We start from the raw sequence: 56,320 nt of genomic DNA, 5'->3' as shown, positions 1-56,320 counted from the left end.
GCCCTTCATTCTCTCCCTCGGTCCGCGAGACAACGGCAAGTCGCTTACCTGCCCGCGCCCGTAACCCCTGTCCACATGGAAAAACAGTCCTCATTTCCTGCTGGCGTGCAGGAAAAGGACTGTTTTTTTATCGTGATGGGACAGTCGGGCCGAGCTGTTTTTGCTGCCGTGTCAGGCAGCCGGACGCAGCCCGTTTGTGTGCCCGTTCCGTCAACAGGAGCGGGCCGGCTGATCGGCAGCTGTCCGCTTTTCCCGATGAAACGAAGCGTGGACCAGACAGAGCAGGACGGCCGCGGCGGACATGGCCGCTGCCAGGAGCAGCGTGGGCACGACGCCGCCTCCGTCGTACAGATGGCCCATCACCAGCGGGCCCAGCAGGCGCCCGACCGCCGTGATCGAACCCGACGCGCCGAGGTAAAACGGCGCGTTTTCTCCCGTCTTTTCCGTGATGAAGGTGGGGACGGCGGGAGCGACCAGCATCTCTCCAAAGGTGGTGATGATCATGCCGGCCACAAACGCGGCGTAGCTGTCATGAAAGAAAAGCATGAAGCCGAACCCGGCCGCGTAAAGGGCGGCGCTGGCCACCAACTGGGCGGGAAGGCTGTGCTTCACGATGCGTTTCAGCCAGGAGACGACCGGCTGCCCGGCAAAAATGACGATGCCGTTGATCGTCCACAGCCAACTGTAGGACGAAAGCGGCATGCCCTGTCCGGTCAGGTAGGGGGCTACGCCGGTATTCCAGACTGCGGTGGAAAAGAAGATAAAGGCCGAACCCAGCGCCATGAACAGGTACACCTGATAGCGGAGCAGCAGGGTCAGCGGCTGCCGGCCGCTCCGTTTGCCGGCATCATCGCCGCCCGCCAGCTCCTCGTGGGAGACGCGCCTCATAAAAAGGAAAAAGAACAAGGCGAACACAAAGGTGCTGGCGCTGTTCAGCAAAAACGTGAAGGCAAACGAAAAGCTGGCGATCAAACCGGCGAGAGAGGTGCCGATCGCCATGCCCAGGTTGTTGCCCACATACACGACATTGAACAGCTCCCGCCGCCGCTCCTTCCAGCGAAAGCCGACAAAGGCCTGAATCGCCGGGGAGGACACGTTGAACAAAAAGCCCATGCCCACCATCAATCCGATGTACACGGGCCAACTGTCGGTAAACGGAATGCCCACCTGCAGCGTTCCCTGCAGGACCAGCGAGCCGACAATCAACGGCTTGGGGCCGAGCCGGTGAAACAGGGCGCCCCCGGCAAACTGTCCGACAATGCCGGCCAGCGACTGCAGCATCAGGACGACACCCGCTTCGGCCATCGAACGGTGCAGATGCGTATGGACGTAAAGCGTGGTCAGCGGCCACATAAAAGCGCTGCCGGACGCGTTGATGCAGCTGGCGGCGAGAAAGAGCAGCACGTCCCGCGGGTATCGGCGAAACCAGTTTCTGGGGGAGATCATGCGCGGTCACCCTCTATCGGCAGGTTTTTCCATAGTATACCCATATTTATAAACTTTGTAAACTAAAAAGTTTAAAAACAAGATTCCAACCAAATAAAGGCTGCCCGGCTTCGACCAGATTCGAGTATACTAGTCAAAGTGGGGAGTATATCATCATCTCAGAAAGAGACAAAGGTGGCGTTTTCCAAATGCGCTTTTTGAAACGATTGCTGCTCTTCCTGATCGTGGCAGTCGCCGCGGCAGGGGGGTACTACGGATATTCGCTGTATCAGTTTGCCGAGGACATTCAGCAGCCCAACGTGATTGACCATCCTTCTGCCGGTGCGACGAAGGCGGCGGAGATTCCCGCGTGGGACGGCAAGGAACGCGTCAACATCCTGCTGATGGGCGTCGACCGGCGCGGCATGCGCAGCAGCACGCTGCCCCGCTCCGATTCGATGATGCTGCTCAGCATTGATCCGGTTGCGAAACGATACGATCTGTTTTCGATCTTGCGCGACACCTATGTGGAGATTCCCGGCCACGGCCATGCCCGGATCAATTCGGCGATCGTCGAAGGAGGGCCGGAATTGGCGATGGAGACGGTGAGCCAGTTTACCGGACTGCCGGTGAACCGGTATGTGATCACCGACTTCGAGGGCTTCAAGCATCTGATTGACGCCGTCGGCGGCGTGGAGCTGTACGTGGAGAAAAACATGCGGTACCGCGACCCCACCGACAAAGGCGTGTACGATATCGATCTGAAAAAAGGGCTGCAGCGGCTGGACGGCTCCAAGGCGCTGCAATACGTCCGCTTCCGTCACGACGCGACGTCCGACTACACGCGGACGGAGCGGCAGCGCAAGCTGATGGCCGCGCTGGCCGACCAGATGAAGAGCGGCACCACGCTGATCCAGCTCCCGTCCATTTTGAAGGAGATCACCCCGTACGTGCAGACCAACATCAGCTCGATGGACATGTTGAAGCTGGCGTCGCTGGGGTTGACGCTGAATACCCAACAGCCCGGCCAGTATCAGCTTCCGCCGATGGGGATGTTCCGCGAATCCAATCGCGCCGGTGCCGTCCTCATCCCCGATGTGGAGCAGGTTCAGGCCTTTATCCAGGAAAAACTGCAGCTCTCTCAACCGGAGGCGGAGTCTGATCGCGAAACGAGCGGCACGCAGAACTGATGCGTGCCGCAGCATGCGCGTGGGCCAACATCTTTTTCCTTTGTTTGCTATTGACAGAGTTTTTTTAAATGGAATATAATCCGATTTGTATCAACGTGAATACAAACAAACAGCATATACGGAGAAATTCTTCTTATCAAGAGAGGCGGAGGGACAGGCCCTATGAAGCCCGGCAACCGGCTCATCGCACAGATGGGTGTCGCGGTGCCAATTCCTACAAGATCGGCTGAATCTTGAGAGATGAGAAGGGTGGATGTGATCGGATAACGATGCAAACCCCTTTTTCATGTTGAAAAAGGGGTTTGTTCCGTATCAGGGAGGTGAACCGGATGATTCGTTTGCAAAACTTGCGCAAGAACTACACGGTACAAGGTAAGACGGTCCCCGCGCTGCTCGGGATTGACCTGACCATAGAAAAGGGAGAAATCTTCGGCATCATCGGACATTCCGGTGCCGGGAAAAGTACGCTGATTCGCTGCATCAACATGCTGGAGCGTCCGACATCCGGTCACGTAATCGTAGACGGCGTCGACCTGACCACGCTGGATGACCGCAAGCTGCAGGAGCAGCGGCGCCAAATCGGGATGATCTTTCAGCACTTCAATCTGCTCTCTTCGGCCACGGTGGCGGAGAACGTGGCCTTTCCCCTGAAGCTGGCGAAGCGGCCCAAGGCGGAGATTGACAAAAAGGTAAGCGAACTGCTCGCGCTGGTCGGCCTGGAAGCGCACCGCGACAAGTATCCGAGCCAGCTCTCCGGCGGGCAGAAGCAGCGCGTCGGCATCGCCCGCGCGCTGGCCAGCGATCCGAAAGTGCTGCTGTGCGACGAGGCGACATCCGCGCTCGACCCGCAGACGACCAATTCGATTCTCGCCCTGCTGCTGGACATCAACCGCAAGCTGGGACTGACCATCGTGCTGATCACGCACGAGATGCACGTCATCCGCTCCATCTGCGACCGCGTCGGCGTCATCGACGGGGGCGTCATCGTCGAAGAAGGCAGGGTTCTGGACGTGTTCCTCAAGCCGCAGCATCCGACCACGCGGGAGTTCGTGGAGCAGGTGGCTGATTCCGCCGAGCTGCGGGAAGCGGTGGCCCACGAAAAGGCGGCCGGCGACCGGACGATTGTCCGCGTCACGTTCCTGGGCGAAAAGACGTACCAGCCGATCCTGTTCCAGACCATGCAGGAGACCGGCACGATGTTCAGCATCCTGCAGGGCACCATTTCGCGGATGAAAGAGACGCCGTACGGACAGTTGGTCGTCGAATTGAACGGCGACCCGGAGCAGAGCAGCCGCGCCATCGAAACCTTGCGCCAGCGCGGCCTGGAAGTGGAGGTGATCTAAATGGGACTGACGTTTGAAAACGTCGATCTGACGGAAATCGGCCAAGCCACCCTGGATACACTGACGATGCTGGGCTTCTCGACGCTGTTTACCGTCCTGATCGGACTGCCGCTGGGCGTCCTGCTGTTTCTCACCTCCAAGGGACAGCTTCTGGAAAACCGCGCCTTTTACGCGATTGCGTCCTTTGTCGTGAACGTGCTGCGCTCGGTGCCGTTTATCATCCTGATGATCATGCTGATTCCGCTGACGAAGGTTCTGGTCGGCACGTCGCTGGGCGTCAAGGGAGCGATCCCGCCGCTGGTGATCGGGGCGGCTCCGTTTTTCGCCAGACTGGTGGAGACGTCGCTCAGGGAAGTGGACCGCGGCGTGATCGAAGCGGCCCAGTCGATGGGGGCGTCCAACTGGCAGATCATTTGGAACGTACTGCTGCCCGAATCCCGGCCGGGGTTGATTGCCGGTATTACGATTACCACCGTGGCGCTCGTCTCCTACACGGCGATGTCCGGCGTCATCGGCGGCGGCGGTCTGGGCGACCTGGCCATCCGCTACGGGTACCAGCGGTTCCAGACCGATGTGATGATCGTTACGGTCGTGATTTTGCTGGTGTTGGTTCAGATCTTGCAAACGCTGGGAGACAGACTGGTGATCCGCTTCAGCCGCAAGTAAGATCTTCACCATAAATATGAGGAAAGAGAAAGGGGAAATCATCCGTGAAAAAATGGGCTGTTTCCATTCTGTCCACTGTACTGGCATTGTCCTTGGCCGCATGCGGCAGTAAAACCGAAACCGCTCCGAATCCGGCCAACAGCGGTTCGGGCGGGGGCGAACAAAAAGAAATCACGCTGAAAGTGGGCGCTTCGCCTGTACCGCATGCTGAAATCCTGAAATTCATCCAGCCGAAACTGAAAGAACAGGGCATCAACCTGGAAATCAAGGAATTTACCGACTACGTGCAGCCGAACGTACAGTTGAACGAACAGCAGTTGGACGCCAACTTCTTCCAGCACATTCCGTACCTGGAGCAGTTCAACAAAGACCAGAACATGAACCTGGTGCCGGTCGTGCCGGTACACATCGAGCCGTTCGGCGCCTACTCCAAGAAAATCAAGAAGATTGATGAACTGGCGAACGGCGCAACCATCGCCCTGCCGAACGACCCGACCAACAACGGCCGCGCGCTGGCCCTGCTGGAGAAAAACGGCCTGATCAAGCTGAAAGACGGCGTCGGCATCAAAGGCACCGTAAAAGATATCGTCGAGAACAAGAAAAACCTGCAGTTCAAAGAAGTGGAAGCAGCCATGCTGCCGCGCGTTCTGGAAGAAGTGGATCTGGCGATGATCAACACCAACTACGCGCTGGAAGCCAATCTGGTGCCGACCAAAGACGCACTGATCATCGAAGACAAGGAGTCTCCGTACGCCAACTATCTGGTAGCACGTCCGGACAACAAGGACTCCGAGGCCATCCAAAAGCTGGCGAAAGAGCTGAACTCGCCGGATGTGAAGAAGTTCATCGAGGATACGTATAAAGGAGCGGTTGTGCCGGCGTTCTAAGCCCATCCCTCCCGTGACGCCCGAATCGGTTGATTCGGGCGTTTTCATTTTCATTTACAATTGGAGACGTTTTCATAAAACAAAATTAAACTTACTTAAAATCGCTTTAATATTACTAAAAGTACAGTATATTGATAGTGGATCTTTTTGGAGGATAAGGGGGAATGTTTCATGAAAAAGACAGTGTTTGCCGCGATGAGCTCCATCCTCGTACTGGGTGCGGCTCTGGCCGGCTGCGGCGGGGAAAAGGCGGCTGACCAGGCACAAGACAAGACGGAGCAGCAGGAAAAGACCGGACCGAAAGTGCTGCGCCTGAATCTGCCCAGCGAACCGCCGTCCGCCGACCCCGGACTGATCGAAGAAAACATCGGGGGTGCGATCGCCCGCGCCACCTTTGACGGACTGACCCGCATCGGGGAGGACGGCAAACCGCACGAATCCGTGGCGGAAAAGATCGACATTTCTGAAGACGGCCTCACCTACACGTTCCATCTCCGCGATTCGAAATGGAGCAACGGCGATCCGGTGACCGCCCACGACTTCGAATACGCCTGGAAGCGCGTACTTGATCCGAAGCTGGGCTCCACCTACGCCTACCAGCTCTACTGCATCAAAGGCGCCGAGGAATACAACAACGGCAAGGGCAGCGTGGAAAACGTCGGCGTCAAGGCTCTGGACGACAAAACGCTGCAGGTGCAGTTGAAGAACCCGACGCCGTACTTCCTGGAGCTGACCGCCTTCTACACCTACTATCCGGTGAACAAAAAAGTGGCGGAATCCAACCCGAACTGGGCGATGGAAGCCCAAACCCACGTGGGCAACGGCCCGTTCAAGATCGAACAGTGGGAGCACAAGAGCAAGCTGATTCTCGTGAAAAACGAGAATTACTGGGACAAGGACGCCGTGAAGCTGGACAAGATCGACTTCTCCATGGTAGACGACGCGAACACCGAGCTGTCCATGTTTGACCACGGCGACCTCGACTGGGCCGGCGGACCGCTGAGCGCGCTGCCGATCGACGCGATTCCGGCGTTGAAGGAATCCGGCAAGATGCAGACCCGCGCGATTGCCGGCACTTACATGTACAAGTTCAATACGGAGCAGCCGCCGTTTACCAACGCCAAAATCCGCAAGGCGTTTGCCTACGCGATTGACCGCAAGTCCATCATCGAAAACGTGACGCAGGCCAATCAGGAACCGGCGATGAGCCTGGTGCCGCCGACCATGGCCGTCTCGTCCCAACCGTACTTCAAGGACAACGATGTGGAAACCGCGAAAAAGCTGCTGGCAGAGGGCATGAAGGAGCTGGGCATCACCAAGCTGCCGCCGATCACGCTCTCCTACAACACGTCGGAAGGGCATCAAAAAATCGCTCAAGCGATCCAGGACCAATGGAAAAAGGCGTTCGGGGTCGAGGTGAAGCTGGAAAACAAGGAGTGGAAGGTGTTCCTGGAAGACATGCACCAAGGCAAGTTCCAGATCGGACGCTCCAGTTGGACCGGCGACTTCAACGACGCGATCAACTTCCTGGATCTGTTCAAGTATAAAAAAGGCAGCAACAACGACACCAACTGGGAACATCCGAAGTATCAGGAACTCCTGAACAAATCGGCGGCGGAGAAGGACCCGGAGAAGCGCAGGCAAATCCTGGCCGAGGCGGAAGCGCTGTTCATGGACGAAATGCCGGCGGCGCCGATTTACTTCTATACCCAATCCTACGTGAAGAACGACAACGTGAAGGGCGTGGTGCTGGACGGTCTGGGCTTTGTCGACTGGAAGTGGGCAACCATCGAATAAGCAGGCACGGCACACGCCATAGAGAAGGGCCGAACGGCTCTTCTTTTTTTGACGTCCATTTGAAAATATTTGGAACAATACGTATAATAGAAAAGATTGGAAAAAGGAGGGAAGTAGATATGCGCAAAACCATGAGCATCTCACTCGGCACGCTGTTGGCCGTGAGTGCCGTGCTGGCATCCGTGGGCAGCGCCGCGGCAAGCGGAGCCGCCCAGCCGACAGCCGAAGCGAAAAAAAGCGGCAAGGTGCTGCGGGTCAACCTGGGTTATGAAATCCCCACCGCCGACCCGAGCCTGTCCGAAGACCCGGTGTCCGCAGCGATCGTCCGGGCCACGTTTGACGGGCTGACCCGGACCGGCCCGGACGGCAAGCCGCAGCCGTCCATCGCGGAGAAAATCGACGTCTCCGCTGATCTCCTGACCTACACGTTTCACCTGCGGGACGCCAAGTGGAGCAACGGCGATCCGGTAACCGCCCACGACTTCGAATATGCGTGGAAGCGGGCGCTCGATCCGAAAACGGGTGCCAATTACGCCTATCAGCTTTACTACCTCAAAAACGGCAAGAAGGCCAACAGGGGAGAGGCGAAGCTGGACGAGGTGGGGGTCAAAGCGCTGGACGCCAAGACGCTGCAGGTCACGCTGGAGCAGCCGACCCCGTTTTTCCTGGAGCTGACGTCATTTCCCACCTACTATCCGGTAAACAAAAAAGTGGCGGAAGCCAACCCCAAGTGGGCCAATGAAGCGGGCACCCACGTCGGCAACGGGCCGTTCAAGCTGGCGGCCTGGGAGCACAAACAGAAGCTGACGCTCGTGAAAAACGACAAGTACTGGGACAAGGATGCCGTCAAGCTGGACAGGATCGAAGGAACGATGGTCGAGGACGAAAACACGGAGCTGGCCATGTTTGACAACGGCGAGCTCGACTGGGCCGGCCAACCGCTGGGGCAGCTCCCGCCGGACGCCCTCCCCTACCTGAAGGAGGAGGGCTTGCTGCAAACACAGCCGATCGCCGGTGTCTACTACTACAAATTCAACACGGAGCAGCCCCCGTTTACCAACGCCAAAATCCGCAAGGCGTTCGCCTACGCCCTCAACCGGAAGGCGCTGAGCGATGAAGGCGTGATCGGCACTCATCTGCCGGCTCTCGGGTTCGTCCCGCCGACCATGACCGTTTCGTCCCACCCGTACTTCAAGGACAACGATGCGGAAACCGCGAAAAAGCTGCTGGCAGAGGGCATGAAAGAGCTGGGCATCTCCAAGCTGCCGCCGATCACGCTCTCCTACAACACGTCGGAAGCGCACAAAAAGATAGCCGAAGCGATTCAAAAGCAGTGGCGGCAGACGCTCGGGGCGGAGGTGAAGCTGGAGAACAAGGAGTGGAAGGTGTTTCTCGAGGACCTGCACAACGGCAGCTATCAAATTGCCCGCTATGGCTGGCTGGGCGATTTCAACGACCCGATCAACTACCTGGAGCTGTTCATGGAGAAAGACGGGGGCAACAACGACACCCATTGGGAAAACGCCGAGTACCGGAAGCTGTTGACCCAGTCCGCCACGCAAACCGATCCCGAGAAGCGCAGGGAACTGCTGGTGCAGGCGGAAGCCATCCTGATGGACGAAATGCCGGTCTTGCCGATCTATTACTACACGCAAAGCTACGTGAAAAGAGACCACGTGCAGGGCGTCCTGATCGACGGACTGGGCTTTATCGACTGGAAGTGGGCGAGCATCAAATAACGTGTCGCAAAGAAAGGGAGAAGAGCCATCGTGCTCTTCTTTTTTTTGCTCATCCATACACGAATGTTTATTATTCCAATAAAAATTTTTATAAATAAATAAAATTTTATTAAATCATCGTAAAACTTGTTTAAAAAGAATATATATGGATGTATATTGAGAAAAGATTTAGACAAGGGGGATAAGTGGCATGAAAAAGAATATTTTTGTAGCGATGAGTTCCATCCTCGTGCTCGGCGCCGCCCTCGCAGGGTGCGGAGGCAATCAGGCCCAATCCGACAATCCAAACCAGGGTGGCTCCCAGGCGGCGGAATCCGCGGCGAAAACCGGCCCGCAGGTGCTGAAGTGGAACCTGCACTCCGAACCGCCCACGGCTGACCCGGGCCTCTCCGAAGATACAACCTCTGCGGCCATCATTCGTGCGACGTTCGACGGGCTTACCCGGATCGGAGCGGACGGTCAGCCGCATGAGTCCGTTGCGGAAAAAATCGACGTTTCCGAAGACGGCCTCACGTACACCTTCCATCTGCGCGACTCCAAGTGGAGCAACGGCGATCCGGTGACCGCGCACGACTTCGAGTTCGCCTGGAAGCGCGCGCTCGACCCGAAAACCGGAGCGGCCTACGCGTACCAACTGTACTACATCAAGAACGGGGAAGCGTACAACAAGAACAAGGCCAAAGCGGAAGACGTCGGCGTCAAGGCGCTGGACGACAAGACGCTGGAAGTGAAGCTGGAAAACCCGACGCCTTTCTTCAAGGAACTGACGGCGTTCCCGACCTATTACCCGGTCAACAGGAAACTGGTTGAATCCAACCCGAACTGGGCCATGGAAGCGAGCACCCACGTGGGGAACGGTCCGTTCAAGATGGCAGAATGGGAGCACAAGAACAAGCTGGTGCTCGTGAAAAACGAAAACTACTGGGACAAAGACGTGGTAAAAGTGGACAGAATCGAGTTCTCCATGGTGGAAGACGAGAACACCGAGTTGTCCATGTTTGACAACGGCGAACTCGACTGGGCCGGCGCGCCGATGAGCGCACTACCGACGGACGCCATCCCGGCTCTGAAAGAATCCGGCAAGATGCACACCCAGCCGATCGCAGGTGTCTACTGGTATAAGTTCAATACGGAGAAACCTCCGTTTAATAACGTGAAAATCCGTAAAGCGTTTGCGTACGCGATCGACCGTCAATCCCTGATCGACAACGTGCTGCAGGCGGGTCAACTCCCGGCTATGGGCGCTGTTCCGCCGTCCATGGCGCTGAACAAGGACGGCTACTTCAAGGACAACGACGTGGAGACCGCGAAGAAGCTGCTGGCAGAAGGCATGAAGGAGCTGGGCATCACCAAGCTGCCGCCGATCACCCTCTCCTACAACACGTCCGAAGGGCACCAAAAAATCGCCCAAGCGATCCAGGACCAATGGAAGAAAAACCTGGGCGTCGATGTGAAGCTGGAAAACAAGGAGTGGAAGGTGTACATCGAAGACCTGCACCAAGGCAAATTCCAAATCGGACGCCAGGGCTGGCTGGGCGACTTCAACGACCCGATCAACTTCCTGGAGCTGTTTAAGGAAAAAATGGGCGGCAACAACGACACCCGTTGGGAACATCCGAAGTTCAAGGAGCTGCTGGACCAGTCCGCTCTGGAAAAGGATCCGGAGAAGCGCAAGCAGATCCTGGCCGATGCCGAGAAAATCTTCATGGACGAAATGCCGGTCATCCCGATCTACTTCTACACCAACTCCTGGGTGCAAAAGGAGAACCTCAAAGGCATCGTCATCGGTGGGCTCGGCGACATCGACTGGAAATGGGCTTCCATTGAATAATGCGCGGAACAGAGAGGCACATGCGTGTGCTTCTCTTCTTTTTTTCGCCCGCCATGGACATTCGACCAAACCCCCAAAGTCCTTTGGTCATAGAGTAACAAGGAATAAACCGAACCAAGGGGGAGAAGCCGTGGATCTTGGAAAGCTGTTGAGCCTGGTTAAGTCGATTCCGAAAGAAAAGTTGAAGACAGACGCAGGGCTGAAGGAAGTGATCCGCGATCTGGGCAGAAAGACCGGAAAGTCGTTTACCGATCAGGAGCTGAATCAGTACGTGGCGCAGTTTCGGCGGTTGGCCCAGACGGAGAACGTTAACAGCCTGTTGAACAAGCTGGGCCAAAAGGGGATTAAGGAAAGCGACCTGAACAACATCAAGAAACGACTGAGATAGCGGGGGAGGTGGAACTATCGCTCAGAAGACGAAAGGCAAGCAAAAAAACACCGTCTCCCATGCGCAGCTGCTGGAGACGATAAACCAGTTGGCCGAAGCCCACAACTCCAGCAAAGAACAGATCATTAGCGAAATGGACCAGGTGCGGATTGAACTGCAGGAGATGAAGGAGACGCTCAACCGCTTGAAGGTACAGCCGCCGGCCCAGAGGCGGGGGCCGCTCTTTCGCCGCCGTCGGAGGGTGCCGGTCCAGGTGGAGCCGGAAAAGCCCAAGCTCTCCTTGTCTCTGGAAGATCTGCTGCCTTTGCTGCCCCATTTGAGCGGGACGTTTCCTCAATTGAAAAATCCGAAGGTGGCGGAGTCGATCAAGGTGCTTGCCAATCCAGCCGTGATGGCCATGATTCAGCAGTTTCTGGCAAACACCGGGTTGACAGGCAAATCCGTCACCCAGGCCAGCCGGAAGGAAAGACGTTCTCCGGGCTGGGGCAGACGTTGAGGCGTTCTCTACAAGGAAGCGCCTCTTTTTTTGTCCGCAGAAAAATATTGGAAAAATGTGCCGTAATTCGACACATTTTTTCTTTTTTCGACTGAATTTGGTCCAAAACTCCTACAAACTTTGTCGCCTTTGCTGCGTCTAATACTATGGCGCATCCCGCTCGGTAGTTTATGCCAAATCGAGAAAACCAACGGAGGAGGTCAGGATGAAGAGACGATTGTTACTGTTTTTTGTACTGCTGGTCCTGCTGCTCATCCCCGGGTGGGCTGCGGCGGCCGGCAGCGCCAACGAAGAACCGGTGAACCTGATGATCAATGGACAAGCCGTCCAGCCTGATGTGCCGCCGCTTATCCAAAACGGCCGCACGCTGGTTCCGATCCGGGTGATCGCCGAAGGGTTGGGTGCCGATGTGAAGTGGGATGAGGCCGCGCGGACGGCGACCATCAAGCGCGGCGGACAAAAGCTGGTGCTCACGCTTGATTCCACGGCGGCCCTGGTCAACGGGAAACAGGTGAAGCTGGACACCCCGCCGGTCGTGCGCCAGCAGCGGATGCTTCTGCCGCTGCGGTTCGTTGCCGAATCGCTCGGCGTCACGGTGGGATGGAACGAGTCCTCTCGCACGGTAATCGCCAACGAGACGCCATCCGTTCTGATCAACGGCAAAAGTCCGTCCAAGCCGCTGGAGTTCTACCGGATGGGCAACTCGCTGTACGTCTCCGCACAGGCGGTGGCCGAACAGGTGGGATGGAAGGATTTCGCCTGGAAGCACCCGGACGAGACCGTCACCATCGACGGTCAGCAGGTGGTGCCCCTGGATCGGCTGGAAAAAGAACTGGGCGGCAGCATGACGTGGGACAAGCGGGACAACCGCGTCGAGATCGAACGGCTCAGCCGCTTTACCGGTGCTGCCGCGGAAGGGAACAGCGTCCGGATCGACACCACGCTGCCCGTGACCCCTGCTGCGTTCGTCCTGGAGGGACCGCACCGCATTGTGCTGGATCTGCCGCAGACCGAACTGGATGACGACCTGTTGGCCGCACTGGGCAGCCAGAAGGCCGACGAGGTTGGAGGGACGGATGGGCAGAATCAGCCGGATCAAGCAGGGGACGCGAATCAGATGTCGCCGTCGGACAAGCCTGCCGCCGGCACGCTGATCGCCAATATCCGATACAGCCAGTACAGTTCTTCGCCGAAGACGGTTCGGGTCGTCATTGAGCTGAACCAGAAGAGCCAGTATAATCTGGAGTATACCAACGACGGGATTACCGTCAAACTGACGCCTGCTGCGACTGCTCCCGGCAAGACGGGCTTCCTGATTGTCGTCGACGCGGGACACGGGGGCCACGACAATGGGGCCGGCGGCGCAGCCGGCAATGTGGAAAAGGACTTTACCCTGGCCGTTGCCAAAAAGCTGGCGGCAGAGTTGAAGAAGTACCCCGAGTTTCAGGTGGAGATGACGCGCACCACGGACGTCTATCTGACCCTGGCACAGCGGGTGGCGTTCGCCAACGATCGGAAGGCGGATCTGTTCATTTCGATTCACGCCAACTCGTTCACGAAGCCGACCGCGGGGGGTACCGAGACGTTCTACTACAACGCCAACAGCGAAGCCCTGGCCCGGATCGTACACCGTCACCTGCAGGGGGCGACGAAATTTCCTGACCGGGGCGTGAAGCAAACCGCGTTTTACGTGATCAAAAACACGAAAATGCCGGCCGTGCTGACGGAGACGGGCTTCCTCTCCAATCCGACGGAAAACGCCCAGCTCACGTCGCCGGCGTTTCAGGACAAAGTAGCCAAAGCGCTTGCCGCCGCCATTCGCGAGTACTATCTCACGTACCGGTAAGCGGCGGGACAAGCCAGGCGACATGACCAGAAGGGGGGTTCCCGATGAAACGACGCAGTTTGATCGGACTCGCTGCAGCTCTCGTGCTGCTTGTGGCAGGATGCGGACAGGGGGCGAAGCCCGCACCGCAGCCATCCGGCCAGCAGACAGGCGCGACCGCGCCGCAGCCGCAGGCGGAACAGCCGACGACACCACAGGCTGAAAAGCCGGCGCAGCCGCAGCTCACCAAGAAGACGATCGCCGTGTACTACACGGACGACAACTTGACGGCCCTGCAAAAGGAAGAGCAGGAGATCGCGTATGCCGACGACCTCGACAAGTACAAAAAAGCGATCGCCCTGCTGGAAAAACCGAAGCAGGCGGGACACAGCCCGCTGTGGAAGGATTTCCACTATCACTCTGTCACGTTTGACAAAGGCACGCTGACCATTGACGCCGACAGCAAGAATGTGTACAACCTCGGTTCCAGCGGCGAAGCCATGGCCATCGATGCGTTGAAGCAGACGCTGTTCCAGTTCGACGAAGTGAAGCGCATCGTGATTCTGGAAGACGGCAAGCCGGCCGAGTCCCTAATGGGTCACGTTGACATCACGGAACCGTTGACAAGAGACAGCCAATGATGAAAAACGACATGTCCAGTACCGGACATGTCGTTTTTTATTTGTAACGGAAAAGGGGTGCCGCCCGAATCGGCCAAACTTTAAGAAAGCTTTACAATGGCACCACAATTCAACAACATTCGAGCGGTATAGTTTGTTCATGGAAAGAGAAACAATCCAAACCGATGTTTAAGGAGGATTTTCATCAGATGAAAAAGCTCGGCAAAATGCTTATGGTGCTGACCTTCGCAGGTGCGCTTCTGGCGGGATGCGGAAGCAACAACGCAGCTCCGGCACAACCGGAACAACAAGGCAATGCGCAAAACACCGGTTCTTCCGTATCCGGCGAGCCAGTAACCGCAGTAGGTTCCACCGCACTGCAGCCGCTCGTCGAACAAGCGGCAAAAGACTTCATGGCCAAGAACCAGGGCGCGCAAATCCAGGTGCAGGGCGGCGGTAGCGGCACCGGTTTGAGCCAGGTTGCCAGCGGGGCAGCCACCATCGGCAACTCCGACATCTTCGCCGAAGAGAAACAAGGCATTCCGGCCAACGAGCTGGTCGACCATAAAGTGGCGGTAGTCGGGATGGCAGCAGTCGTCAGCCCGAAAGTCACGGTTGACAATCTGACCAAGCAGCAGTTGATCGACATCTTCACCGGCAAAATCACCAACTGGAAAGAAGTGGGCGGTCCTGACCTGAAAGTTACGCTGGTAAACCGTCCGAAGAGCTCCGGCACTCGCGCCACCTTCCACAAGTTCGCGCTGGACGGCCATGACGAAGCGGAAGGCATCACCGAAGATTCCTCCGGCACCGTTCGCAAAATCGTAGCGGAAACCCCGGGTGCCATCGGCTATTTGGCTCTTTCCTACATCGACAATTCGGTAAAAGCGCTGAAACTGGACGGCGTGGAAGCCACTGCGGAAAACATCACCACGAACAAGTATCCGGTATGGGCGTATGAACACATGTACACCAAAGGGGAACCGACCGGCACGGCAAAAGCGTTCCTCGACTTCATCCTGAGCGATGAGGTGCAGAAGAAAACCGTCAAGGACCTGGGCTTCCTGCCCATCACCGACATGAAGGTGGAGCGCGACGCCCAAGGCAATGTAACCCAAAAATAATGGACAGACAATCGGCAGCAGAATGAGGGGTGGGGGGGCACTTGCCCCTCATTTTGCGTATTTCTCTGATTCATATGGAGGGAGATTATGAGTCGTCGTTCGGAAGGGTCAACTATCGCAAGCAACCGCATCATCGCAGACCACACGCCGGAAGTCGGGGAGCGGACATCCGCGATCGACCGCAAGCTGCTGACGTACAACAAGCGTCAGTTTACAGAGAACGTGACAGGCCGATTCATCGCCATGGCGTGCGCCGGCCTGCTGGTGGTTGTCGTGCTGTCGATCACGTATTTTATCGCCTCCAAGGGGCTGTCGACGTTCCTGATCAATGGGGTCAGCCTTGGCGAGTTTTTGACCGGGGTAAAATGGGACCCCGAAGGCGAGCCGGCTGTTTACGGCGTGCTGCCGTTTATTCTCGGCTCGTTCCTCGTCACCCTGCTGGCCGCGCTCATTGCGGCCCCGCTGGGCATTGGCGCAGCCATTTTCATGACGGAAATCTTCCCGGGTTTCGGGAAAAAAGTACTCAAGCCGGTCATTGAACTGCTGGTGGGCATTCCATCGGTCGTGTACGGCTACGTTGGTCTTACCTTGCTGGTACCGTTTATCCGCGAGCAGTTTGACGTTCTCGGGTTCAGCCTGCTGGCGGGGGGGCTCGTTCTGGCCCTGATGATTCTGCCGACCATTACCAGCGTGGCGACGGACGCCATTGAGGCTGTGCCGCAGGACTTGCGCAACGCCTCGCTCGCGCTGGGAGCGACCCGTTGGCAGACGATTTGGAATGTGGTGCTGCATTCCGCGCTGCCGGGGTGCCTGACCGCTGTCGTGCTGGGGATGGCCCGCGCGTTCGGGGAAGCGCTGGCCGTGCAGATGGTGATTGGCAACACCACCAAGCTGCCGGGCGGCCTGCTCGACCCGATCAGCACGTTGACCAGCGGCATTACGCTGAACATGGGGAACACGATCCAGGGGACGCCCTACAACAACGCCCTGTGGTCCATGGCGCTCCTGCTCCTGCTGATGTCGTTTGTCTTCATCATGATCTTGCGCATTCTCGGCAGAAAGAAGTTGGTTAACAAATGAGAGCAAAAGTTCTGGATCGCACGGCCACTGTTGTGCTTACGCTGATTGCGCTCTTGATCGTCGGCACGCTGGTGGGACTGCTTGGCTTCATCCTTTCGCAGGGATGGCACAAGCTCACTCTCGACTTTCTCACCTCCGCGCCCGACATTGTCAATGCCGGCGGGGGTGTGGGGCCGCAGTTGTTCAACTCCATCTACCTGCTGGTGCTGACCATGCTGATCGCACTGCCGCTGGGAATCGGGGCCGGCATTTACATGGCTGAATACGCTCCGGATAACAAGTTTACGCAGTTTATCCGGTTGAGTATAGAAGTGCTGTCTTCCCTTCCGTCCATCGTCGTCGGCCTGTTTGGGCTGCTGGTGTTCGTCAACATGACCGGGTGGGGGTATTCCCTGCTGTCCGGCGCCTTGGCCCTGACCGTGTTCAATCTCCCCCTGCTGGTGCGGATCACCGAGGATGCCCTGCGAAACGTCCCCCGCAGCCAAAAGGAGGCCAGTCTGGCGCTGGGGATTACCAAGTGGCGGACGATTGTTTCGGTGATCCTGCCGGCGGCGCTGCCGGGCATTATCACCGGCGCGATTCTGGCTTCCGGCCGGGTCTTCGGGGAAGCGGCGGCGCTGCTGTTTACCGCAGGGATGTCGTCTCCCAATCTGAACTTCACCGATTTTTCCCTGAACAGCCCGACGTCTCCGCTCAATCCGTTCCGCCCGGCTGAAACGCTTGCCGTGCACATCTGGAAAGTGAACAGCGAAGGGCTGACGCCGGATGCCCGGGACGTCGCCGACGGGGCGGCGGCCATCCTCGTCCTGGCCGTGCTGCTGTTTAATCTCGGCGCCCGTTGGTTTGGCAGCTGGCTCTACAAGAAAATGACTTCGGGAACGAACTAGGGAAGGGGTGGACGTCATGCAAGCAGGCACAACGGTTGACACGATCATTCAGACGCGCAACGTCTCCGTGTACTACGGCGAAAAGCGCGCCGTTTCCAATATCAACATGGACATTGAACGAAATTCCGTCACGGCGTTCATCGGCCCGTCCGGCTGCGGGAAATCGACGCTCCTGCGCAGCCTGAACCGGATGAACGACCTCGTTCCCAACTGCCGCGTCACCGGTTCGATCGTGGTGGACGGCATTGAGGTGAACAGCGACAAGATCAACATCGAAGGGCTGCGCCAGGTGGTCGGCATGGTGTTTCAGCGGGCCAATCCGTTTTTCAAATCGATTTACGAAAACATCGCGTTTGCTCCCCGTTTCCACGGCATGCGGGACAAACGGGAGCTGGACGAGGTGGTGGAGCGGAGCCTGCGCAAGGCAGCCCTGTGGGATGAGGTGAAAGACCGGCTGCACGAGTCCGCGCTCTCCCTGTCCGGAGGCCAGCAGCAGCGGCTGTGCATCGCCCGGGCGATCGCCATGCAGCCGACGATTCTGCTGCTGGACGAACCGGCTTCCGCCCTGGACCCGATTTCCACCATGAAAATTGAAGAACTGGTGCTGGAGCTGAAGGAAGAGTACACGATTGTGATCGTGACGCACAATTTGCATCAGGCTGCCCGCATTTCCGACAAGACCGCCTTTTTCCTGATGGGGGAACTGGTGGAAATGAACGACACGTCGAAGCTCTTCACCTCTCCGGAAAACAAGAAAACGGAAGATTACATCAGCGGCCGTTTCGGCTGAATCTCCCTCTGTCGAATGGCCCGCATGTTGAATGCGACAAGCCCTCCACCATACAACCTGCGCGGTGGAGGGCTTTGTTTTGGCTTTGGCTTCTGCCGCTATCGGACGCCGGTCACGAGGAGGCGGGAAGCGGCCGGACGATGGACCCGTCGGCGGCATCCGGCACGTGTGCGGCAGCCGTGCGGAAGAAGCGGATCTCCTGCTCCAGATCGTCCACGATGGCGGCGAGGCGTTCCGAGTCGTGCAGGAATTGTTCGGAGAGCGAGACGCTTTCCTGGGTGGCGGCGACGGCCTGCTGTGTGCCGGCAGTGACCGCCTGAGCGGAATGGGACAGCGCATCCACTCCCTCTTTGATGTCCTGGCTCTGCCTGCTAATGGAGCGGGACAGACGGCCAATGACGGCAAACTGTTCGGTAAGGATTTCGCTGACCGCGACGATCCGGGAGAACACGTCCGCCGCCTCGTGCAGCGTCTGCAGCCCGTCAACGGTGGCGTGGTCGGTTACCGTCATCCGCTCGGTGACGAGGTCCATGCGCGCCTGACCGGACGCGATCACCTGCTGAATCCGCTCGGTCGCGTCTTCCGTCTGCATGGCGTGGGAATGGCGGGAGCCCTTCCCGACGTGCTCGGCGACATGCTTGACATCGGCGATCACGCGCTGGATTTTTCCGATAATGGTGCGGATCTGGCCGCTCATGCGGTTGAAGCTGTCTCCCAACTGGCGGATTTCGTCGCGGGTGTTCACCTGCATCGTCTGGAACAGGTCCCCTTCGCTGAAGGCGGCCAGTTTCGTCTGCACTTCCTTGATCGGCGTAATGATCCGGCGGACGTACAGGAAGAGCAGGGCCGCCAGCGCCGCCAGTCCGATCAGCGAGACGGCGAAAATGGTCCAGCCTGCGCCGAAACGGCTCCCTGGTACCAGTCCGTTTTGCGGGGATCGTATCCGGCGTCAAGGGGTGAACCGGGAAAAGTGAGGTAGCAGCCGTCCCGGGTAGCCAACTGCAGTTCGGAAATGTTGGCGTTGTGGGCCGCCATGTCGGAAAAGATAGATCACCATCGTCATGCTTCCGACGAACAGCCGGGTGAAGATGGTCCTGGACGGAAAAGGCGCAAGGCGCGGCTTGCTCGTTTGGTTTGTTGGCATCGATGATTCTCCCCTTGTTCGACAATGCGTACAGCCTTATTGTAGGGGGCGCCGGGAGAGACGTCGATTGCATCAGGGAAAGATTTACCATAACCTTACCTTTGCTCCAAATCTTTATCAAAACTTTATACATTTCATACAAAAACGCAACATTCGGCCGATATAGTTGGAAAGGATGAGCGTGGTCCACCGCGACGCGATCGAGAAGACGAGAAACGAAGGAGCGAATACCGCATGAGCGTCATTTCGGTTCGTGAGTTGAATCTCTACTACGGCAAACAGCAAGCTCTTCATCATATCCATCTCGATGTGGAACCCCACTCGATCACGGCCCTGATCGGACCGTCGGGATGCGGAAAATCCACGTTTTTGCGGACGCTGAACCGTATGAACGACTACGTTCCGCACACGCGCATCACGGGAACGGTCAAGGTGTTTGGCGAAGACATCTACGGCCCCAATGTGGATGTGGAGCGCCTGCGCAAAAACATCGGGATGGTGTTTCAGCAGCCCAACCCGTTTCCGAAAAGCATTTACGACAACATCGCCTACGGTCCGCGTCTGCACGGCATAACGGACCGCGTCACGCTGGACGAGATCGTGGAAAACAGCCTGAAGGCAGCCGCGCTCTGGGACGAGGTAAAAGACGTGCTGAAAAAGCCGGCGTACGGGCTCTCCGGCGGCCAGCAGCAGCGTCTCTGCATCGCCCGCGCGCTGGCGGTCGAACCGCAGATTCTGCTGATGGACGAACCGACGTCGGCGCTCGATCCGATCTCCACGGCGAAGATCGAGGAGCTCCTGCTCACGCTGAAGGAGACCTACACGATCGTCATCGTCACCCACAACATGCAGCAGGCGGCCCGCATCTCCGACAAGACGGCGTTTTTCCTCAACGGAGAGCTGGTGGAATACGACGCCACTCCGGTCATCTTCCAACATCCGAGCGACAAGCGGACAGAAGATTACATCACCGGGCGTTTCGGATAACCCCGACAGTATCGTAATATAAGAAGAGCGGCCTTTTTGAGGTTCGCTCTTTTTCATGTATGTGTCCCGCCGCGCGTACACAACAGACACAGCGGGGGATGATCGAGAGGAGAAACAGCAGTGGTCTGGCTTGCATTCATCATTTTTGCAGTTACCTTGACTCTGGTCATCTGGCAGCCGCGCGGACTGTCCATCGGGTATCCGGCTGTCGGCGGCGCGCTGCTGGCACTGGCCTGCGGGGTGGTCACGCTGGCTGACGTCGGAGAAGTGACGAGCATCGTGTGGAACGCCACCATCAGCCTGGTCGGCATCATCGTCATATCTTTGATTCTGGATGAAATCGGCTTTTTTGAGTGGGCGGCGCTGCACATGGTCCGATTGGCCAAAGGCAGCGGCCGGAAGATGTTTGTCTATGTGATTCTGTTGGGCACGGTCGTTTCCGCCTTGTTTACCAACGACGGGACGGCCTTGATCCTGACGCCGATCGTTCTCGCGCAGGTGCGCGCCCTGCAGTTGGACGGGCGGATGGTGCTCGCCTTTGTGATGGCCAGCGGTTTTATCGCTGACACCAGTTCACTGCCGTTTGTGGTCAGCAACCTGGTCAATATCGTATCGGCCGACTATTTCGGCATCGGCTTTGCTGCATACGCGGGCAGGATGCTGCTGCCCACGCTGGTATCGGTGGGGGCCAGCCTGCTGGTGCTGTTTTGGTATTTTCGCCGCAGCATCCCCCGAAGCTGCGACCTGACCCACCTGAAAGAGCCGCGCGAGGCTATTCGCGATCAGGCGCTGTTTCGTCTGTCATGGCCGATTCTGGCCGTTCTGCTGGCCGGTTTTTTCGCCAGTGAATGGCTGCACCTTCCCGTGTCGCTGCTGATTGCCGGGGCGGCCGCGGCGTTTTACCTGGCGGCGAGGAAGAGCGCGGCGATTCAACCGCGCCGGATTGTGAAAGAAGCGCCGTGGGTGGTCGTGATTTTTTCCATCGGGATGTACGTGGTCGTCTGGGGGCTGCACAACGCCCGCTTGACCGACTGGGTGAGAGACTGGCTGGATGTGCTGGCCGCCCACGGTCTGTTTGCCGCGACCATTGGGACGGGCTATACTGCAGCAGTGCTGTCCTCGGTGATGAACAATTTGCCGACGGTGATGTTTGACGCGTTGGCGGTCCAGGGCACGTCGACCGCGGGGGTGGTTCGCGAAGCGCTCGTCTACGCCAACGTCATCGGTTGTGATCTGGGGCCAAAAATTACGCCAATCGGTTCGCTGGCGACACTGCTTTGGCTGCACGTGCTGGGGCGCAAAGGTGTGACGATTACCTGGGGCCAGTATTTCCGCACCGGGATCGTCCTTACCGTGCCCACGTTGTTTTTCACGTTGACTGGCCTGTATCTCACACTGTTTATTTCGGGATAAACGGGTCGCTCATGGTCAGCCTGAGGACAGGCTGACTTTTTTTTCGTTTTGCCGGCGCGGTCTCGGGGGAATGAATCCGAAGAAAGAAGAATAGCCGCTGGAAGATGCGGAAAAAATAGGCACAGCACTGGTGAAGAAAATGGGATTCATAGGAGGAGATGACCAATGTGGCAAGGCTGGCCCCTTGAGCGGGTGCTGCTCTTGTTTGTGGGACTTGCGTTTGCGATCCTGTCTGTTCAGGTGACGCTGTTTCACGCCCGGCAAAACTTTCGCCGCTGGGCGATGTGGGTGCCGGTGGTGGAAGGGCCGCTGTTTGCCGTGACCGCCATCGTCCTGGCTTTTTACAATGCGGGGTGGCTGCGCGTGCTGTTTGCCCTGTTCATGTGGATCGGCATGGCTGGCGGCCTGTACGGGGCCTATCTGCATACCGCGGGAGTGGGACAGCGCGTGGGCGGGTATTCCCAGAGCCAAAACTTCCTGGTCGGCCCGCCCATTATGCTGCCGTTGATGATGACGGCGATTTCGGCCTTGGGGCTGCTGGCCCTGTACTGGGGGTGAGGCGGCATGGCGAAAACGAGCCGTTACCCATCGTATGACGTGTGGGAGGAACACGCCGCCTGGGACCCTCACACCCGGAACATTGTCGGCAAGCGGCGCACCCCTCAAGTGGCGTACCGCTTTTTTACGAAAAAGGAAGCGATGCTGCTGCAGTCCATCGTCAGCGTGCTGGTGGATGACCACCGGCTGGAGGTGCTGACGTACGTGACCCAGCATCTGGACGAATCGGCCGCCAGTCCGATCGGGGAAGCGCAGCGGAAGGTGGGGGTGCCGCCCAAGCAGCAGTTGTACCTCCTGGGACTGGCCGGGATCAACGAGGCCAGCCGCGAGAAGTACGGCGCGGAATTTCCCGGCTTGAAGCGGGAAGAGCAGCAGGCCGTCCTGGAAGCGGTGGCGGCCGGGCAGGTTCCCGCCACCACCGCCTGGGCGCAGCTAAACCCCGTCGACTTTTTCACCAAGCTGCTCCGCGACACGGTGGAGGCGTATTACTCTCACCCCCTGGTCTGGTCGGATATCGGCTACGGCGGACCGGCGTATCCGCGCGGCTACGTGCGCGTGGAAAAAGGACTGGTGGACCCCTGGGAGGCGAAAGCGGATGGAGAATAAGGACCGGGTAACGCATCACAGCGACCATTATGAAGGGCACCGCTCCAAGCGGCTGGATCAGCGCCGGTACGCGGACGGGGCGGATGTCTGCATCGTCGGGGCGGGGGCAGCGGGCGGCGTGCTGGCATACGAATTGGCCAAGGCCGGGCTGCGCGTCGTCGTGATCGAAGCGGGCCCCTTCTGGAATCCGCAGACCGATTTTGCCAGTGACGAGCTGGCGATGAAAAACCTCGGCTGGCAGGAGACCCGTCTGGTCGACGGGAACAATCCGCTGCGGCTGGGGCACAACAACTCGGGAAGGGGTGTAGGGGGCGGCACCGTCCATTTTACCGGGGTCTTCCTGCGGTTTCACGAGAGCGACTTCATGACCAAGACGGTGGACGGCGTCGGCGAAGACTGGCCGCTCCGCTACCAGGACCTGGCTCCCTATTACGACAAGATCGAGCGGGAAATCGCCGTGTCCGGTCCCGATCACTTTCCCTGGGGGCCGTTCAACGGGCCGTATCCGTTTCCGGTGCGGGAGCCGATCAGCGCCAACGCGCAGTTGTTCCGGGAAGCGTGCGCAAAGCTGGGCTTCGACAGCGTCGTCGCGCCGCTGGCTATTTTGTCCGCGCCGTTTGACGGCCGGCCTCCTTGCATCAACCGCGGTTTCTGCAACCAGGGATGCCTGCCCAACGCCAAGTACAGCGGATTGATTCACCACATCCCGAAAGCGATCCAGGCGGGGGCGGAAGTGCTGTCCGACTGCATGGTGACGCAGATTCTCACGGATGGGACGCGCGTCACCGGCGTTCTCTTTCAACACGGCAGCGACACGTACAAGCAGACAGCCCGGGTCGTGATTCTCGCCGGCTATGTCGTGGAGACGCCGCGCCTGCTGCTGCATTCGGCCACGCCCCATTTTCCGGACGGGCTGGCCAATTCCAGCGGGTGGGTGGGCAAGGCGATCATGCCCCACTCCAGCCAGGACGTGTACGGACTATTGCCTGACGAAGTGCGCCTGTACAAAGGGACGCCTGTGCTGGCGTTGACCCAGCATTTTTACGAGACGGACCGGGAGCGAGGGTTTGCCCGGGGGTACACGCTGAGCGCCCACGGAGCGAGGCCGGTGGCCATGGCCGGGGCGATTGCAGCGGAACGGTTGGACGGGTCCTTTTTGTGGGGGAAAGCCCTGCGGGAGACGATGCTGGATTACAACTACTACGCCCGGGTCACGCTCGTCGGGGAGGTGCTTCCCCATCCCGACAATGCCGTCACGTTGACCGACGAAAAAGACGAGTACGGTCTGCCGGTCCCGAAAGTGACCTTTTCCTACGGAGAAAACGACAAAAAGCTGATCGCCCACGCCGTCGAGCAGATGAAGCGGCTGATTGAAGCGATGGGCGGCACACCGGAGCACGTCGTCGACGACACGGCCCACCTGATGGGCGGCTGCCGGATGGGCAGGGACCCGTCGACGTCCGTGGTCAACGAATTCGGGCAAACCCACGACATTCCCAATTTGTTCATCGCGGGCGCATCCACGTTTGTCACATCGGGCGGCGGCAATCCGACCAACACGGTGATGGCGCTGGCCGCCCGGACGGCGGACCGCCTGGTGGAAGCGATGCAGACGAGGGACGTCTGACAGGCGTTCACGGATCTTTCGACATCATATCTTCCCTGCCTTATGTCTGTATAGTATACTGATAAACAGATATGCAAGGCAAAGGTGGGGTATTATGGATGTTGATTTGACGCAGGTGTTGTATTTGTCAGAGATCTACAAGCTTCTCGGCGACAAAACACGCTTGACGATCATGGCTCTCCTGCAGGTACAGTCTTTCTGTGTACGCGATCTCGTGGAGATTTTGCAAACATCCCAACCATCCGTTTCCCAGCACTTGGCCAAATTGAAAACACACGGGTTGGTGAAGGAGAAGCGCAGGGGTCCCTGGGTGTTTTACTCCCTGAACACGGAGTGCTCACCTGCCGTACAGCAGATTCTTTCGCACTTGCCGGACATGTCGCCTCTCATCAAAGAAAAAAAACAAGCGGGTGCTCATTCGCTCGCATAACAAACAACTGTGCGCCAAAGTCCTTTGGCGAAGCCGCTTCTTCACAGGAAGCGGCTTTAAAATGTTTACCCGTCACATTTCCCACAGGCGGGAACAAAAAAGCGTTGGATCAAGAGAGATCCAACGCTTTTTTCAATTGCTCCTTGTCAAAGCCGTGAACGACGATCCGCTCGCCGTCTTCCTTCACGATCAGGGTAACGGGCGTCATGCTCGCTCCCAGTTCGATCGCTTCCTGGAAATAGGCGTCATTTTTGCGGATGTCGCGGTCCTCAAACGGGATGTTTTGCTGCGTCAGCCACATTTTTTCCTCCTGGCAGGGGCCGCAGGTGGGCTGGGTGTAGACAATGACGGTACGAGCCATGTAAGTTGCTCCTTTCGTACTCGAATGAAAGGGAATACTTCGCGGCGGGGCAGGGAAACTCCTGCCGCCGTTGGCACTTAGGATGCCCGAAAACGGCGGCGAACCGACACCGCGACGCGAGCCGTTCCCGTGCGGTTTGGCCGCGTGAAAGGAAAAAACAGGCGGGAATAGGCACCCTGCTTGCGGCGCACATTATATTCAGTGACACGGAGGAGGTGAATGGACGATGCCGAAACAAACCAAACAAGCAGGTATGAACCAAGCGCAACAGCAAGCTGCGCAAACCACCGCAACCGAATTTGCGAGCGAAACCAACGTATCGGAAGTGCGCCGCCAAAACCAGCAATCCGCTGCGAAATCCGCTCAGCAAACGCAACAACCTACCGAATAACAGGACCATTCACCCCCGCTTTTTGCGGGGGTTCAGTGTGTAGACAAAGTGACTGCTGGGGGGAGAAGCACGTTTCCGTCATCCGCTCCGTGCTCGCCCAGCAAGGGAGCACAGACTGCACGCTCCGCACCGATTTGCGGGGGATCGCCAAAGCCGTATCGCTTTGCAGCCCATTCAGAGGTGGCGCTCCTTTTTCCCGCAAATCGCTGCTCCGCTCGGTAGGGCTCACAAGTCGCTCTGCCTGGAAACATGCTTCTCCTCCGATACAATTGGTTTGTCCTCAGTTTACACCCCCGCTTTTTTGCGGGGGTTGTTTTTGGTTTGCGGCAGGCCTTGCCAATAATAGAATGGGGTGATATCGTCACTGCATAACCAAAGAATGGGGAGCGGGATCGTTCATGATTGTGGGAATCGGCACGGACATTGTGGAAATCGGGCGCGTGCAGGCGCTGATCGAGCGGCGGCCGGAAGCGCTCGACCGACTTTTTACGGACGCGGAAAAAGCGCTGCTGGACGGCAAGGCGAAGGCAAGGCGGGCGGAATACCTGGCCGGCCGGTTCGCCGCCAAGGAGGCGGCGGCAAAGGCGCTGGGCACCGGGATTGGCGGCCAGGTAGGCTTTCACGATGTGGAGGTCTTCTCTTCGGACAACGGCAAGCCGGACATGCGCATCAGCAGGGCGGCGCTGGAGCGGGTCGGACTCAACCCGGAGCGGGTGCGGGTTCACCTCAGCATTTCCCACAGCCGGGATTATGCCGTGGCGCAGGTTGTGGTGGAAGAACTGTAACTTGTCTGCATATCGGGACGAGGATGGACATAGATTTATATCGCGTAGATCAGGAGGGACTACCTGCTCTAACAGAAAGGGTAAGTCTTCAGCCGATCAAGGCGATGTCGCGTCCCGATAACCGAATGGACTTTTGACACGATGTGCGCGGAAGAGGCGAAAGACTGACAGATTTCCCAGGAAATAGACAGGAGTGCCCTTCTTTGTCGAAATTAGCAGACAAGGAGGAGTTCTTTGAATGAAACGGGCAGCTTTACCACTGGTTTTCTTGTTGGTCTTTTCCCTGCTGCTCGGCGGCTGCTTCGGTCAAAAGACACCGGATGATGTGGTGGATGACCTGAGCAGCACGCTGGACAAGATGGCCGGCTACAAGTCTCAGGCCGTACTGACCATGCAGACCGGCTCCACGGCGATGGAGTACGATGTGGCGGTGTGGTACGAGAAACCGACCAACTACCGTGTCGCGCTCACATCCAAGCAGCGAGGGATTACGCAGATCATCCTGCGCAACAATGAAGGGGTGTTCGTCCTGACGCCGCATCTCAACAAGAGCTTCCGCTTCCAAAGCGGCTGGCCGGAAAACAACGGTCCGCTCTATCTCTACGAGACGCTGGTCCGCAGCATCATCGACGACACGGAACGCAAGATGGACATGGACGACAGGCAGTACGTGTTTGAAGTCAAGGCAAATTACAACGGCAATCGCTCTCTGACCAGGCAGAAGATCTGGCTGACGGAGGAGCTGAAGCCGACGCGAGCGGAAATCATGGATTCCAATATGAATACGCTGGTCACGATCAACTTCACCGACTTTGTGTTCAACCCGCAGTTTGACAAGGATGCGTTTGACAAAGACCGCAACATGAACACCAGTTCACTGCCGGTGGTGCCGACGCTGTCGCAGGAAAACGACACAAGCAAACCGCCATCCAGCCAGTTCGGCGTCATTGTGCCCACCTACACCCCCGACGGCGTGAAGCAGGGCGACATCGAGCCGGTAACCCGGGACGGTGAGCGGACGGTCGTACTGGAGTACAAAGGTTTGTACAACTACAAGCTGATTGAAGCGCGCCCCACGGCGACCTCGGTGTCCTCGGAGCAGGGGCTGCCGGTCGATCTGGGCTTCACCGTCGGGGTGCTGATCCAAAATGCTGACAATCAGCGCTACCTGAGCTGGGAACTGGACGGCGTGGAGTTTACGCTGACCGGCGACCTGCCGGAAGAGGAAATGGTCAAGGTGGCCCAATCCACGTACGGCGTGAGCGGAAAATAATTAAAATCAATCGGGACGGCATTGGCCGTCCTTTTTTGTCGTGTGTGGCGCCGTCTCTGACGCATCGACCTCGATGCCGGAGAACAGGCGGCGGGTTCAGCGGACGAAAAGGAACGGTCTGCCGGTGTATAAGCGAATTGACATACAGCGGCAGAAAGCGATAAAGTCGAAGTAACTACGCGATGAGGTGAAGCAGCATCCATGAAAAAAACGTCCGATGAGATTTTGTACCAGGAAGAGTCCGGCTACAAAGACCTGCTGCTGCGCAAAAACATGAAAATGCGTATCATGGAGACGCTTTTCTTTGTCGTCGGGATGCTCCTTTTGTCTCAATTTTTCAACACCCAGACACCGGCTTTCAAAGTGCTCGCCTTTGCCATCGCGATCGCGGTCGTCGGCCTGGCGCCGTTTGTGTACAAGTATACGCTGCGGCCGTCGTACAAGCTGACCAGGACGCATCTGATCGTCTCCATGGGCGGCCGGGAGACGAGTTATCCGCTGTCGGAGGTGGAGCCGATTTTTGAAGGCCGCCATTTGTACAAGCTGGGCGGCAAGCGGCATTCGTTGATGGTGTCCCGGCAGTTTCTCAACCATCTCAACGAACGGCTGTTTGTCTATCAAAAGCTGCAAAAGAGGAGATAACGAACGAGATGAAACCGTACTGCCGCGATACCTGGGTTGAAGTGGATCTGGATGCGATTCGGGCCAATGTGCAGGCGTTCCGCCGCCACATACCGGCTTCCGCCGGCATCATGGCCGTCGTCAAGGCGGACGGCTACGGACACGGCGCCTTTCACGTCGGCAGGGAAGCGCTGGACAGCGGTGCCGATTCGCTCGCCGTGGCGATGCTGGACGAAGCGATTGTGCTGAGAAAGGCGGGGATCACCGCGCCCATCCTGGTGCTCGGCTACACGCCCCCGGATTCGGTGGTGGCCGCCAGCCGCTGGGAGGTGGAGCTGACGGCCTACCACGCCGACTGGATGACGGAGGCGAACCGTTTGCTGCAGGAGGCGTCGGCCAAGCCCGTCGGCATTCACATCAAGGTGGATACGGGCATGGGCAGAATCGGCGTGCGCGCCAAAGACGAGCTGTTTGCCGTGGTGGAAGCGCTCGAAAACAGCCCCATGCTCCGCTGGGCGGGCATTTTCACGCACTTTGCCACCGCCGACGAACCGGATGTCACGCTGGTCTGCGAGCAGCACGAGCGGTTCCAGTCGTGTTTGCGCGCCTTGCGGGAGACGGGCAGGCGGCTGCCGCGCGTCCACTGCTCCAATACCGCTGCCGCCATCGCCTTTCCCGAATGGGGGTATGATACGATCCGTTTGGGCATAGGTTTATACGGATTATACCCTTCCGCCTACATGAAGCAGCAGGCTCGCGTGCAACTGGTTCCGGCGCTTTCCCTGAAGACCCGGATTGCCCATGTCAAGCGAATGACCGAAGCGCCCTACACGACCAGCTACGGGGCGACGTACACCGCGCAGCCGGGCGAGCAGATCGCCACGCTCCCGATCGGCTATGCCGACGGGTTTTCCCGGCTGCTGTCCAATCGCGGATCGGTTCTGTACAAGGGCTGTCGGGCGCCGGTGGTCGGCAGGGTCTGCATGGACCAGATCATGGTCAGGATCGATCACGGAACGGCACGGGTAGGTGACGAGGTGGTGCTGTACGGCAAACAGGGGGACGACGAAATCTCGCTGGATGAAGTGGCCGATTGGTTGGGGACGATTAACTACGAGGTCGCGTGCATGCTTGATCACCGCATCCCGCGCGTCTACCTGCGCGGCGGCAAAGTGGTGGACGTGTACCATTCGCTGACGAGACAGCACGACCTGTCACAAAGTGTAAATAACTAGCAGTCGACATCAGGCAGGAATTTGCGGATGGAACGCGAATACAAGTAGAGCGCAAAACGGGCTTTTTTTGCCTGACAGCGATCGGACAGGTATATTTTTGAAAATGGTTCGACATAATGGTATTGTTCCTACCGGATTGCGGTGGAACGAGCACTGCGGATGTTACGGTCATGGTTGGAGGTGGATTTGTCTTGTCTAAGTCTAACACGAAACGCATCATGATCAGCTTGCCACAGCACTTGCTCCAGGAAGTGGATGGCGTCATTCAAAAAGAAAAATCCAATCGCAGCGAGTTTATTCGCCAGGCGATGCACCTTTACTTGAAAGAGCGCAAAAAGCGTGTCATTCGCGAAACCATGCAAAAGGGTTACATGGAAATGGCGAAAATCAATCTGAAAATGGCATCGGAGGCATTTGGCGCAGAGGAAGAGGCTGACCATACTCTTATCCGCTTAGTTAGCGGGGTGTGACTTGTGATTGTCAAACGTGGCGATGTGTTTTTCGCTGACCTGTCACCGGTCGTTGGCTCTGAACAGGGAGGCGTGCGGCCTGTTTTAGTCATTCAAAACGATATTGGCAATCGCTTTAGTCCAACGGTCATCGTCGCCGCCATCACGGCGCAGATTCAGAAGGCGAAACTGCCGACGCATGTAGAGATTGACGCAAAAACGTACGGATTTGACCGTGACTCCGTGATTCTGCTGGAACAGATTCGAACCATTGACAAACAACGGCTGACCGATAAAATAACGCATCTGGACGACGAGATGATGGATCGCGTCAATGAATCCCTGCAGATCAGCCTGGGACTCATTGACTTTTAATCGTTTGCCGGATGCTCAGACAGCAAAAACCACTTGTGTGACAAGTGGTTTTTTTGCTGTGGGGGCAGGGATTCGAAACGGCGGCAGCGAAATGATTCCGTAGACAAAAAATGACACGTTTTGCTAATGGATCGGATCGGTGACAAGCGCGGATGGAAGGAGTTTCCGGTTGTGACAGAGCCTTATTCAGAACAAGTCAACATCGCAACAGAGGCGGACATTGTCACGGCCAGGCAGATCGGCCGCAACATGGCGAGACAACTGGGCTTCGGCACCATTATGCAGTCCCGCATCGCCACCACCATCTCCGAACTGGCGCGCAACATCTACTTGTACGCGGACAGCGGCACGATTTTCATCGAACAGGTGGAGCGGGACAGCCGTGTCGGGCTGCGGATCACGGCTGCCGACACCGGTCCGGGCATCGCCGACATTCGCAAGGCGATGGAGGACGGGTATTCCACGTCAGGCGGTTTGGGAGCGGGACTGCCGGGGGTGAAGCGGATGATGGACGATTTTTTTCTGGAGAGCATCCCCGGAAAAGGAACGCGTGTCATCGTCGTCAAGTGGCGGAACGAAGCGGGGGGAGGTGACCCCGGTTGACGGATTACGACCTGGAAGAACAGTATGCGCGCCTGCTGCGGGATTACCGGGAGGGCAAAGGAGAAGCCCAATTGTACGGAGCCCAGCAGTTGGGAAAGCAGCTCTTGGCCCGCAACGTCTCCCCGGAAGAGCTCGCCGACCTGCACGGACGGGCGCTGGAGCGTTTGGGGCCGGTTCCCGAGTTCGTCCGGGAGTCGTTTCAGATTTTGACGGAAATCATGATCGAGTATGGGAACGCTTACCGCTCGATTCACAGTTGGCGGAGCCGGCATCAACAGTTGGAGTCGGAAATCGCCGTAGCCTCCGCGATGCAGCAGGCACTGCTGCCGCAGAGGCTTCCCTCCTGCCCCGGTGTGGACGTGGGGCTGGTCAGCGTTCCGGCCAAGCAGATGAGCGGCGACTACTACGATTTTGTCTGCCACGACAGCCACAGGTTCAGCCTGGCGATCGCCGACATAACGGGTAAGGGGATTCCCGCGGCCATGTGCATGTCGATGCTCAAATACGCCATCGACGGCCTGGGCGAGATGGAGCTGGGGCCGGCGGACATCCTGCGTCATTTGAACAATGTCGTGGAGCGGAACCTCGATCCGAGCATGTTTGTCACGATGGTGTACGGCCGTTACGACGCGGCTGTTCACCGCTTTTGCTACGCGACGGCGGGACATGAGCCGGGGTTTTTGTACCGGCGGGCCGAGGACCGCTTTTACGATCTCGAAGGCCGGGGCGCGGCCCTGGGAATTGCGCCGGGAAGCACGTACGAGGAGCGGGAAGTGGCGCTCGAACCGGGAGATTGCCTGATCCTGTTGACGGACGGTGTGACGGAACGCAAGGTGGGGAGAGCGTACTTCCAAAGGGAGGAGCTGGTTTCCTATCTGCAGGGGGAAGTGGGGGCACCTGCACAGGAGATGGCCAACCGCCTCTACCGCAGGCTGCTGCTCCTCTCCCAGTTTGAACTGCCGGATGATTACACCATGATCATACTTCGACGTACGTGAGCACAGCATACGGGAGGGAGTTGCGGATGGACCTGACGATTACGCACACAAGCAACGGCGGTGAACACGTGCTGGTACTCGCAGGGGAAATCGACGCCTTTACGGGGCCGCAGCTAAAGGAGCGCCTGCTGCCGCTGGTCAACCAGCCGGACGTGAGGAGCGTCGCCGTGGATCTGACAGCCGTTGAATACATGGACAGCACGGGGATCGGTATATTTGTCGCGGCGATGAAAGCGTGCAGGCAGACGGGCTGCCGGCTCGTCGTGGAACGTCTGTCGCCGCGCGTGGAGCGGCTGTTTCGCCTCACCGGATTGTATGAACGAATTGTTCCCCGTAAAGGAGAGAGCGACGAATGGCGCAACGACCTGAGGCCGATGTGATCCGACTGACGCTGCCAGCCCGGGCGGGGTATGTGGGCGTTGTCCGCCTGACTGTTTCGGGCATTGCCAACCGGATGGGATTTGCCTACGAGGAGATCGAAGACATCAAGCTGGCGGTGGCCGAGGCCTGCACCAACGCGGTGAACCACGCCTACGACCGCTCCGCCGAGGAGATGGAGCTGAGCGTCACCTGCCGCGTGTTTCCGGATCGCCTGGTCATCGAAGTGGCAGATCAGGGGAAAGGGTTTTGGTTTGGCGGACAGCCGGCAGATTTGAGGCCGATCCACCCCGATGCGGACCTCGACGACGTGGCCGAAGGAGGACTGGGTCTGTTCCTGATCCATGCGCTGATGGACGAAGTGGACGTTCAGGTGGGCGAGGGAGTGACGGTTTCCATGACCAAGTACGTGCGGGGGGATGGGGTGGCTTGCGATGACCGGGCAGATTCCGAAGCGGAAGCCTAGCCGCGAAAAGCTGATTCGGCTGGTCGGCGCGTTTCGTGAGACAGGGGACCCCGGTTTGCAGGAGGAACTGGTTCGCGCCTATACCCCACTCGTGGAGACGCTTGCGAAAAAATTCGTGCGCGGCCAGATTTCCTACGAGGACGTGTTTCAGGTGGGCATGCTCGGGCTGCTTGCCTCCTTTCGCCGGTTTGACCCCTCGCTGGGCCGCACGTTCGAGAGTTTTGCCGTTCCGACCATTGTCGGGGAGATCAAGCGCTACATCCGCGACAAGACCTGGAGCGTCCACGTCCCCCGGCGGATCAAGGAGCTGAGCCCGAAGATCAAGCGTACGGCGGACGAACTGACCGCCCGCCTGCAGCGCTCCCCGCAGATTTCGGAAATCGCGGACGCACTCGGCATCAGCGAGGAAGACGTGCTGGAGACGTTGGAGATGGGACGGAGCTACTATTCCCTGTCGATCGACAGCGAGCTGGAGTCGGACAGCGACGGCAACGCCGTCTCGCTTCTGGACGTGGTCGGGGTGGAAGAGGAAGGGTATGACCGGATCGACCGGCAGTTGATGCTGGACCGCGCCCTGCATGCGTTGGACAAACGGGAACAGGCCATCATTCATCTTACGTTTTATCGGAATTTGAGCCAAAAGCAGGCAGGGGATCTGCTGGGCATGTCCCAGATGCACGTTTCGCGGCTGCAGCGCAGGGCTCTCGGCAAACTGCGGGCGGCGCTGCAGGCTGACCAACCCGACATCGTAACGTAACCGACGACGGAGGTGGACACCACCTCCGTTTTTTGCGCGATTCGCGCTGGGGGGCCATTTGCCGGTTGTGTTACAATAACCGCGTAGGACGAGTGCAGGAGGTACGGAATGGACCGAACGTTGATGATCCAGACGATCGCGCAGGAGACGGGCGTCAAGCCGCATCAGGTGGAGCGCACGATCACCTTGCTGGACGAAGGCAATACAGTGCCGTTTATCGCCCGGTACCGCAAGGAAATGACCGGGGAGCTGGACGAAACCCAGATTCGCGCCATTGACGAGCGCGTTCGTTATTTGCGCAACCTGTCCGTGCGCAAGGAAGAGGTAATCCGGCTGATCGAGGAGCAGGGCAAGCTGACCGACGAGCTGAAGGCGGCCATCGAGCGCGCCGTCAAGCTGCAGGAAGTGGAGGATTTGTACCGGCCGTACCGGCAGAAGCGGCGGACCCGGGCCACGATGGCCAAGGAAAAGGGCCTGGAGCCGCTGGCCGTGTACCTGTTGAGCCTGCCTGCGGCGGGTGATCCGGCAGCGGAGGCGGCAGCGTACGTCGACCCCGAAAAGGGAGTGGAGTCGGCGGAGCAGGCGCTGCAGGGAGCGATGGACATCGTGGCCGAACAGATCTCGGACGACGCAGAGATTCGGCAGTGGATCCGGCAGCGGACGTTCCAGAAAGGGACGCTGGTGACGGAGCAAAAGGCGGAGGAAGCGGACGGGAAAAACGTCTACCAGATGTACTACGCCTTCAGCGAGCCGCTGAAAAAGGTGGTCCCCCACCGCGTGCTGGCGATCAACCGGGGCGAGAACGAAGGCATCCTGAAGGTTGCGGTCGAGGCACCGGTGGAGGAAATCCTCGCCTATCTGAAAAAACGCGTCGTCGCCCGGGAGACGGTGGCCCGCCCCTGGCTGGAAGCGGCGGTGGAAGACAGCTACAAGCGCCTGATCGCTCCGTCGATCGAGCGGGAAGTGCGGGCCGAGCTGACGGAGACGGCGGAAGAGAGGGCGATTCACATATTCGCGGAAAACCTCCGCAACCTCTTGCTGCAGCCGCCGCTGAAAGGCAAAGTGGTGCTGGGCGTGGACCCGGCCTACCGGACCGGCTGCAAGCTGGCCGTGGTGGACGAGACCGGCAAACTGCTGGATGTGGCCGTCATCTACCCGACGCCGCCCGCCAACAAGGTGGCGGAAGCGGCGGCCAAGGTAAAGGCGCTGATCGAGAAATACGGTGTGCACGTCGTCGCCATCGGCAACGGAACCGCCTCGCGGGAGACGGAGCAGTTCATCGCCGGGGTCCTGAAGGATCTGAAGCAGAGCGTGTTTTACATCATCGTCAACGAGGCGGGCGCTTCTGTCTACTCCGCTTCGGAACTGGCCAAGGAGGAATTCCCCGAGCTGGACGTGGCCGAGCGCAGCGCCGTCTCGATCGCCCGCCGGCTGCAGGACCCGCTGGCCGAACTGGTCAAGATCGATCCCAAATCAATCGGCGTGGGCCAATACCAGCACGACGTCTCCCAGTCCCGCCTGGCGGAGAGCCTGCAGTTCGTCGTGGAGTCGGCGGTCAACCACGTCGGGGTGGACGTAAATACCGCTTCCCCCTCCCTGCTGCAGTACGTCTCCGGCATCAGCCGCCAGGTGGCCGGCAACATCGTGAAGAAGCGGGAGGAAATCGGAAAGTTCACCGACCGCTCGCAGTTGAAAGACGTGCCTCGTCTCGGGGCCAAGACGTACGAACAGTGCATCGGCTTTTTGCGGATCATGGACGGCGCCAATCCGCTGGACAAAACGCCGATCCACCCCGAATCCTACGCGGCGGTGCACAAGCTGCTGGCGATCATCGGAATCACTCCCGAAGAGATCGGCAGCCAGACCTGCCGCGAACGGCTGCAGGAGCTGGATCTGGCCGAGACGGCACGGCAATTGGAGATCGGCGAACCGACGCTTGCGGATATCGTCGACAGCCTGCTGCGCCCCGGACGTGACCCGCGGGACGAACTGCCCAAGCCCCTGCTGCGCAGCGACGTCCTCCAGCTCTCCGACCTGTCCGTGGGGATGAAGCTGCAGGGCACGGTACGCAACGTGGTGGACTTCGGAGCGTTTGTGGACATCGGGCTGAAAAACGACGGACTTGTCCACATCTCCCGGATGCGCAAAGGCTTTGTCAAGCACCCGCTGGACGTGGTGACGGTGGGCGACATCGTCGACGTCTGGGTAGTGGAGATCGATGAAAAGCGGCAGCGCGTCGGCTTGACGATGATTGCCCCCGAGGAGTGACAAAAGCGCCCGGACTCCTCCGTCCGGGCCAAGGGAGGCCGCCCACAAAAAAAGCGGCCTCCTCTTACTCCAGGCGGCCGCCGTGTTTTTCCCAATATAGAAACCAGCAACTGTTCAACAGGCGAATCTGCCGCAAGTCCTTCCCGAAGAAGGCACGCTGCAGCTGCCTGCGCATCCACTGTGGCATGAGAGTACCTCCTGGCGTCAATCGTCTATTGGCAATGTATGCCGAAGACGCGCCGGAGGTACCTGTTTCTTTGCGAAGCTTATTCCTCTTCGTTCAAAAACTCAAGCTGCGCCTGCAGGGCGCGGATTTCCGTGAGCAGGGAGACGAGCGGATACTCGCTCTCCTGAAGAGCGGCAAAACGGCGCTCCAGGCGGCTGACGTAGGCGAGGCCCTCTTCGACCGGGCAGGCGTCGCTCAGCAGTTCCAGCCCGGTGCACTCGGCGACGATGACGGGCAGTTCCGGACGGTCGGCGATGGTCAGCTTGCCGATCTCCTTGTGCAGCCGTTTGAGCAATGCGACCAGTTGGTACATATGGGAGTCGGGCATGGCGACAAAGCGCAGCCCGGTTTGTTCCTGCAAAATCAGATAACGCATAAGTCCTCCACCATTCTACGTGTCTTTCCCAACAAGTGTAGCCTATTCATCGGCCACTTTTCAATATGTGCGGGAAAGGTCGGGGGACAGGCGGGAGGACGGGGAGGAAACCATGACGGATCAGGAATTGCAGACGCTGGTGGAAGCCATATCGGAGGAGTTTTTTGGCAAACCGTTCCGCCACCGCGCCCGCTTTAACCGGCGGCTGCGCACGACAGGCGGGCGGTACCTGCTCCAATCACACGATATCGAATTGAACCCCCGCCACCTGGAAGAGCACGGGGAAGCGGAACTGATCGGGATCATCAAACACGAACTGTGCCACTACCACCTGCACCTGGAAAAACGGGGGTATCGGCACGCCGACCGGGAGTTTCGCGAGCTGTTGAAACAGGTGGGCGGCAGCCGGTACTGCCGGGAGGTAAGCGGCGGCCGGACCCGGCTGCCCTACCGGTACGAGCTGGTCTGCCGGGCGTGCGGCATGCGCTACAAGCGCAAGCGAAAGATGAACCCGGCCCGATACCGCTGCGGCCGCTGCCGGGGAAAGCTGTCGCTCAGGGAGCTGGCGCCGGCGGACGGCGGCTGACTGCCGGCGGGGGAAGCGCAGGAGACAGCGGGGCTCGTCAGTGGAAGCCCGCTTCCTTGCGTGCCTTTGTACGGCAACGGTATAATGAATGCACTATGTGGAAAAAGGAGCGTTCGCGGTGGCGCACGACGAATTTTCGCTCATCCGCCAGTGGACGAGCCGCTCGGCCGGCCAGGAAGGAAACGGGCTTTCAGTGGGGATCGGCGACGATGCCGCCGTCTTTTCCCCCTCCCCGGGCATGGAGGTGGTCGCCTGCTGTGACGCCATGGTGGAAACCGTCCATTTTCTGCGGGAGACGATGAAGCCGAGCGATATCGGCTACAAGGCGGTCATCAGCAATATCAGCGACGTGGCGGCGATGGGCGGGATCGCCCGCTTTGCCCTGGTCAGCATCGCCGTACCGCCGCGCTGGACGGCGGCGGAATGCCGGGAGATCTACGACGGGATTTACGAGGCGTGCGCGGCGTACGGTGTCCGGGTGATCGGCGGGGACACGGTGGCGGCGCCCGACGCCCTGCACCTTTCCGTGACCGTATTGGGGGAAGTGGAAAAGGGGCGGGCGCTTCGCCGCTCGGGCGCGCGGCCGGGGCAGCTCGTGTTTGTGACCGGTCATCTGGGAGGGTCGGCAGCAGGACTTCACCTGCTGCTGCAGACCAGAGACGCGGGTGCGCGGGTGCCGTCCGAGTGGTCCGTGCTGGTCGCCTGCCACCAGCGGCCCGCGGCGCAGATTGAGGCGGGACGCCTGCTGCTCGCGTCCGGTTCGGCGGGGGCGCTGAACGACATCAGCGACGGGCTTGCCTCCGAGCTGTGGGAGATCGCCGAAGCGAGCGGCGTGAGACTGGTGGTGGACGCCGCGCAGGTGCCGGTGCACGAAGCGACCCGGGCGTACGCCGCACAGGCGGGCAGGGACCCGCTGGACTGGGCGCTGTACGGAGGCGAAGACTATCAGTTGGTGGGCACGGTGGACCCGGCGGGCGCGGAGACGCTTGCGCGGCGATGTGCCCAATCGGGCATTTCCTTCACCGTCATCGGCCGCGTGGAAGAGGGCGGACCGTCCGTCACGCTGTGCCGCGACGGCGTATGCGGTCCGCTGGCAAAAGCGGGCTACAATCATTTTGCACAAGCCGACTGACAAGAGAGGATGACAGGGATGACATACAGGTGGACGCTGTCCGGAGTCGGGGACACCCAGCGCTTTGCCGAGCGTCTGGCCGAACGGCTGCGGCCGGGCGACATTCTGGCGCTGGAGGGCGACCTGGGCGCGGGCAAGACGACATTTACCCAGGGGCTGGCCCGCGGTCTGGGCGTGCGGCAGGTGGTGAACAGTCCGACGTTTACCATCATAAAAGAGTATCAGGGACGGCTGCCGCTTTATCACATGGATGTCTACCGGGTGGGAGACGATGTGGATTCGCTCGGCCTGGACGAGTATTTTTTCGGTGATGGAGTCTGCGTGGTCGAGTGGGCTTCCCTGATCGAGGATGTGCTGCCGCAGGAGCGGCTGACGGTCATCCTGCGAAACGAGGGGGCGGACACCCGCCGTATCGAACTTGTGCCGCAGGGAGAGCGGTATGTGACTTTGTGCGAGGAGTTTGATAGTGATGCGCGTACTGGCGATTGACACGTCCAACCTGGTGTTGAGTGTAGCCGTGGTGGAGGAGGGCCGTGTGCTGGCGGAAGTGACCACCAACCAGCAAAAAAACCACTCCGTCCGCCTGATGGACTGCGTCTCCCGGCTGCTGGACGAGACGGACACGCGGCCGGAACAGCTCTCCGGCATCGGCGTGGCAAAAGGGCCCGGATCGTATACGGGTGTCCGCATCGGCGTCGCCACGGCCAAAAGCATCGCCTGGGCACTGAACCTGCCCGTGGTCGGCGTCTCCAGCCTGCAGGCGGTGGCGCAGAACGCGCTGGGCTTTCCGGGGCTGATCGTTCCCTTGTTTGACGCGCGGCGGGGACAAGTTTACAGCGGAGCGTACCGGACGGCAGGAATGGAGGCAGTCTCGGTTCAGTTGGCCGAACGCATCATCCTGCTCTCCGACTGGCTGCCGCTGCTGCGCGAACAGGCCGCAGGGGAACCGATCCTGTTCCTGGGCGAAGACGTCCGCCTGCATCGGGAGACGATTGCGGCGGTGCTGGGAGATCAAGCCCGGTTTGCTCCGGCTTCGCACAACCATCCGCGGGCGGCCCATATCGGCCTTCTGGCACTGGGCGAGATCGAAAACGCCGGATCGGCGCACGACCTGGTGCCCGAGTATCTGCAGTTGGCGGAAGCGGAAGCAAAGTGGCTGGCCCAAAATCAGGAGGGTTCCCAAAAGGAGTAGAGGCATGGAGCAACAAGAAGCGGTAGGATTTCGCTTTATGACGCTGGCCGACGTACACGCGGTCGCTGAACTGGAGCGGCTGTCGTTTACCACGCCCTGGCCGCCTGACGCGTTTGTCAACGAGCTGACGAGAAACCCCAACGCACGCTACGTTGTTGTCGTGAACCGGGAGAACAAGGTGATCGCCTACTGCGGGATGTGGGTGGTGCTGGACGAGGCGCACATTACCAACGTAGCCGTGCACCCCGACTGGCGGGGGAAAAAGATCGGGGAGCGGCTGATGCGCAAAATGATGGAAGTGGCCGTGGCGTATGGAGCGAAGAGCATGACGCTGGAAGTCCGCCCGTCCAACACCGTGGCCCGCCGCCTGTACGCCAAACTGGGCTTTGAGGAGCGGGGGCTGCGCAAACGGTACTATTCGGACAATAACGAAGACGCGATCATAATGTGGGTGACACTGCAATGAACAAAAGAGAACCTTCCCGCTACGAGGAACGCGTGCGGCAGGCATACCAGGCGCACAAGGAATCGGGGGAACCAACGTACATTTTGGGGATCGAGACGAGCTGCGACGAGACGTCGGCTGCCGTGGTGCAGGACGGCCGCGTCGTGCTTTCCAACGTGATCGCCTCGCAGGCGGACATACACAAACGCTTCGGCGGCGTGGTCCCGGAGGTAGCCTCCCGCCGTCATGTGGAAAACATCACGCTGACGATCGAGGAGGCCTTGACCCGGGCAGGCCGGACGCTGGACGACATCCATGCCATCGCGGTCACCTACGGCCCCGGTATGGTAGGCGCGCTGCTGGTGGGCGTGGCGGCGGCCAAGGCCGTTTCCTTTGCCCGCGGCATCCCCCTGATCGGCGTTCATCACATCGCCGGCCACATCTACGCCAACCGGCTGGTGGAGGAGATGCGGTTTCCACTGGTGGCGCTGGTTGTCTCAGGCGGCCACACCGAGCTGGTCTTGATGAAAGCGCACGGCGAGTACGAGATCCTGGGAGAAACCCGGGACGACGCCGCCGGCGAAGCGTACGACAAAGTGGCGCGGGCGCTGAAGCTGCCCTATCCGGGCGGACCGCACATCGACCGGCTGGCCCGCGAAGGTGAGCCGCGCGTGCCGCTGCCGCGCGCCTGGCTGGAGCCGGACTCCTATGATTTCAGCTTCAGCGGGCTGAAGTCGGCGGTGCTCAATACGCTGCACAACGCTTCGCAGCGGGGCGAGACGATCGATCCCGCCGACCTGGCGGCCAGTTTTCAGGATTCGGTGACCGAGGTGCTGGTGGAAAAAACGATCCGGGCAGCCAGGGAATACGGCGCCCGGCAGGTGCTGCTGGCCGGCGGCGTGGCCGCCAACCGCGGGCTGCGTGAACGCCTGCAGCAGCGCTGCGAGGCGGAGGACGTTGCCCTGGTCATCCCGCCGCTGTCGCTCTGTACCGACAACGCCGCGATGATCGCCGCCGCCGGGTACATCCACTACCAAAAAGGCCAGTTTGCCGGACTTGACCTGAACGGCGTGCCCGGCCTCCCCCTATCGTGATGAAAAGGGCTTGCGGATGTCACTCCGCGGGCTCTTTTTTTCAGAGAGACGCCATCTCGGTGTGGGGAGGCAAGTGATATGTCATGTTTCCTGACATTCATTTGCGAATTTTTCCGAATAATTGTTGACTTTACGAATTTTCATGTTAGAATTTATTACATAAACACTCATCTTCTCTCCATCTCCTCATGGTGACCCAGGTATGGGTCTCTTTTTTTTGCGCAAAAGGCTGAAAACGCCGCCTTTTTGCCTGGCAGAGGCTGATTGGAAGAGAGCGCGCTCGCATTTCACACCTTTATCCACAGACTCTGGATAATTTCCGCTGGATGCGTTCGCCGGCTCCTGTGAATACTGGTGATAACACGAAGAATTGCCGGGAAAATCGACATTTTCCTGTGGATTTTTCTGTGGAATTTGTGGATAAAAGTATCGGTGTTATCAACAGAGGAGGGAGCCTGGTGAGAACAAAAGGGCTGCAGGTGCTCGCGGCATGCCTGCTGCTGGCGTCTGTCGCGAATCCGGAAGCGGCTGCCGCCGCAGTCGCTGTTGGTTCCACTGTGACGGCGGAAAAACCGGTGCGCACAACCGGAGCCGACCATCCGGCGGGCAGGCAGGTGGTGGCGCTGTTCGTGGAGGGGCTGTCGTTTCGGGAGCTGGACCGCCTGCGCGGCTATCCACATGTGGATACGTGGCTGGAGCAGGCGGAGGCGGGCGCGCTCTCCATCCGTACACCGGGGGCGCGGACGGCCGCCAATGGCTACCTGCTGCTCGGCAGCGGCGGACCGGCCGTGTACACGGAGCGCAGCGGAACGGCGTATCACCCGGAGGAACCACTCTCTTCCGGGGAGACGGCAGGCGAGCGCGCCCGGCAGCTCAGTCCGCCGGACGGGGCAGACGTGGCACGCTTCCGGGTCGTGTTTCCCGGCATTTATCGCCTGCACGCGGAAAACCGGGACAAGCCGTACACCGCCCGGATCGGCCTGCTGGGCGAAACGCTCGCCCGCCGCGGCATTCCCGCTGCCAGTTACGGCAGCGGCGATTACGACGACGTGCGTCATCGGCACGCCGTACTCTTTGCCATGGATGAGCGGGGGCGCGTCCCCCGGGGAGATCTCTCCGCCGCTGTCTCGGAGCAAAAGGACGGCTACCCGTACGGCGTGCGCACCCGCTACGACTACCTCGCCGCCCGGATTCGCGCGGACCGCACCTCCGGGCTGATTGCGGTGCAGCTGTCCGACCTGGCCCGCCTCTATCAAATGGCGGACGACATGGACCCGGACCGGTTCGCCCGCCAGTACGAACAGGTGCTGGCCGACCTGGGCGCCTTTTTGGATCGGGTGCTGCGGGAGCGCAGGCCGGAGCAGTTGGTGATGCTGCTGTCGCCCGCGCCGAACGTTCAGGCCCAAAAGGAGAAGGCGCTGCTGACGCCGATCCTGTTGTGGCGGGGAGGAGCGGCGGGGGTGCTCACCTCGGCGACGACCAGACAGGCGGGGGTGGTCAGCGGTCTGGATGTGCTGCCCACCGTCCTGTCATGGCTGCGCGTGCCGCCGCCGGAGGGGCTGTCCGGCCACCTGCTGCGTCTGTCGGCGGAAAAGCGCTTCTCCGATCTGCTGCGCGAAGTGGATCGGATTCACCATATTTACGCCAACCGTTCTTCCGTGCTGTACACGTACGTAATGCTGCAGATCGTGATCCTGGGAGCGGCTTCGCTCTTGTGGCTGTGGGGAAGGCGAACAGGCGGCGAGAGGCTGAACCTGGCGCGCCGCATTGTCCGTCTGGCGCTGCTTTCGATGCTCTGGTTTCCCCTGCTGTTTCTGGCGGAGGGGCTAGTCGGCTGGAAGGTGCCGCCAGCGGTTGTCCTGGGAGCGGTCATCACCGCTGCGATGGCGGGCGGCATGCTGCTGGAACAGGGGCGCTCGCTGCCGGCCGGATTGGCTCTTGTGGCGGGGGTGACCGCGCTGGCGCTGCTGGCGGACGGCATGTTCGGCAATCCGGCGATGCGCCGTTCCTATCTGGGGTACGATCCGGTGATTGGCGCCCGTTTTTACGGGTTGGGCAACGAATACGAAGGGGTGCTGATCGGCAGCGCCATCCTGTTTGCGGCCGCGCTCTGCCAGTGGCGGCGGGACAGGCGGGAGGCGGCGGAGGGAGGGGCCGATCCGCTGTCCGTGACCGTCGGGAGCGGCCTGTTCGGCCTCGTCCTGTATGACATGGCGTCTCCCGGGTTGGGGGCTGACGCCGGCGGGTTCCTGGCCGGTCTGGTCGGGTTTTCCGTGGCGTTTGTCCGGATGCAGGGGTGGCGATTCGGAAAAAAAGGCCTCCTGCTGTTGGCAGGAGGCGTCCTGGCGGGTGCGGTCGTGTTGGCGGGGGCCAGTTTGCTGTCCGTTCAGCCGCCCACTCACATTGGCCGGGCGGCGCAGCAGATCGTCTCGGGGGATTGGACGGAAGTGGCCCGGATCGTGCAGCGCAAACTGGAGATGAACCTGCGGCTCATCCGCGTGTCGGTGTGGAGCAAGGTGTTTGCCGTCTCCCTGGTCGTCCTCGGCCTGCTGGCTCTCTGCAACGATCGCTACCTGCGCCATTTGGCCCGCGATTATCCGTATCTGGTCAAGGGGTTTTCGGGGCTGATCGCCGGCTCCCTGGCCGGCCTTCTGCTCAACGATTCCGGGATCATCACCGCTGCGACCTGCATCGTCTTTCTGGTTGTGCCGGCCTTGTACGCGGCGCTGGGAGAGACGGAGGAGCAGCGCTGCTCCACGTCGTGACCGGCTGACGTCGCCGCATCCGGACGGTTGGCCCCGGCGCAGCCTGTTCCGCAGCCTGTTCGCTGCCGCCTTGCTCCGGTGCCGCCTGTTCGCCGCCGGAGGGAAACGCCGGCGGGGACTCACGCCTCGGAGAGTTCGCTCCATTCCTCGTAGAGCCGCTCCAGCTCCGCCTTCGCCTGCTCGATCAGGTCGTTGCGCTCCTTGGCCTGCACGTGGTCGGTGTACACCTCGGGCAGGCACAGCTCTTCCTCCCATTTGCGGATATCGGCTTCCCGCTGCTGAATGGTTGCCTCGATCTCCTCCAGACGGCGCTGGCGCTGACGCTCGCGCCGTTTTGCCTCTTTGTCCAGCTCGTACGAGGATTTTTCCGGCTGGGAGGCGGCCGCTGTTCCCTGCTTTTTGCCGGAGGGTGCCTGCTGTTCGGCCGCCAGTTCGGCCAACTCCTGTTTTTTCTCCACGTAGTAGTCGTAGTTGCCGAGATAGCTGGTCACCCCATCGGGGGAAAGCTCCAGCACGCGGGTGGCGATCTTGTTCAGGAAGTAGCGGTCGTGGGAGACGAACAGGATCGTGCCCGGGTAATCGTACAGCGCGTTTTCCAGCACTTCCTTGCTGTAGATGTCCAGGTGGTTGGTCGGCTCGTCGAAAATCAGGAAGTTGGCCTGCTTCAGCATCAGCTTGGCCAGCGAGACCCGCGCCCGTTCGCCGCCGGACAGCTCGCCGATGCGCTTCTGCACGTCGTCACCGCTGAACAGAAAGTTGCCCAAGAGGGTGCGGACGTCCTTTTCCGGCATCTGCGGGTACTCGTCCCAGATCTCGTTCAACACGGTGTTCTGCTCGTTGAGATCGCGGTGCTCCTGGTCGTAGTAGCCGATCGTCACGTTGCTGCCGAACTGGATGCTGCCGGAGAGGGCGGGGAGCTTTTGCACGATCGTCTTCAGCAGCGTCGATTTGCCGATGCCGTTGGGGCCGACCAGGGCGACACGCTCTTCCCGCTCGATCTCAAACGTCAGGTGGCGGGAGAGGGCGGCGTTCGGATAGCCGATGCTCAGGTCGGCTGCCTTCATCACGACGTTGCCGCTCATCTTGGCGATCTCAAACGAGAAGTGTACCGATTTGTTCTGCATGACCGGCTTCTCCAGCCGCTCCATCTTTTCCAGCGTCTTGCGCCGGCTCTGCGCCCGTTTGGTCGTGGTCGCCCGGGCGATGTTGCGGGCGATGAAGTCCTCCAGCCGGGCAATCTCCTCCTGCTGCTTCTCGTAGCGTTTCATTTCCTGCTCCAGCCGCGCCGCCTTTTGTTCCAGGAAGCGGCTGTAGTTGCCCACGTACCGGGTGGCGCGGGTGCGCTCGATCTCGTAGACGACGGTCACCAGCTTGTCCAGAAAGTAGCGGTCGTGGGAGACGACGAGGATGGCCCCCTGGTAGTTTTGCAGGTAGGTTTCCAGCCAGGTGAGCGTCTCGATGTCCAGGTAGTTGGTCGGCTCGTCCAGAAGCAGGACGCTGGGGGCCTGAAGCAGCAGCTTGGCCAGGGCGAGGCGGGTCTTCTGCCCGCCGCTCAGCGTTTTGATCGGGGTCTGGCTGTCCATGTCGGCAAACCGCAGCCCGTGCAGGACGCCGCGAATGGCCGCTTCGTAGGCGTAGCCGCCCCGCTCCTTGAACGCCTCGGAACGGCGGGCGTAATCCTCGAGAATCTGCTGATAGCGCTTCTCGTCAGCCAGCACGGCGGGGTCGCCCATCAGCGCCTCCAGCTTCCGCAGTTCCCGCTCTTCCTCCTGCAGGTCGCTGAATACGGAGAGCATCTCGTCCCAGATGGTCCGCTCCGATTCCAGGCCGCTGTCCTGAGCCAGGTAGCCGACGGTGACGTCCTTGGGAATGCGGACGGTTCCGCTGTCATAGCTGAGCTGACCGGCGAGGATTTTCATCAGCGTCGATTTGCCGGCGCCGTTTACGCCGACCAGTCCGACCCGTTCTCCGGTTTGTATTTGCAGGGAGATGTCCTGTAAAATAGTCTCAACCCCGTACGTTTTGTGTATATGTTCAGCTTGAAGCAAAATCATTGCATGTCACCTCTTTTACATACCTGTACCGCAAGCGGGCGGGCGGCGCTTCCCGTGTTCGCGGGCGTCGTCGCAAGCTGCCCTATCAGACAAGTGTAGCGTAGAGAGAGCGCCGGGGACAACCCTCGCGCCTCCCGTGCGCAGGCGCCGAAAAAAGGGAGGGGATCGTTGGGAATGGAACGGGTCAAGGTAAAGCAGGCGTTTCGCCGGCAGATGCTGGCCGAGCGGGCGGCGCTGCCTGCCGGAGAACGGGCGGATCGCTCCCGGGAGGCGTGCCGTCATTTGCTGTCCTTTGCCAAACTGGCGGCGTGCCGGAACGTGATGGCCTTCCATCCGATGCGCGAGGAACTGGACATCGTACCGTTTCTGGACAGCGCCCGTCAAAGGGGACAGGAGGTATGGCTGCCCCTGACCCTCGTGGCGGAGCGCCGGCTGATTCCCTACCGCTATACCGGACCGGACATGCTGCGGCCCGGGGCGTACGGGATCATGGAGCCGGATCCGGCGAAAGCGGAGGAGGCCGATCTGGCGGCGCTGGACGCGGTGCTGGTGCCGGGTGTGGCATTTGACCGGCAGGGGGGACGGATGGGCTACGGCGGCGGATTCTACGACCGGTTTCTCGCCGCGCTGGACCGTAAGCCGATGCTGATCGGGTGCGGCTACCATTTTCAGGTGGTGCCGTCCGTGCCGGTGGAGCCGCATGACGTCCGCCTCGATTACCTCGTGACGGAAGCGGGCGTGCTGGAGACCGGAGCAGCCGATCTGCGCTGAGTGGGCGCCGGTCCGCGGCCGTTTTGTGTCAGGATTGCGTCTTTTCCTCCCGCGCTATCTACAGCGGGAACAAAACAGTGTACAATACAAAAGCAAGGGCAAATGGAGGAATAGGCTGTGAGCAATTGGAAAATTGGCGTCATTTCGGCAAGCGATTCCATCGCAAAAGGAGACCGGGTGGACGATCGAATCCCGATCATCCGCAAGCTGACCCGTGAGTGGCTGCAGGCGGATGTGGCAATTTACCGCGCCGTCTCGGACGACATGGAGGAGCTGAAAGAGCACATGATCGAGCTGGTGGACCGGGAGAAGTGCGATTTGTTGATCGTCACCGGCGGCACGGGGTTGAGTCCCCGCGACGTCACCCCGGAAGTGACGGCGTGGGTGATGGACAGGCCGGTGCCGGGTCTGGCCGAGGAAATGCGTCGGGCCGGATTGCAGCAGTCCCGCCGCGCGATGCTGACCCGCGCTGTCGCGGGTACGCGCGGTAACGCCTTGATCATCAACCTCCCGGGCAATCCCAGAGGCGTGGAAATCTGCTTCAACGCAATCGGAGACATGCTGTCCGACGCCTTGCACATTTTGCAGGGAACGGGAGAGGCCAGCGAAGATTGGGGAGGATTGGGTTGGTAGAGAAACCGAAGCTGAAGGAAGTGCCTGTGCGGGAAGCGGTAGGCATGATGCTTCCCCACGACATGACGCAGATTTTGCCCGGCGAGTTTAAAGGACGCCTGTTCAAAAAAGGGCATGTCATCACCGAAGCGGACATCGAGCCGCTGCTCTCCATCGGCAAGGAGCACATCTACGTGCTGGAGATGCCGGAGGGGTACATTCACGAGGACGACGCGGGCACGCGGATTGCCCGGGCGGTGTCCGGGGACGGACTGACGCTGACCGAGCCTTACGAGGGCAAGGTGTCGATGAAGGCGACCCGGCTGGGTCTGGCGAAGATCAACGAAGAAGCCGTCCACGCGATCAACGCGCTGGAAGGCATCGCCCTGTCCACCATCTACAGCGACCAGGTGGTGCAGCCCGGGCAGACGGTGGCGGCCACGCGGATCATTCCGCTAATCATGGAGGAGGCGCGAATCGTCCGCCTGGAAGAGCTGGCGAAGGGTTTCAGCGGTCCGATCGTGCAGGTGAAGCCGTTTCTCGAGAAGAAAGTGGGATTGGTCACCACCGGCGGTGAAGTGTATTCCGGGCGGATTGCCGACAAGTTCGGCCCCGTCATCCGAGCCAAGGTGGAGGCGCTCGGTTCCCGCGTGACGGAGCAGCGCTTTGCTCCCGACGACAAGGACATGATCGAACGGGAGATCACCCGCTTTCTGGAGGAGGGCGTCGATCTGGTGCTGGTGACCGGCGGGATGTCGGTCGACCCGGACGACCGCACGCCGGGGGCGATTGCCGGCGTTGGAGCGGAGGTGGTCCGTTACGGCACGCCGATGCTGCCCGGCTCCATGCTGATGGTGGCCTACAAGGGCGACGTGCCGATTCTGGGCCTGCCCGGAGCGGTGATGCACGAGCCGTTTACCTCGTTTGACGTGTTTTTGCCCCGGATCCTGGCCGGCGAGCGGATCGTCGAGTCGGACATGACCCGGTTGGGATACGGAGGATTGCGCAAGTGCTAGCTGGCAACACTGTTGGATGACAGGAGAAAAGGAGTGAACGTGGATGAGTTCGATTGGGATTCCTGGGTTGATCTTGATTCTGCTGCTCGCCCTGGTGCTGTTTGGCCCCAAGAAGCTGCCGGAGCTGGGACGCGCGGTGGGTCACACGCTGAAGGAGTTTAAAAACGCCACCCGCGGCCTGACCAAGGACGACGATGACGAAGACGAGGCCAAGTTGAAGGAACAGCCCGCCAAGGCCGTGATTACCGAAAAGGACGCGTTTGACCGCGAGAAGCTGGAGCGGGAAATTCGCGAGCGGCTGGAGCGCGAACGCCTGGAAAAGGAGATTCGGGAAAAGCTGGAGCAGGAGCGGCTGCAGGCCGAAAGCGGACAGCCCAAGGCGTAACCGGGTCAGGTGGTGGACATGTCGGACGATCGCGAAATGACCGTGGTGGAGCACCTGACCGAGCTGCGCAGGCGGATTATCTGGGTGCTGGTTGTATTTGTTGCTGCATTGATTGCCGGTTTTTTTGTCGCCGGCCCTCTTATCGAATATCTGAAGGAAAAGCCGATCACCGAGGGAGTCCCGCTCGTCTCCCTGCACCCTTCCGACGCGCTGCGGGTGTACATGCAGTTCGCCTTTTTGGTCGGAGTGGTGGTGACGCTGCCGTTTGCGCTGTATCAGACCTGGCTGTTCGTCTCGCCGGGGCTTCGCGCCAACGAGCGGCGCGTGACGCTGATGTTCATCCCGGCCGCGTGCGTGCTGTTCGTCGTCGGCATCCTGTTTGGCTACTATGTGGTGTTTCCGATGGTGATGCAGTTCGTCAGCGGTATCTCGATGGGGATGGACGTCAAGCCGAACTACGGGATCGCCGAGTACTTCGGTTTCCTGGTGAACATGGTGATTCCGTTCGGGCTGCTGTTTCAACTGCCCATTGTCGTCATGTTCCTGACCCGGCTGCGCATCCTCAACCCGATGCGGCTGGCGAAGATTCGCCGCTTTGCCTACTTCGGGCTGGCGGTGGTGGGGATTACGCTGACGCCGCCCGAGATTGTCAGCGACATCCTGGTGACGATCCCGCTCCTGCTCCTCTACGAGCTGAGCATCTGGCTGTCGCGGATCGTCTACCGCAAACAACTGAAAGAGGACGAGGACTGGGAAAAAGAATACGGATGGGAAGCGGACGAAGCGGTTCGCTGATGCGTGCGAAGTCCCCTGCCGGAAGCGGCGGGGGACTTTTTTCTTCTACTTTTGGATGCGGCCGGGCATACTACTACGGGAAAAAAACGGGAGGTGCGTACATCCATGTGGCTGATTCTCTGTCTGGCCCTGCTGGTCTCTCCACTGCAAACGGGAGCGGCCAAAGCGGAAGCGGCCGAGCAGGTAGAGCTGTTTGACACGGACAAGGAGCGGGTGGTGGACACCTTTGACAACACGGAGGCGTTTCAGACGGAAGCCCAGGCCCTCCTGAACAGTGTAAGCGGGCGGGTGCAGGAGCTGAACCCGCCGCTGGAACACGCGATGATCGTCAAAATCCCGCTGGTGCCGCCGAGGCAGTTGGTTCACCGGCCATCGAAGATCGACGCGGCCATCGCCGAGATCTTTGTCGTCATGCCCAAGGCGGGCAGCCGCCGCCCCTGGATGATTTTGCACACCAAGGAGTACGAGACCCTGGTCGTCGAGTTTGGCGGCGAGGTGGGTGGGCTGAAAAGGCTGGTCCGCCTGCGGGACTGAAGGCGCGGCTTACCCACGGGCCAGGACTAGGCGAAAGGGGCCAACGGGACGGACAGTTCCCGCCCTTATTGTTTGAGCGTGAGAAACGTCTGGGTGTAGTAGTCGGTCGCCACGCCCACACCCAGTTGGGCGAATCCTTTTTCCAGCACGTTTTTGCGGTGGCCGGGGCTGTTCATCCAGCTCTCGTGGGCTTCGATGGCGTCCGGGTACCCGGCGGCGATGTTTTCTCCCGCCATGCTGTAGGCGATCCCTGCCTGCTGCAGCCGCTCGAACGGATTCAGGCCGGTGGTGGCGGAGACGTGGTCGAAAAAGCCGTGGCTCTCCATGTCCAGGCTGTGCTGCCGCGCGACGCGGGCGGCCTGTTCGCTCCAGGAAAGCGGGGGCAGCTTGTAGCGGTAGCGGACGACGTTGACCAGGTCGAGCACCTGACGCTCCATCGCGGCGTTCACCTGCTCCCGCTCTTTTACGCTCAACGGAGGGGGATCGAAATCGGGGGCCTCGCCCTGATACGTCCACTTGGTTTCGTAAAAGCCGCCGCGCAGCAGCATCAGCGTGTCAATCAGGCGGATGGCTGTCACTTTGTCGCCGTTCTGCTTGTCCAGGTAAAAGATGTGGGGAATACCGTCGACGATTGCCAGCGGCCGCTGGTATTTTTGGTTGGTGATCTGCACCTGGGCGTTCATGTAGGAAAACGAGACGGTATGGCCGATGTCGTAGTGGCGGACCAGAGCCGGCAGGCTGGTGCCGATGGCGGCATCGCCCGTCTTGGCCTGGGGCGCGTTGGAGTAGACGTCCACCACCTTGCCGTCGCTGATGCCCACCTGGAGGTAACGGGCCGGGTCGCGGTTGTAGATCCACCACTGGTACCCCAGACCGCTTGGCTCCTGACGCGCCGGCTTGCCGAGCACACGGATCACCTGCTCGGCCGGCATGCCGAGGGAAATGCCGAACAGGCTGTAGGGAGCGTTCGGAGCGGGACGTGCGCTCACGTTCGAAACTGGTGCCGCCGCCGCTGCCGCTGACCGGGCGGGCGGAAGTTGGACCGCGGCAGGACCCGCCTGCTGGGGCGAAGGGCGTTTTGTTGCCGCCCCCGGCTCTTGTCCCAGCCAGGCGGAATGGCTAGCCTCGTCCCTGCCTGTTGGCTTGTTCAGATGGCGGCCGATCAGGGACAGGGGAACATAGGTGGTTCCCTTGTATTCCAGCGCGGCGGGAAGGTGGCGGGTGCCGTCGTAAAAATACCCGGACGGATCACTGCCCGTCATGGCCTTGCCGTCCCAATATAGCGTGGTCGGCTGAACGTTGACGCGGATGGCGGACGAATCGCCCGCGGTGAGAAAATGGCCGATGCCCGCGACGAAGAGGGCGAACACGCCGATCCAGATCCATTTGCGCATGCAGGTTCCCTCCTTGGATGGCTTGTCTGATTCCATGGTTTATCTATATGAACAAGCCGGTCTGGTAGAACCGAAAATCTAGCAAACGCAGAAGAAAAAACCCGCCAAAATGAGAGGGGAAAGAGAGCGGGCCATTTGGAAAAAAGTGAGGGAAACCACTTGCAAAGTACATAGGGATTCATTATTATAGGTAGTGGGTGTTAGCACTCCCCTCGATCGAGTGCTAACAACAAAAATCTTCATGAACCTACATTTTAAGGAGGGTGTTTTTTGTGCTGAAGCCATTGGGTGACCGTGTGGTAATCGAACCAATCTCCAAAGAAGAGACGACCGCAAGCGGTATCGTTCTCCCTGACACTGCGAAGGAGAAACCGCAAGAAGGACGCGTTATCGCAGTCGGTTCCGGTCGTGTTTCCGACAACGGCGAGCGCATCGCGCTGGAAGTGAAGGAAGGCGACAAGGTGATCTTCTCCAAATACGCCGGCACCGAAGTAAAAGTGGACAACAAAGAATACCTCGTGCTCCGCGAATCCGATATCCTCGCGATCATCGGCTAAGGCTTTTCACATAAGGAACGTACGGAAAACACATAACGCAGGAGGTTGAGTTTGAGATGGCAAAACAAATCAAGTTCTCTGAAGACGCACGCCGCGCGATGCTTCGCGGGGTGGAAACACTGGCTAACGCCGTGAAAGTAACCCTCGGCCCGAAAGGCCGCAACGTGGTTCTGGAGAAAAAATTCGGCTCTCCGCTGATCACCAACGACGGTGTGACCATCGCGAAGGAGATCGAGCTGGAAGACGCTTATGAAAATATGGGTGCGCAGCTCGTAAAAGAAGTTGCGACCAAAACCAACGACATCGCAGGTGACGGTACGACCACCGCTACCGTTCTGGCTTATGCGATGATCCGCGAAGGTCTGAAAAACGTAACCGCCGGCGCCAACCCGATGGTTGTTCGTCGCGGTATGGAAAAAGCGGTACGCGCTGCCGTGGAAGAAATCAAGTCCATCGCGAAACCGGTGGAAAGCAAAGCGGCTATCGCGCAAGTTGCGTCCATTTCCGCTGACAGCAAAGAAGTGGGCGAACTGATCGCTGAAGCAATGGAAAAAGTGGGCAAAGACGGCGTTATCACCGTCGAAGAGTCCAAAGGCTTCACGACCGAGCTGGAAGTTGTTGAAGGTATGCAGTTCGACCGCGGCTACGCTTCCCCGTACATGATCACCGACACCGACAAGATGGAAGCGGTTCTGAAAGAGCCGTACATCCTGATCACCGACAAGAAGATCTCCAACATCCAAGAGATCCTGCCGGTGCTGGAGCAAGTGGTACAAAGCGGCAAACCGCTCCTGATCATCGCGGAAGACGTGGAAGGCGAAGCGCTGGCTACCCTCGTAGTCAACAAGCTGCGCGGTACCTTCACTGCTGTTGCCGTTAAGGCACCTGGCTTCGGCGACCGCCGCAAAGCTATGCTGCAAGACATCGCCATCCTGACCGGCGGTGAAGTGATCACCGAAGAACTGGGTCTGGAACTGAAATCCACCAAACTGCAACAACTGGGCCGCGCTGGTAAAGTTGTTGTTACCAAAGAAACCACCACGATTGTGGAAGGTGCAGGCGACAAGGCTGCAATCGAAAGCCGCGTTGCTCAAATCCGTCAACAAATCGAAGACACCACGTCCGACTTCGACCGTGAAAAACTGCAAGAGCGCCTGGCAAAACTGGCTGGCGGCGTAGCAGTGATCAAAGTCGGTGCGGCTACCGAAACCGAACTGAAAGAGAAAAAACTGCGCATCGAGGACGCGCTCAACTCCACTCGCGCTGCAGTGGAAGAGGGTATCGTTCCTGGCGGCGGTACCACGCTCGTCAACGCGATCAAAGCGGTTGAGAAAGTGGTTGCCGAGGGCGAAGAAGCAGTGGGTGTGCAAATCGTGCTGCGCGCACTGGAAGAGCCGGTTCGTCAAATCGCTGCGAACGCAGGTCTGGAAGGCTCCGTCATCGTGGAGCGCCTGAAAAAAGAACCGGTTGGCATCGGCTTCAACGCTGCTACCGAAGAATGGGTAAACATGATCGAAGCAGGTATCGTGGACGCTGCGAAAGTTACCCGTTCCGCTCTGTCCAACGCTGCATCCGTAGCGGCTATGTTCCTGACTACGGAAGCCGTTGTGGCTGACAAACCGGAAGAGTCCAAAGCGGGCAACGGCATGCCGGACATGGGCGGCATGGGCATGATGTAAGAATCGGATTACCGATTCGGAAAGAGAGGCAGACAGTAGGTCTGTCTCTCTTTTTTATGAGAAAGCATGCCTGGGTTGGTTGTTTTACCAGTTTATTTTTCTGAATAGTATAAATATTTTACTGAAAAAATATTTCATATACTCAAAATAAAATGTAAAATAATACTTCAGGAATAAGCTGACAGAGAGACAAGCGAAAAAATGGACAAGGAGGCGATTCACAATGAAACGAGCAGGAGTCTGGCTGTTTTGTGCATGTCTGGTGTTCGTCCTGGCTGCTTGCAGCGGCAGTCCGTCGTCGACTGCGGGCGATCAGTCAAGCGGGAACGCTCAGCCGGGAGCTGAACCGGCAAAAGGGGAGACGGTGGAACTGGTCATGTACAGTTGGCGGCCGGAAGACAAGGACGCGTACGCCGCGTTCATTGCCGAGTTTGAAAAGCGGCATCCCGGGATCAAGGTGAAGTTTAAACCGTTCAAATCGACCGAGTACAACACCATCCTGACCAACTCCCTCACCTCCGGAACCGGACCGGACATCGTGCAGCTTCGTCCGTATGCGGGCACCCGCGCGATGGCCGACGCCGGGTATCTGCTGCCGCTGGACGACCTCAAAGGGATCCAGGAGATTCCGCAGTCGTACCTGGACGCAGCCCGGGGCAGCGACCACAAGGTGTACGGCGTCCCGCTGTCGATCAACTCCGCTGTTATCTTTTACAACAAAAAGCTGTTTGCCGACAACGGCCTGCAGCCTCCGCAAACCTGGGACGAATTTCTCCAGGTGTGTCGCGCACTCCAGCAAAAGGGAATCATTCCGATCGCGCAGTCCGGCAAAGCGGCCTATCTGCTCTCCATCACGCACAGCGTCATTGGCATCAGCGCGTACGGCGGCGGCGACTTCGTGGACAAGATGGTGAAGGGCGAGACCACCTTCAAAGATCCGGCGTTTCTCGATTCGATCAAAAAGATGCAGGAACTGGCACCATTTTTCCCGCCCGATTTTGTGGGAATCGACGACAAGGACGCGCAGGCGCTGTTCTACACGGGCAAAGCGGCCATGTACATCAACGGCAGCTACCGGCTGGAAACGTTTGAAAAGCAAAACCCCGACATGCCGCTGGACGTGATCCCGTCCCTGGCCAAAGAGAAAGGCGGCGACACCCCGATCGTCAACTGGGTGGACGGCTCCTACGGCGTAGTCAAGGCGTCCAGGCATCCGGAAGAGGCGAAGCTGTTCATGGAGTTCCTCGCGTCCAGGGAGTTTGGCCAACTGTTCAGCGACGAACTGAACCGCGTCAGCCCCATTCCCGGCGTGACCCCCAAGCATCCGCTGGTGCAAAAGATGACGCAGCTCAGCGAAACCAGCATGGTGCCGTTCCTGATGCTCGTTCATTTCGGGGAGGGCACGCCGACCACGAAAACCGCGTTTGAGGATTCGCTGCAGGGCATGTACATCAACAAGCTCACCGTCGAACAGGTGGCGGAGGCGACCCAGGCATCCGCCGACAAGTGGTTCGCGCCGAAGAAGTAGCGGCGCACCGGATGAAAACAAAACAGGCAGAGGTACAGTCAGGCCGGATCGCTTGGCTGTACCCTGTCTTTCGGGAGGTGTTCACCCATGGCAGTGTTGGAGAAATCGAGCGAGGTGAAGCGGCAGGCCTCTCCGCGTCGGGGCATGAACGGGAGCAAGCACCTGGTTCACCTGTTCCTGCTGCCGGCCTTGGTCATTTACGTGTGGTTTCAGGTGTATCCCATCTTCTCCGCGTTTCTGAACAGCTTTTACGCCTGGGACGGATTGAAGCGGGGCGCGTTTATCGGTCTGGACAATTTCGTGCGCCTGTTTACCGAATCGCCGTTCAAGGAGATGTTTTTCCGCGGGTTCGGTCACAACGTCATCTTTTTTGCGGGCACGATCGTCGCCAAGCTGGCGGTCGCGTTCCTGCTCGCGCTTATGATCAACAGCAGGATTCGCGGCAAGGAGTTTTTCAAAACGGTCTTTTTCCTGCCCAAGCTGCTGTCGGTGATCGTCGTCGGCTTCCTGTTCAGCCTGATTCTGAACCCAACGTACGGCGCGCTGAACACATTTTTGAAGCATGTCGGACTGGAAGAATGGGCCCGCCCCTGGCTGGGGGATCCGGACACAGCCCTCTACGCGATCATCCTCGTCAACAGTTGGTACGGCCTCGGGTTTGCCGTGCTGATCTTCCTGGCCGGTCTGCAGGCCATCCCGGCGGAAATCTACGATGCCGCCAAAATGGACGGGGCCTCCGGGCTGACCATGCTGCTGCGCATTACCCTGCCGCTGGCGATGCCGTCGGTCATGGTGATGACGATTTTGACGTTCATCGGCTCGTTCGAGACGTTTGAGCTGATCTTTGCCATGCAGGGCTCGCAAGGCGGACCCTACTATTCCACGGACGTGCTGGCCACGTACTTCTACCGGTTGGCCTTCGGGTCGGTGGAGGGGGGCGAGTCCATCGGGCTGGGGTCGGCGCTGGCTGTTGTGCTGTTCCTGATGATTTCCAGCGCGACGGCGGTGCTGCTCTTTTTCTTCAAGCGCAAGGAATACGAACTGTAGGAGGACGACCATGACGGCAAGGCTCGGACAGTTTGCGAAGTATCTGGTGCTGCTGGTTTTTTCCTTTTTGGCGCTGTATCCCGTCTTTCTGATGATCGCGTCGTCGTTCAAAACCAATCTGGAGATCCTCACGTCGCCGCTCGGCCTGCCCGCTTCGCTTTCCTTGGAAAACTACAAGCTGGTGTGGGAGAAGGTGAACTTTGGCGCATATGTATGGAACAGCGTCTACGTGAGCGGGCTGTCTGTCTTGTTGATCCTGTTTCTCTCGTCGCTGGCCGCTTTCTACCTGTCCCGCTATCCGTTTCGCTGGAATCCGTAC

At 59.4% G+C, this 56,320-nt stretch carries 59 protein-coding genes, 1 pseudogene and 1 riboswitch (2 of these 61 running past the window's edge); of the genes and pseudogenes, 53 read left to right on the top strand and 7 right to left on the bottom strand.

Features of this window, described 5'->3' with window-relative positions; all coding sequences use genetic code 11:
* Positions 1–64, top strand: a pseudogene (locus A6764_RS21450) (SDR family oxidoreductase) (its annotated part extends 299 nt beyond the left edge of the window); the annotation flags it as partial.
* A gap of 146 nt (positions 65–210) precedes the next feature.
* On the opposite strand, the gene A6764_RS21445 reads toward A6764_RS21450, so the two are convergent.
* Entirely contained in the window at positions 211–1,446 is a 1,236-nt protein-coding gene (locus tag A6764_RS21445; protein WP_065068263.1) for an MFS transporter, read from the bottom strand.
* 188 nt (positions 1,447–1,634) lie between these two features.
* Here A6764_RS21445 and A6764_RS21440 point away from each other — a divergent pair, with 188 nt between their 5' ends.
* The 15 genes from A6764_RS21440 (at position 1,635) to pstB (A6764_RS21370) (ending at position 18,088) form a co-directional block, all read left to right on the top strand.
* Entirely contained in the window at positions 1,635–2,615 is a 981-nt protein-coding gene (locus A6764_RS21440; RefSeq protein ID WP_065068262.1) for an LCP family protein, read from the top strand.
* 130 nt (positions 2,616–2,745) lie between these two features.
* Positions 2,746–2,862, top strand: a riboswitch (SAM riboswitch).
* Between the two features lie 82 nt (positions 2,863–2,944).
* Entirely contained in the window at positions 2,945–3,958 is a 1,014-nt protein-coding gene (locus A6764_RS21435) for a methionine ABC transporter ATP-binding protein (protein ID WP_065068261.1), read from the top strand.
* A complete protein-coding gene (locus tag A6764_RS21430; RefSeq protein WP_029100978.1) occupies positions 3,959–4,624 on the top strand; it encodes a methionine ABC transporter permease in 666 nt (221 codons plus the stop codon).
* Positions 4,625–4,668: 44 nt separating this feature from the next.
* Positions 4,669–5,511 carry a MetQ/NlpA family ABC transporter substrate-binding protein gene (locus A6764_RS21425; RefSeq protein ID WP_029100979.1) on the top strand — a complete coding sequence of 281 codons (843 nt, stop codon included), beginning with the start codon at positions 4,669–4,671 and terminating at the stop codon, positions 5,509–5,511.
* Positions 5,512–5,682: 171 nt separating this feature from the next.
* A complete protein-coding gene (locus A6764_RS21420) occupies positions 5,683–7,308 on the top strand; it encodes a peptide ABC transporter substrate-binding protein (RefSeq protein WP_065068260.1) in 1,626 nt (541 codons plus the stop codon).
* A 119-nt stretch (positions 7,309–7,427) separates the two neighbouring features.
* Positions 7,428–9,047, top strand: coding sequence for a peptide ABC transporter substrate-binding protein (locus tag A6764_RS21415; protein ID WP_065068259.1), 1,620 nt, complete (start codon positions 7,428–7,430; stop codon positions 9,045–9,047).
* A gap of 190 nt (positions 9,048–9,237) precedes the next feature.
* Complete coding sequence (locus A6764_RS21410; RefSeq protein WP_044899976.1) at positions 9,238–10,878, top strand: peptide ABC transporter substrate-binding protein; 1,641 nt, start codon at positions 9,238–9,240, stop codon at positions 10,876–10,878.
* A 130-nt stretch (positions 10,879–11,008) separates the two neighbouring features.
* Positions 11,009–11,266 carry a hypothetical protein gene (locus A6764_RS21405; RefSeq protein ID WP_029100983.1) on the top strand — a complete coding sequence of 86 codons (258 nt, stop codon included), beginning with the start codon at positions 11,009–11,011 and terminating at the stop codon, positions 11,264–11,266.
* An 88-nt stretch (positions 11,267–11,354) separates the two neighbouring features.
* The gene (locus A6764_RS21400; protein ID WP_255309801.1) at positions 11,355–11,762 is read left to right on the top strand and encodes a hypothetical protein; all 408 of its coding nucleotides are present in this window, start codon (positions 11,355–11,357) and stop codon (positions 11,760–11,762) included.
* 205 nt (positions 11,763–11,967) lie between these two features.
* On the top strand, positions 11,968–13,608 hold the full coding sequence (locus tag A6764_RS21395) for an N-acetylmuramoyl-L-alanine amidase family protein (RefSeq protein ID WP_065068257.1): 1,641 nt from the start codon (positions 11,968–11,970) through the stop codon (positions 13,606–13,608).
* A 44-nt stretch (positions 13,609–13,652) separates the two neighbouring features.
* Entirely contained in the window at positions 13,653–14,228 is a 576-nt protein-coding gene (locus A6764_RS21390) for a GerMN domain-containing protein (RefSeq protein ID WP_029100986.1), read from the top strand.
* Between the two features lie 188 nt (positions 14,229–14,416).
* Complete coding sequence (locus A6764_RS21385; protein WP_035299223.1) at positions 14,417–15,331, top strand: phosphate ABC transporter substrate-binding protein; 915 nt, start codon at positions 14,417–14,419, stop codon at positions 15,329–15,331.
* Positions 15,332–15,418: 87 nt separating this feature from the next.
* Entirely contained in the window at positions 15,419–16,411 is a 993-nt protein-coding gene (gene pstC / locus A6764_RS21380; RefSeq protein ID WP_255309800.1) for a phosphate ABC transporter permease subunit PstC, read from the top strand.
* Positions 16,408–17,298: a phosphate ABC transporter permease PstA gene (gene pstA / locus A6764_RS21375; RefSeq protein WP_044899971.1), complete on the top strand. Its 891-nt coding sequence runs from the start codon at positions 16,408–16,410 to the stop codon at positions 17,296–17,298. Before pstC ends, pstA begins: the two co-directional genes overlap by 4 nt.
* A gap of 16 nt (positions 17,299–17,314) precedes the next feature.
* Positions 17,315–18,088 carry a phosphate ABC transporter ATP-binding protein PstB gene (pstB, locus tag A6764_RS21370; RefSeq protein WP_065068256.1) on the top strand — a complete coding sequence of 258 codons (774 nt, stop codon included), beginning with the start codon at positions 17,315–17,317 and terminating at the stop codon, positions 18,086–18,088.
* Between the two features lie 112 nt (positions 18,089–18,200).
* Here pstB (A6764_RS21370) and A6764_RS21365 read toward each other — a convergent pair whose 3' ends face one another.
* A complete protein-coding gene (locus A6764_RS21365) occupies positions 18,201–18,887 on the bottom strand; it encodes a HAMP domain-containing protein (protein WP_065068255.1) in 687 nt (228 codons plus the stop codon).
* A gap of 579 nt (positions 18,888–19,466) precedes the next feature.
* Here A6764_RS21365 and pstB (A6764_RS21360) point away from each other — a divergent pair.
* The 6 genes from pstB (A6764_RS21360) to A6764_RS21335 all read left to right on the top strand — a co-directional run bounded on the left by pstB (A6764_RS21360) (position 19,467) and on the right by A6764_RS21335 (position 24,853).
* Entirely contained in the window at positions 19,467–20,219 is a 753-nt protein-coding gene (gene pstB, locus A6764_RS21360; protein ID WP_065068254.1) for a phosphate ABC transporter ATP-binding protein PstB, read from the top strand.
* Between the two features lie 120 nt (positions 20,220–20,339).
* Positions 20,340–21,632 carry an arsenic transporter gene (locus A6764_RS21355; protein ID WP_065068253.1) on the top strand — a complete coding sequence of 431 codons (1,293 nt, stop codon included), beginning with the start codon at positions 20,340–20,342 and terminating at the stop codon, positions 21,630–21,632.
* Between the two features lie 165 nt (positions 21,633–21,797).
* Positions 21,798–22,190: a hypothetical protein gene (locus A6764_RS21350; RefSeq protein WP_029100992.1), complete on the top strand. Its 393-nt coding sequence runs from the start codon at positions 21,798–21,800 to the stop codon at positions 22,188–22,190.
* A 6-nt stretch (positions 22,191–22,196) separates the two neighbouring features.
* A complete protein-coding gene (locus A6764_RS21345; protein ID WP_065068252.1) occupies positions 22,197–22,796 on the top strand; it encodes a gluconate 2-dehydrogenase subunit 3 family protein in 600 nt (199 codons plus the stop codon).
* Positions 22,786–24,423, top strand: coding sequence for a GMC family oxidoreductase (locus A6764_RS21340; protein ID WP_065068251.1), 1,638 nt, complete (start codon positions 22,786–22,788; stop codon positions 24,421–24,423). The genes A6764_RS21345 and A6764_RS21340 overlap by 11 nt, the downstream gene beginning before the upstream one ends.
* Before the next feature lie 94 nt (positions 24,424–24,517).
* On the top strand, positions 24,518–24,853 hold the full coding sequence (locus tag A6764_RS21335; RefSeq protein WP_029100995.1) for an ArsR/SmtB family transcription factor: 336 nt from the start codon (positions 24,518–24,520) through the stop codon (positions 24,851–24,853).
* A 109-nt stretch (positions 24,854–24,962) separates the two neighbouring features.
* Here the strand turns inward: A6764_RS21335 and A6764_RS21330 are convergent, their stop codons facing one another.
* Positions 24,963–25,214: a glutaredoxin family protein gene (locus tag A6764_RS21330; protein WP_029100996.1), complete on the bottom strand. Its 252-nt coding sequence runs from the start codon at positions 25,212–25,214 to the stop codon at positions 24,963–24,965.
* A 226-nt stretch (positions 25,215–25,440) separates the two neighbouring features.
* Between A6764_RS21330 and A6764_RS21325 the strand changes: the two genes are divergently transcribed.
* From A6764_RS21325 to A6764_RS21265, 13 genes are all read left to right on the top strand, one after another.
* Positions 25,441–25,605, top strand: coding sequence for a gamma-type small acid-soluble spore protein (locus A6764_RS21325; protein ID WP_065068250.1), 165 nt, complete (start codon positions 25,441–25,443; stop codon positions 25,603–25,605).
* 398 nt (positions 25,606–26,003) lie between these two features.
* Positions 26,004–26,390, top strand: coding sequence for a holo-ACP synthase (gene acpS / locus A6764_RS21320; protein ID WP_044899968.1), 387 nt, complete (start codon positions 26,004–26,006; stop codon positions 26,388–26,390).
* Between the two features lie 238 nt (positions 26,391–26,628).
* The gene (locus A6764_RS21315) at positions 26,629–27,663 is read left to right on the top strand and encodes a DUF4367 domain-containing protein (protein ID WP_029100999.1); all 1,035 of its coding nucleotides are present in this window, start codon (positions 26,629–26,631) and stop codon (positions 27,661–27,663) included.
* Positions 27,664–27,864: 201 nt separating this feature from the next.
* Positions 27,865–28,305: a hypothetical protein gene (locus A6764_RS21310; RefSeq protein WP_035299230.1), complete on the top strand. Its 441-nt coding sequence runs from the start codon at positions 27,865–27,867 to the stop codon at positions 28,303–28,305.
* 8 nt (positions 28,306–28,313) lie between these two features.
* A complete protein-coding gene (alr, locus tag A6764_RS21305; RefSeq protein ID WP_044899694.1) occupies positions 28,314–29,519 on the top strand; it encodes an alanine racemase in 1,206 nt (401 codons plus the stop codon).
* Positions 29,520–29,689: 170 nt separating this feature from the next.
* Complete coding sequence (locus tag A6764_RS21300) at positions 29,690–29,989, top strand: CopG family ribbon-helix-helix protein (RefSeq protein WP_029101003.1); 300 nt, start codon at positions 29,690–29,692, stop codon at positions 29,987–29,989.
* A gap of 3 nt (positions 29,990–29,992) precedes the next feature.
* A complete protein-coding gene (locus A6764_RS21295) occupies positions 29,993–30,343 on the top strand; it encodes a type II toxin-antitoxin system PemK/MazF family toxin (protein WP_005830205.1) in 351 nt (116 codons plus the stop codon).
* A gap of 126 nt (positions 30,344–30,469) precedes the next feature.
* Positions 30,470–30,946: an anti-sigma regulatory factor gene (locus A6764_RS21290; RefSeq protein WP_083989938.1), complete on the top strand. Its 477-nt coding sequence runs from the start codon at positions 30,470–30,472 to the stop codon at positions 30,944–30,946.
* Positions 30,943–31,944 carry a PP2C family protein-serine/threonine phosphatase gene (locus A6764_RS21285; RefSeq protein ID WP_029101005.1) on the top strand — a complete coding sequence of 334 codons (1,002 nt, stop codon included), beginning with the start codon at positions 30,943–30,945 and terminating at the stop codon, positions 31,942–31,944. Before A6764_RS21290 ends, A6764_RS21285 begins: the two co-directional genes overlap by 4 nt.
* A gap of 26 nt (positions 31,945–31,970) precedes the next feature.
* Entirely contained in the window at positions 31,971–32,324 is a 354-nt protein-coding gene (locus A6764_RS21280) for an STAS domain-containing protein (protein WP_029101006.1), read from the top strand.
* Positions 32,297–32,788, top strand: a complete 492-nt coding sequence (rsbW, locus tag A6764_RS21275) for an anti-sigma B factor RsbW (protein WP_065068248.1) — start codon at positions 32,297–32,299, stop codon at positions 32,786–32,788. The genes A6764_RS21280 and rsbW overlap by 28 nt, the downstream gene beginning before the upstream one ends.
* Complete coding sequence (gene sigB, locus A6764_RS21270; protein WP_065068247.1) at positions 32,757–33,545, top strand: RNA polymerase sigma factor SigB; 789 nt, start codon at positions 32,757–32,759, stop codon at positions 33,543–33,545. The genes rsbW and sigB overlap by 32 nt, the downstream gene beginning before the upstream one ends.
* A 108-nt stretch (positions 33,546–33,653) precedes the next feature.
* Positions 33,654–35,813 (top strand): Tex family protein, encoded by a 2,160-nt coding sequence (locus A6764_RS21265; RefSeq protein WP_065068246.1) that lies wholly within the window; start codon positions 33,654–33,656, stop codon positions 35,811–35,813.
* 64 nt (positions 35,814–35,877) lie between these two features.
* Here the strand turns inward: A6764_RS21265 and cmpA are convergent, their stop codons facing one another.
* Entirely contained in the window at positions 35,878–36,000 is a 123-nt protein-coding gene (cmpA, locus tag A6764_RS21260) for a cortex morphogenetic protein CmpA (protein ID WP_141669808.1), read from the bottom strand.
* Between the two features lie 79 nt (positions 36,001–36,079).
* Positions 36,080–36,415, bottom strand: coding sequence for a hydrolase/acyltransferase (locus A6764_RS21255; protein ID WP_065068245.1), 336 nt, complete (start codon positions 36,413–36,415; stop codon positions 36,080–36,082).
* A gap of 112 nt (positions 36,416–36,527) precedes the next feature.
* On the opposite strand from A6764_RS21255, the gene A6764_RS21250 reads away from it, so the two are divergent.
* The 7 genes from A6764_RS21250 to A6764_RS21220 all read left to right on the top strand — a co-directional run bounded on the left by A6764_RS21250 (position 36,528) and on the right by A6764_RS21220 (position 43,629).
* On the top strand, positions 36,528–37,001 hold the full coding sequence (locus A6764_RS21250) for a SprT family protein (RefSeq protein WP_029101011.1): 474 nt from the start codon (positions 36,528–36,530) through the stop codon (positions 36,999–37,001).
* A gap of 118 nt (positions 37,002–37,119) precedes the next feature.
* Positions 37,120–38,133 (top strand): thiamine-phosphate kinase, encoded by a 1,014-nt coding sequence (thiL, locus tag A6764_RS21245; RefSeq protein ID WP_029101012.1) that lies wholly within the window; start codon positions 37,120–37,122, stop codon positions 38,131–38,133.
* 18 nt (positions 38,134–38,151) lie between these two features.
* Positions 38,152–38,622: a tRNA (adenosine(37)-N6)-threonylcarbamoyltransferase complex ATPase subunit type 1 TsaE gene (gene tsaE, locus A6764_RS21240; RefSeq protein WP_065068243.1), complete on the top strand. Its 471-nt coding sequence runs from the start codon at positions 38,152–38,154 to the stop codon at positions 38,620–38,622.
* Entirely contained in the window at positions 38,603–39,325 is a 723-nt protein-coding gene (gene tsaB, locus A6764_RS21235; protein WP_029101014.1) for a tRNA (adenosine(37)-N6)-threonylcarbamoyltransferase complex dimerization subunit type 1 TsaB, read from the top strand. The genes tsaE and tsaB overlap by 20 nt, the downstream gene beginning before the upstream one ends.
* A gap of 4 nt (positions 39,326–39,329) precedes the next feature.
* A complete protein-coding gene (gene rimI / locus A6764_RS21230; protein ID WP_029101015.1) occupies positions 39,330–39,791 on the top strand; it encodes a ribosomal protein S18-alanine N-acetyltransferase in 462 nt (153 codons plus the stop codon).
* Positions 39,788–40,864 (top strand): tRNA (adenosine(37)-N6)-threonylcarbamoyltransferase complex transferase subunit TsaD, encoded by a 1,077-nt coding sequence (gene tsaD / locus A6764_RS21225; RefSeq protein WP_065068242.1) that lies wholly within the window; start codon positions 39,788–39,790, stop codon positions 40,862–40,864. Before rimI ends, tsaD begins: the two co-directional genes overlap by 4 nt.
* A 458-nt stretch (positions 40,865–41,322) precedes the next feature.
* A complete protein-coding gene (locus A6764_RS21220; RefSeq protein WP_264622350.1) occupies positions 41,323–43,629 on the top strand; it encodes a hypothetical protein in 2,307 nt (768 codons plus the stop codon).
* A 119-nt stretch (positions 43,630–43,748) separates the two neighbouring features.
* Here A6764_RS21220 and A6764_RS21215 read toward each other — a convergent pair whose 3' ends face one another.
* Positions 43,749–45,683, bottom strand: coding sequence for an ABC-F family ATP-binding cassette domain-containing protein (locus A6764_RS21215; protein ID WP_065068240.1), 1,935 nt, complete (start codon positions 45,681–45,683; stop codon positions 43,749–43,751).
* A gap of 174 nt (positions 45,684–45,857) precedes the next feature.
* Between A6764_RS21215 and A6764_RS21210 the strand changes: the two genes are divergently transcribed.
* The 6 genes from A6764_RS21210 (at position 45,858) to A6764_RS21185 (ending at position 49,796) form a co-directional block, all read left to right on the top strand.
* Positions 45,858–46,454 carry a 5-formyltetrahydrofolate cyclo-ligase gene (locus A6764_RS21210; protein WP_065068239.1) on the top strand — a complete coding sequence of 199 codons (597 nt, stop codon included), beginning with the start codon at positions 45,858–45,860 and terminating at the stop codon, positions 46,452–46,454.
* 117 nt (positions 46,455–46,571) lie between these two features.
* Positions 46,572–47,087, top strand: coding sequence for a MogA/MoaB family molybdenum cofactor biosynthesis protein (locus A6764_RS21205; protein ID WP_029101019.1), 516 nt, complete (start codon positions 46,572–46,574; stop codon positions 47,085–47,087).
* Entirely contained in the window at positions 47,081–48,082 is a 1,002-nt protein-coding gene (locus A6764_RS21200) for a molybdopterin-binding protein (RefSeq protein WP_065068238.1), read from the top strand. Before A6764_RS21205 ends, A6764_RS21200 begins: the two co-directional genes overlap by 7 nt.
* A 43-nt stretch (positions 48,083–48,125) precedes the next feature.
* On the top strand, positions 48,126–48,467 hold the full coding sequence (tatA, locus tag A6764_RS21195) for a twin-arginine translocase TatA/TatE family subunit (protein ID WP_029101021.1): 342 nt from the start codon (positions 48,126–48,128) through the stop codon (positions 48,465–48,467).
* Positions 48,468–48,485: 18 nt separating this feature from the next.
* Positions 48,486–49,262: a twin-arginine translocase subunit TatC gene (gene tatC / locus A6764_RS21190; RefSeq protein ID WP_065068237.1), complete on the top strand. Its 777-nt coding sequence runs from the start codon at positions 48,486–48,488 to the stop codon at positions 49,260–49,262.
* A 105-nt stretch (positions 49,263–49,367) separates the two neighbouring features.
* Positions 49,368–49,796: a hypothetical protein gene (locus A6764_RS21185; RefSeq protein ID WP_035299245.1), complete on the top strand. Its 429-nt coding sequence runs from the start codon at positions 49,368–49,370 to the stop codon at positions 49,794–49,796.
* 65 nt (positions 49,797–49,861) lie between these two features.
* Here A6764_RS21185 and A6764_RS21180 read toward each other — a convergent pair whose 3' ends face one another.
* Positions 49,862–51,190, bottom strand: a complete 1,329-nt coding sequence (locus tag A6764_RS21180; RefSeq protein ID WP_065068236.1) for a CAP domain-containing protein — start codon at positions 51,188–51,190, stop codon at positions 49,862–49,864.
* Between the two features lie 272 nt (positions 51,191–51,462).
* On the opposite strand from A6764_RS21180, the gene groES reads away from it, so the two are divergent.
* The 5 genes from groES to A6764_RS21155 all read left to right on the top strand — a co-directional run.
* Positions 51,463–51,747, top strand: coding sequence for a co-chaperone GroES (groES, locus tag A6764_RS21175; protein ID WP_029101025.1), 285 nt, complete (start codon positions 51,463–51,465; stop codon positions 51,745–51,747).
* Positions 51,748–51,803: 56 nt separating this feature from the next.
* Positions 51,804–53,426: a chaperonin GroEL gene (groL, locus tag A6764_RS21170; protein ID WP_029101026.1), complete on the top strand. Its 1,623-nt coding sequence runs from the start codon at positions 51,804–51,806 to the stop codon at positions 53,424–53,426.
* A 223-nt stretch (positions 53,427–53,649) separates the two neighbouring features.
* Positions 53,650–54,954 (top strand): ABC transporter substrate-binding protein, encoded by a 1,305-nt coding sequence (locus A6764_RS21165; protein WP_065068235.1) that lies wholly within the window; start codon positions 53,650–53,652, stop codon positions 54,952–54,954.
* Between the two features lie 87 nt (positions 54,955–55,041).
* The gene (locus A6764_RS21160; RefSeq protein WP_083989937.1) at positions 55,042–56,001 is read left to right on the top strand and encodes a carbohydrate ABC transporter permease; all 960 of its coding nucleotides are present in this window, start codon (positions 55,042–55,044) and stop codon (positions 55,999–56,001) included.
* Between the two features lie 10 nt (positions 56,002–56,011).
* Positions 56,012–56,320 carry the start of a carbohydrate ABC transporter permease gene (locus A6764_RS21155; protein WP_044899829.1) on the top strand. It continues 513 nt past the right edge of the window, so only the first 309 of its 822 coding nucleotides appear in the window; the start codon lies at positions 56,012–56,014; its stop codon lies off the right edge, out of view.

The organism is Brevibacillus sp. WF146, assembly GCF_001673705.2.
In the GTDB taxonomy this organism is placed as follows: Bacteria; Bacillota; Bacilli; order Brevibacillales; family Brevibacillaceae; genus Brevibacillus; species Brevibacillus thermoruber.
This window is presented reverse-complemented; position numbering and strand designations above follow the sequence as displayed.

What these genes read in the sequence shown, in the direction of transcription:
- A6764_RS21445 (WP_065068263.1), bottom strand. Translation starts at nt 1,446, where the DNA reads ATGATCTCCCCCAGAAACTGGTTTCGCCGATACCCGCGGGACGTGCTG.
- A6764_RS21440 (WP_065068262.1), top strand. Translation starts at nt 1,635, where the DNA reads ATGCGCTTTTTGAAACGATTGCTGCTCTTCCTGATCGTGGCAGTCGCC.
- A6764_RS21435 (WP_065068261.1), top strand. Translation starts at nt 2,945, where the DNA reads ATGATTCGTTTGCAAAACTTGCGCAAGAACTACACGGTACAAGGTAAG.
- A6764_RS21430 (WP_029100978.1), top strand. Translation starts at nt 3,959, where the DNA reads ATGGGACTGACGTTTGAAAACGTCGATCTGACGGAAATCGGCCAAGCC.
- A6764_RS21420 (WP_065068260.1), top strand. Translation starts at nt 5,683, where the DNA reads ATGAAAAAGACAGTGTTTGCCGCGATGAGCTCCATCCTCGTACTGGGT.
- A6764_RS21415 (WP_065068259.1), top strand. Translation starts at nt 7,428, where the DNA reads ATGCGCAAAACCATGAGCATCTCACTCGGCACGCTGTTGGCCGTGAGT.
- A6764_RS21410 (WP_044899976.1), top strand. Translation starts at nt 9,238, where the DNA reads ATGAAAAAGAATATTTTTGTAGCGATGAGTTCCATCCTCGTGCTCGGC.
- A6764_RS21395 (WP_065068257.1), top strand. Translation starts at nt 11,968, where the DNA reads ATGAAGAGACGATTGTTACTGTTTTTTGTACTGCTGGTCCTGCTGCTC.
- A6764_RS21390 (WP_029100986.1), top strand. Translation starts at nt 13,653, where the DNA reads ATGAAACGACGCAGTTTGATCGGACTCGCTGCAGCTCTCGTGCTGCTT.
- A6764_RS21385 (WP_035299223.1), top strand. Translation starts at nt 14,417, where the DNA reads ATGAAAAAGCTCGGCAAAATGCTTATGGTGCTGACCTTCGCAGGTGCG.
- pstC (WP_255309800.1), top strand. Translation starts at nt 15,419, where the DNA reads ATGAGTCGTCGTTCGGAAGGGTCAACTATCGCAAGCAACCGCATCATC.
- pstA (WP_044899971.1), top strand. Translation starts at nt 16,408, where the DNA reads ATGAGAGCAAAAGTTCTGGATCGCACGGCCACTGTTGTGCTTACGCTG.
- pstB (WP_065068256.1), top strand. Translation starts at nt 17,315, where the DNA reads ATGCAAGCAGGCACAACGGTTGACACGATCATTCAGACGCGCAACGTC.
- pstB (WP_065068254.1), top strand. Translation starts at nt 19,467, where the DNA reads ATGAGCGTCATTTCGGTTCGTGAGTTGAATCTCTACTACGGCAAACAG.
- A6764_RS21350 (WP_029100992.1), top strand. Translation starts at nt 21,798, where the DNA reads ATGTGGCAAGGCTGGCCCCTTGAGCGGGTGCTGCTCTTGTTTGTGGGA.
- A6764_RS21345 (WP_065068252.1), top strand. Translation starts at nt 22,197, where the DNA reads ATGGCGAAAACGAGCCGTTACCCATCGTATGACGTGTGGGAGGAACAC.
- A6764_RS21340 (WP_065068251.1), top strand. Translation starts at nt 22,786, where the DNA reads ATGGAGAATAAGGACCGGGTAACGCATCACAGCGACCATTATGAAGGG.
- A6764_RS21335 (WP_029100995.1), top strand. Translation starts at nt 24,518, where the DNA reads ATGGATGTTGATTTGACGCAGGTGTTGTATTTGTCAGAGATCTACAAG.
- A6764_RS21330 (WP_029100996.1), bottom strand. Translation starts at nt 25,214, where the DNA reads ATGGCTCGTACCGTCATTGTCTACACCCAGCCCACCTGCGGCCCCTGC.
- A6764_RS21325 (WP_065068250.1), top strand. Translation starts at nt 25,441, where the DNA reads ATGCCGAAACAAACCAAACAAGCAGGTATGAACCAAGCGCAACAGCAA.
- acpS (WP_044899968.1), top strand. Translation starts at nt 26,004, where the DNA reads ATGATTGTGGGAATCGGCACGGACATTGTGGAAATCGGGCGCGTGCAG.
- A6764_RS21315 (WP_029100999.1), top strand. Translation starts at nt 26,629, where the DNA reads ATGAAACGGGCAGCTTTACCACTGGTTTTCTTGTTGGTCTTTTCCCTG.
- A6764_RS21310 (WP_035299230.1), top strand. Translation starts at nt 27,865, where the DNA reads ATGAAAAAAACGTCCGATGAGATTTTGTACCAGGAAGAGTCCGGCTAC.
- alr (WP_044899694.1), top strand. Translation starts at nt 28,314, where the DNA reads ATGAAACCGTACTGCCGCGATACCTGGGTTGAAGTGGATCTGGATGCG.
- A6764_RS21300 (WP_029101003.1), top strand. Translation starts at nt 29,690, where the DNA reads ATGGTTGGAGGTGGATTTGTCTTGTCTAAGTCTAACACGAAACGCATC.
- A6764_RS21290 (WP_083989938.1), top strand. Translation starts at nt 30,470, where the DNA reads ATGGATCGGATCGGTGACAAGCGCGGATGGAAGGAGTTTCCGGTTGTG.
- A6764_RS21280 (WP_029101006.1), top strand. Translation starts at nt 31,971, where the DNA reads ATGGACCTGACGATTACGCACACAAGCAACGGCGGTGAACACGTGCTG.
- rsbW (WP_065068248.1), top strand. Translation starts at nt 32,297, where the DNA reads ATGGCGCAACGACCTGAGGCCGATGTGATCCGACTGACGCTGCCAGCC.
- sigB (WP_065068247.1), top strand. Translation starts at nt 32,757, where the DNA reads ATGACCGGGCAGATTCCGAAGCGGAAGCCTAGCCGCGAAAAGCTGATT.
- A6764_RS21265 (WP_065068246.1), top strand. Translation starts at nt 33,654, where the DNA reads ATGGACCGAACGTTGATGATCCAGACGATCGCGCAGGAGACGGGCGTC.
- cmpA (WP_141669808.1), bottom strand. Translation starts at nt 36,000, where the DNA reads ATGCCACAGTGGATGCGCAGGCAGCTGCAGCGTGCCTTCTTCGGGAAG.
- A6764_RS21255 (WP_065068245.1), bottom strand. Translation starts at nt 36,415, where the DNA reads ATGCGTTATCTGATTTTGCAGGAACAAACCGGGCTGCGCTTTGTCGCC.
- A6764_RS21250 (WP_029101011.1), top strand. Translation starts at nt 36,528, where the DNA reads ATGACGGATCAGGAATTGCAGACGCTGGTGGAAGCCATATCGGAGGAG.
- tsaE (WP_065068243.1), top strand. Translation starts at nt 38,152, where the DNA reads ATGACATACAGGTGGACGCTGTCCGGAGTCGGGGACACCCAGCGCTTT.
- tsaB (WP_029101014.1), top strand. Translation starts at nt 38,603, where the DNA reads ATGCGCGTACTGGCGATTGACACGTCCAACCTGGTGTTGAGTGTAGCC.
- rimI (WP_029101015.1), top strand. Translation starts at nt 39,330, where the DNA reads ATGGAGCAACAAGAAGCGGTAGGATTTCGCTTTATGACGCTGGCCGAC.
- tsaD (WP_065068242.1), top strand. Translation starts at nt 39,788, where the DNA reads ATGAACAAAAGAGAACCTTCCCGCTACGAGGAACGCGTGCGGCAGGCA.
- A6764_RS21215 (WP_065068240.1), bottom strand. Translation starts at nt 45,683, where the DNA reads ATGATTTTGCTTCAAGCTGAACATATACACAAAACGTACGGGGTTGAG.
- A6764_RS21210 (WP_065068239.1), top strand. Translation starts at nt 45,858, where the DNA reads ATGGAACGGGTCAAGGTAAAGCAGGCGTTTCGCCGGCAGATGCTGGCC.
- tatA (WP_029101021.1), top strand. Translation starts at nt 48,126, where the DNA reads ATGAGTTCGATTGGGATTCCTGGGTTGATCTTGATTCTGCTGCTCGCC.
- tatC (WP_065068237.1), top strand. Translation starts at nt 48,486, where the DNA reads ATGTCGGACGATCGCGAAATGACCGTGGTGGAGCACCTGACCGAGCTG.
- A6764_RS21185 (WP_035299245.1), top strand. Translation starts at nt 49,368, where the DNA reads ATGTGGCTGATTCTCTGTCTGGCCCTGCTGGTCTCTCCACTGCAAACG.
- A6764_RS21180 (WP_065068236.1), bottom strand. Translation starts at nt 51,190, where the DNA reads ATGCGCAAATGGATCTGGATCGGCGTGTTCGCCCTCTTCGTCGCGGGC.
- groL (WP_029101026.1), top strand. Translation starts at nt 51,804, where the DNA reads ATGGCAAAACAAATCAAGTTCTCTGAAGACGCACGCCGCGCGATGCTT.
- A6764_RS21165 (WP_065068235.1), top strand. Translation starts at nt 53,650, where the DNA reads ATGAAACGAGCAGGAGTCTGGCTGTTTTGTGCATGTCTGGTGTTCGTC.
- A6764_RS21160 (WP_083989937.1), top strand. Translation starts at nt 55,042, where the DNA reads ATGGCAGTGTTGGAGAAATCGAGCGAGGTGAAGCGGCAGGCCTCTCCG.